The sequence below is a fragment of the Blautia sp. OM06-15AC genome (assembly GCF_003481425.1).
GTDB lineage: Bacteria > Bacillota > Clostridia > Lachnospirales > Lachnospiraceae > Fusicatenibacter > Fusicatenibacter saccharivorans.
Genome location: NZ_QULD01000006.1, coordinates 1 through 57,671, shown reverse-complemented (window position 1 = coordinate 57,671; position 57,671 = coordinate 1). Strand labels below are relative to the sequence as shown.

The window sequence follows — 57,671 nt, the reverse complement described above, 5'->3', positions numbered from 1 at the left end:
TCGATGTGAAACGCACCGTCGATGCAATCCGGGAAGCGAAGATGACATGTGAGGCAGTCCTGGTTATGGTACATTCACATGAAATCCGTAAGGACAATGACGAGGAAGCGGATTATTTTCTGGAGGAATTTGCACACGCCTGTATCGATGCGGGAGCCAGTGCGGTGATCGGGGGCGGAACGCATCAGCTGAAGGGAATCGAACTGTATCATAACTGTCCGATTTTCTACTGTCTCGGAAATTTTATTTTTGAAAATCAGTATGTACACCTTCTGCCTGCGGACTACATGGAAAAATATGGTCTGAATATTCACACGGCAGCATCCATCGGAATTGCCAGGCGGCAGGAGCAGTCCTCACATTCCCTCTACGAAATTCCGGAGGTCTATCGGAGTGTGCTGCCGTATTTCGAGATCTGTCAGGGGAAATGCACACATCTGGAGCTTCTGCCGGTCGAGCTTGGTATGGACAGGGAAAACGCAGAAAAAAATATTCCGTACGTGGCAGACGAAAAAACAGCAGAAAAAATTGCAGAATATCTCACCCGCGTGAGCAAGAGATATGGAACAGAATGGGAATACAAAGAAGGAAGGATTGTACTTCATGCGTAAAAAATGGGAAATAGAAGAAGAATACCGAAACTTTTGCCGGAACAACAAAGAACTTGCGCTGCAGACGCTGCGGGAGCTGACACTGACCCCGACGGAAACGGGAAAAGAGGATCAGAGAATCGCATATTGCATGGAATGGATGAAACAGCAGGGCATGGAGTCAGTTCATACGGATGAGCTTGGAAATGTAATCTGGGAGTATCGGCCGGAACAGGAAAAGAAGGTTCTGTATACGGCGCATCTGGACACCGTGTTTTCGCTGGAGGAGCCGCTGGAGATCAAAGAAGACGGAATGATCTGGCGTTGTCCCGGCATCACGGACGATACCGTGAATGTTGTGATGCTTCTGATGGCGGCAAAATACGTTCATGAGACAGAGCCGGAGCTTCCATGCGGTCTGATTTTTGCAGCGGATCTTGGAGAAGAAGGGCTTGGCAATCTGTGCGGAGTTCGCGCGCTTGTCGACCATTATGAAAAAAATCTGTGTGGAATGGCAGCCTTTGATCTGTATCGGGATAAAATGTATCCCATCTGCATCGGGTCTGTCCGGTATCGGATTTCGGCAAAAACAAAGGGCGGTCATTCTTTCCTGAATTTCGGAAGAAAAAATGCCATTGCAGAGCTTGCGGGCCTGATCGGAGAGCTTTACCGTTTTCAGACGGATGCAGCATCTCATACAACATACAATGTGGGAAAAATAGAGGGAGGAACCTCTGTCAATACGATTGCGCAGGATGCCTCCATGCTGTTTGAATTCCGTTCGGAGGATTACAGGAGTCTGGAAGCCTGCGAAACATATCTGGAGGAGACCATAGCAGCACGCCAGAGTGAGGAGGTACAGTATTCCTGTGAGCTCGTCGGAAAGCGGCCGTGCGCAAGAGAAACCGATCCTGTCCAGATGGCACGTATGACGCGGTGCGCACAGAAAACGCTGAAGGCAGCCGACGGGGAAGAGGCGGTATGCTCTGAGGCATCCACAGACTGTAATATCCCATTGTCGCGGCATATTCCTGCTATCTGCGTCGGTTTCTGCCGGGGCGGGGGAGCGCATACCAGAGAAGAATGGCTCGATGCCGCCAGCGTAGAAGATGGCATGTGTGCAGCCGTAGCACTCGTATGCCGGCTTCCGTGGATGTGCTGCGAGAGCAGAGTCGTTGTAAGGGACGGGATAGAGGATCGAAAAGAGAAAGAGGAAATCCGGCAGCTGCTGGAGCTGTGCGATCAGGATTTCGTTCCGCCGCTTTCCCACCGTAACAGTACATCCCAGACGAACTGGGCCGAGACAGAAGAAAAGACGGATGGAATTGCAGAATATCTGGAGAATATCTGCAGTCAGCATGTGGTGTTGTGGAAGGAAGAGGGAGTCGTGCGGGCCTTTATGACCTGGAAGGATCATTTTAACTGTGAAAATCTGGAAGCATATCCGGATTCCTGCTATCTGACCACCCTCTGCGTCTGGCCGGATTACCGCGGACAGGGAATTTCGGAGGTAATGTATGCAGAAGCAGAAAAGGACATCGCAGCAAAATTTCCGGGAAGCCGGATTACTCTCCGTACCTGGTCCACGAACGGGGCCCAGGAGCATATCCTGGACAAGCTGGGATATAGTCTTGTCCGGCGGCTGAAGGATGACAGGGGAGAAGGAATTGATACGGTTTATTTTGTAAAAAAGGAAGAAAACGAAAAAAATGACAGATAACATGGTGCTTGCAAATCGCAGTTTATAGTGTCATAATCGGAAGCATAAGACAGCAAAAGGAGGGCTATAGCTATGCCTTGTACAACCATTTTAGTTGGAAAGAAAGCATCGTATGACGGTTCCACCATGATCGCGCGAAACGACGATTCCGGTGCAGGCCATTATACATCGAAAAAATTTGTAGTGATTCACCCGGAGGAGCAGCCGAGAACCTATAAAACCGAGATTTCTCATCTGACCATTGAGCTTCCGGACAATCCGATGCGGTACACTGCAGTGCCAAACGCAGAAAAAGGCGAGGGGGTCTGGGCGGCAAGCGGCGTGAATGCAGCGCAGGTCGGTATGACTGCGACCGAGACAATCACATCGAATCCGCGTGTGCTGGGTGCTGATCCGCTTGTCGTTTATCAGCCGGCGGAAGACGGAAAAGAAGAGGTTCCGGGCGGAATCGGCGAGGAGGATCTCGTTTATATTGTTCTTCCTTATATTAAAAGCGCCAGAGAAGGTGTCAAAAGACTGGGCAGCCTGCTGGAGCAGTACGGTACATACGAGATGAACGGCATTGCATTTCAGGACCACGATGAGATCTGGTGGCTGGAGACGATCGGCGGCCATCACTGGATGGCAGTGAAAGTGCCGGATGACCATTATGTGGCCATGCCGAACCAGCTTGGAATCGACCATTTTGATCTGGAGGATGCACTCGGCGAACAGAAGGAATATATGTGCTCAGCAGACTTGAAAGAATTTATTGAAACATATCATCTGGATCTTTCTATGGATGGAAATTTTAATCCGCGCGATGCCTTCGGAAGCCACGATGATTCCGATCACGTTTACAATACACCGCGTGCCTGGTTCATGGAGCGCTGTCTGAACCCGCACACGAAAAAATGGGACGGACCGGATGCCGATTACACACCGGTATCCGACGATATTCCGTGGATGATGGTTCCAGAGAAGAAGATCACCGTAGAGGATGTGAAATACGTACTGTCCTCCCACTATCAGGGAACACCGTACGACCCGTATGCCGCATACGGCGATAAATCGTGGAAAGGGGCATACCGATCCATCGGTGTCAACCGGACCGATTTCCTTTCTGTCATCCAGATGCGCCCGGATCACAAAGGAGACAACGGCATTTTGCAGTGGATTGCATTTGCGTCAAATGCATTCAATGTGCTGGTTCCGTTCTACACCGATGTGACGACAACACCGGAGTATCTTTCCAACACAACGGGAGAGGTTTCCACAGATAATTTCTACTGGGCAAGCCGCATGATAGCAGCAATGGCAGATGCGTCCTATAAGTCTTCTATCTTCCACATTGAACGGTATCAGGAAAAGGTGATGGCAAAAGGCCATGCACTGATCCATCAGTACGATGCGCTGCTTGCAGGGGAGACAGACGAAACAAAACAGACACAATTGAGAGAAGAAGCAAACAACAAAATGGCTGAAATGCTGAAAAAAGAGACGGGTGCAACACTGCACAAGGTACTCTTTGAACTCAGCAACCAGATGAAAAACGCGTATTCCAGATCGGATGCGTAAGGCTTTTTAAGGGAAAGAATAAGAGAATGGTTCTGCGCGCAGGAAAAATTGCGCGCAGAATCATTTCCTGTCCGGAACCGCCTCGAACAAACAGGGTGTTACAGTTCGCCGGACACCGGTGAACGATACGATCCTGATAAAAAATCTCAGCGTACTTTGGTGAATTTTGTTGACAACAGGCAGTTCCTGTGCTACAATAAACCAGCGACATGGAAGAAGGTCTTTTTTTTATGCCTGAAATTGCTGAAGTACGAGCAGCAAAAACAGGGCAGAAATGAAGAGACCGCCGCTGATCCGCAAGGATCACAAGCGATAACGCAAATACACAGTGGAGGTGGAAGTCGTGCGCGTAAAAATCACATTGGCATGTACTGAATGCAAACAGCGTAATTACAACATGACAAAAGAGAAAAAGAACCATCCTGAGAGAATGGAGACAAAGAAGTACTGCAGATTCTGCAAAAAGCACACAATGCACAAAGAAACCAAATAATCTTTGGTAAGAGGTGATCCAATGGCAGAAACTGAAAAAAAAGCATCCAAAAAGAGCTGGTTCAAGGGCTTGAAAGCAGAGTTCAGAAAAATCATCTGGGTTGACAACAAAACGCTGGGCAAGCAGACCGTTGCAGTCGTAGCGATCTCTGCAGTAACCTGCGGGTTAATCACCCTGGTTGACAGCGCTGTAATCGAGTTCGTCAATTTATTGATCAAATAAGGATAAAGGTGTCAGAATGTCAGAAGTAAACTGGTATGTAGTCCACACCTATTCGGGCTATGAAAACAAAGTAAAAGCCAATATTGAGAAAACAATTGAGAACCGTCATCTTGAGGATCAGATTTTGGAAGTACGTGTTCCTATGGAAGAAGTTGTTGAAGTCAAGAACGGAACCAAGAAACAGGTACTCCGGAAATTGTTTCCGGGCTACGTTCTGATCAACATGATCATGAACGACGATACCTGGTATGTTGTCCGCAATACCAGAGGTGTTACGGGCTTCGTAGGACCGGGATCCAAGCCGGTACCGCTTACGGATGAGGAAATGGTGAACCTTGGAATCACCGGTGGTGAGGAAAAGGTTGAGCTTGACCTTGAAGTCGGCGATGCAGTCGTTGTAACAGGCGGCGCATGGAAGGATACAACCGGACTGATTCAGAGTATCAATGATACAAAACAGATGGTTACCATCAATGTTGAGCTGTTCGGCCGCGAAACGCCGGTAGAAATAAGTTTCGCAGAAGTCAAGAAGATGTAAGAAATGCCCCAGGGGCGTTTCGTGGGAGGGAAATTCCCGCAATTACCACATTTATTTAGGAGGTGCCGTAAAATGGCAAAGAAAGTTACAGGATATATCAAATTACAGATTCCTGCTGGTAAAGCAACACCAGCACCACCGGTTGGACCTGCACTTGGACAGCACGGAGTAAACATCGTACAGTTTACCAAAGAGTTCAACGCAAGAACAGCAGATAAGGGAGACCTGATCATCCCTGTAGTTATCACTGTATATGCAGACAGAAGTTTCAGCTTCATAACCAAAACTCCTCCGGCAGCAGTTCTGCTTAAGAAAGCCTGCAACCTGAAATCTGGTTCCGGCGTTCCGAACAAAACGAAAGTTGCTACTATCTCTAAGGACAAAGTTCGTGAGATCGCAGAGATGAAGATGCCAGACCTGAATGCAGCAACTGTTGAGGCAGCTATGAGCATGATCGCAGGTACCGCAAGAAGTATGGGTATCGTTGTAGAGGACTAATTTAGAAGAAGAGTTTACATCTTCTCGTATTGACGTGGGAGGGAGATTCCCGCAACTACCACCAGGAGGTTATTAGACAATGAAACATGGTAAGAAATATTTAGAGGCTGCAAAAGCAGTTGATCGTAGCATTCAGTACGATCCGGCAGATGCTATTTCCACAGTTAAGAAATTAGCTACTGCTAAATTTGACGAGACAATCGAAGTTCACATCAAAACTGGTTGTGACGGACGTCACGCAGACCAGCAGATCCGTGGAGCAGTTGTTCTGCCGCACGGTACCGGAAAACAGGTTCGTGTCCTTGTTTTCGCTAAAGGCGCAAAAGCTGATGAGGCTGTTGCAGCAGGTGCAGAGTTCGTTGGAGCTGAGGAGCTGATCCCGAGAATCCAGAACGATGGCTGGTTTGATTACGACGTTGTTGTTGCTACACCGGATATGATGGGTGTTGTTGGTCGTCTGGGCCGTGTACTTGGACCGAAAGGTTTAATGCCAAACCCGAAGGCTGGTACCGTAACTATGGATGTTACCAAAGCCGTTAAAGAGATCAAAGCAGGTAAGATTGAGTATCGTCTTGACAAAACAAACATTATCCACGTGCCAATCGGAAAAGCTTCTTTTACTGAGGAGCAGTTAAGCGACAACTTCCAGACGCTGATCGGTGCAATCAACAAAGCAAAACCGGCTACTCTGAAGGGACAGTACCTGAAGAGCGTTACTCTGGCTCCTACTATGGGACCTGGAGTTAAGGTTAATACTTTGAAGCTTGCATAATAAATGAAATACTGAGAACCCCCGGGGCTGTAATGGCTCCGGGGGTTCTTTGCGTTGAAAAACGGACGCAGGGGAAAGGCGAATTCCGATTCCTTAAGAAAGAGCTTTATTTCAATGGGAAATAATTGAAAAAGATCAAAATAGTGTTAGAACATGAAAATTAAGATCAAGTATTCTGCCCGAAATGTTAGTATAATACTAAGTAGAAAGCAAACGAAAACAGCAGAGCCCGCGTGCGCTTATGGGGCGGCGGGGGATGGAAAGGGAGGTTTTTATGCAGTATTTTGAAAAACAGGGAAATGCGCTGATTTTCCGGCAGGATGGGGAGACGGTCCGAATGGAGCCGTGGCAGAAGGACAGTCTTCGGGTGAGAGGTACGCTTCTTTCGGAGATAGAAGAGGGAAGCATTGCACTGCTTGATCCGGAACCGGTGGAAGCGGAAATTGAGCTGGTGGATGAACTGAAAGCGACGATCAAAAACGGTAAAATCCAGGCGGTTCTCGAGCTTCAGCCGTGGGGACAGAAGCTGCGGATTACGTTCCTGAATCAGAAGGGCGAGGTGCTGCTCTCCGAGATCGCGAACGGCGGAGCGCTCTGCCTGCGCGCACACGATTACCGTGCATTGAAGGGCGGCGCTTATCAGCTGAAAGTATCCTTCGATTCCAACCCGGATGAGAAGATTTACGGTATGGGACAGTATCAGCAGGAGCGAATGAACCTGAAGGGATGCAACCTGGAACTGGCGCACCGCAATTCGCAGGCGAGCATTCCGTTTTATGTATCGAGCCTTGGCTACGGCTTCCTGTGGCACAATGCAGCAGTCGGTGAGGTTCATTTCGGAACAAACACAACGGAATGGCTGGCACGCACCACAAAGCAGCTCGACTACTGGGTAACCGCAGGTGATACCCCGGCGGAAATTGAAGAGCACTTTGCAGATGCCATTGGCAAAGTTCCGATGATGCCGGAGTACGGCCTTGGCTTCTGGCAGTGCAAACTGCGCTACTACAATCAGGAGCAGGTACTGAATGTGGCACGCGAGTACAAAAAACGCGGCATTCCGCTGGATGTCTTTGTCATCGACTATTATCACTGGCCAAGATGCGGTGATTATCGTTTTGATGAAGAATATTTCCCGGATCCGAAAGCAATGATCGACGAGCTGCATGAGATGGGCATCGAGACGATGGTTTCCATCTGGCCGCAGATCGACTGGAGAAGCGAGAATTACGAAGAAATGAAACAGCAGGGACTCCTCGTGAAGAGCAACGCAGGTGTTGATGTACAGATGCTGTTCCATGGAAATAATGTCTTCCTGGATGCAACAAATCCGAGAACAAGAAAGTATGTATGGGAGAAAGTAAAGAAAAATTATGCAGATCTCGGCATCCGCACCTTCTGGCTCGATGAGGCTGAACCGGAGTTTTCAACCTATGAGTACGAGTGCTACCGCTACGCCGCAGGCCCGGTGGAAGAGATCGGAAATATTTATCCAAGAGAGTATTCCCGTATGTTCTACGAGGGCCAGAAAGAGAGCGGCCAGGAGGATATCGTCAACCTCGTCCGCTGTGCATGGCTCGGAAGCCAGAAATACGGAGCCCTTGTGTGGTCCGGCGATATTTTCTCAACCTACGAGGACTTCCGCAAACAGATCTGCGCAGGCCTTCATATGGGATTGTGCGGCATTCCGTGGTGGACAACCGATATCGGCGGATTCCACGGCGGTGTGACCGAAGATCCGGACTTCCAGGAGCTGCTTGTGCGTTGGTTCCAGTTTGGTACCTTCTGCCCGGTTATGCGTATTCACGGAAACCGAAGACCGAGAGAAGAAATCATCAACAAGGCTGGCGAAGTGCGTGAGGGAACCGGAGCTGACAACGAGGTATGGAGCTTCGGAGAGAAAAATTATGAAATCCTGACAAAATTCATCGGTGTCCGCGAAAAAATGCGCGATTACACGAGAAGCCTGATGGCAGAAGCACACGAAAAAGGAACACCGGTCATGAGAACGATGTTCTATGAGTTCCCGGAAGATGCAGCATGCTGGGACATCTCCGATGCTTACATGTTCGGCTCCGACATCCTTGTAGCACCGATTGTCCGGCCAAAAGCAACGAGCCGTACCGTTTATCTGCCGGCCGGTGCGTCCTGGACGCTGGCAAATACCGGTGATGTTTATGAGGGCGGAAAAGCCTATGAAATTGAGGCGCCGATCGAAACACTGCCGATCTTCCTGCGCAACGGAAAACAGGGATATCTGGTGGGAGAGATCTGATTTAACCGAATCAAGTAAGTCACCTGCTTCGAGTACGAAAAGTAATAAGCAGTGGTTGGGGACTTGCCTGTATCAGGAGGAATGCAAGCTTCTTCTGATAAACTGCGGAGCAGTTATTTGGTTATGGGCAGGCAGCCAATGCGGATTGCAGATAGCTGCATGAAAAAAGAAAAGGAAAAGGGAAAAGCATTCCAGAAGATCGATAAGATCCAAAGGAATGCTTTTCCGATGTTATAAATCAATCACGGATCCGAAAATGGGATTTTAGCCTTGTTCCGCATATGGGCAGGCGGACAGAAAAACTTACGGAAGCGGATGGCCTGCCGCCAGATACAGCTCATACCATTCTTCCCGCGTCAGCGTAATAGCACATGCCGCGATAATCTCTTTCAGGCGGTTTTCACTTGCCGTACCTGTGACAAGCTGCATATTCGCCGGGTGGCGCAGAATCCACGCTGCCGCAATCGTGGTATCACTGACGCTGTATTTTTCGGCCAGTGCACAGATTTTCCGGTTCAGTTCCGGGTACTCGTCGCTTCCAAGAAAACATCCCTTCCATGATGGCATCTGGAACGGCGACCATGCCTGAAGCGTAATGTCGTGAAGACGGCAGTAATCCAGCAGACTTCCATCGTGATCGACAGAACCCGGAGTCTCCATGTTCACTTCCATGCCATTTGCAACAAGGTTGGAAACCGGAATGCTGAACTGTACCTGATTGGCAACGAGTGGCTGGCGGACATATTTCTGCAGCAGTGCAATCTGCATCGGCTTGTGGTTGGAAACACCGAAATGGCGGACCTTTCCGCTCTCAAACAGAACATCAAAGGCGGCAGCTACATCTTCTGGTTCTACGAGCGCATCCGGCCGGTGGAGCAGCAAAAGATCGAGGTAATCCGTCTGCAGACGTTTTAAAATACCATCGACAGATTCCAGGATGTGGTCTTTCGACAGATCATAGAAGCCCTGGCGGATGCCGCATTTGGACTGGAGAAAAATATCCTCCCGTTTCAGGGACGGATCGCCGGAAAATGCCTCACCGAACACAGTCTCGCTCATGCCGCCGCCGTAGATATCCGCGTGATCAAAGAAATATGCGCCCTGCTCCAGAGCGGAGTGGATAAAATGATTCATCTCGTCCTTCGATTTTTCGGAAAGCCGCATGCATCCGACTGCAATGGAAGGAACTTTTCGCAGGTGATTGCCTAAAATTGTTTCTTTCATAGTAGAATTTTCTCCTTTGCAATGCTTCTGTATTCGCAGAGGTTTTCGTAAAGCAGGCGTGGAAGGACTCTGGAAGTACAGAAAGAATAGTAATTACGTTGCTTTTAATATATCATTTAAGTGCACTTGAAAGTCAATGGTTTTTGAGGGAAAGAGAATAAAAAAATCGCCGGAATCGATCAGAATTCGACCAGAACACAGAAAATCCGTATTTTGTTAACAAAATCGGAACAAAATCGACAACAAAGTTTACTTGCATTTTCAGAAAAATGATGTAAGATAGGGGTATTCGAAAAAAAGATCCGACAGGATCTGTGAAGTGGTATTGAATCAGATAATGGAGGTTTTGCGATGGATGCAAAAATAATAGCCGGAATCCTGGCCGCGGGAGGCGCAGCCTTAGCTGTCGGCGGCATATATAGCATGAATAAGAAAACAGGTTATTTTAAAAAGGGAAATTCCGTCCGATACGATGTTTCCCGTATTCCGTTTAAAAAAACAAGTCCGTTAAAAGGAAAAACAGTTGTATTTTTGGGATCCTCCGTGACGAAGGGCTTTGCTGCCCACAACAATTCGTTTGCGGAGTACATAGCGAAGAAAGACAGCTGTACCTGCATCAAAGAAGCGGTCAACGGAACCACGCTGATTGATAATGGTGAGGATTCCTACATCGAGCGTATGCGCGACAGGCTTGATCCAAAGCAACAGGTGGATCTTTTTATCTGCCAGCTGTCCACTAACGATGCAACACGCAACAGCCCGCTCGGTGAAATTTCGGAATCCCGCGATCTGGAGAGCTTCGATGTCGAAACTGTCTGCGGCGCGATTGAGTATATCATTGCATATGCAAAAGAAACGTGGCATTGCCCGGTGATGTTCTATACGAATCCACAGTATGATTCCAAGCCGTACGCGAAGATGGTAGAGGCGCTTCTGAAAATTCAGGAAAAATGGCAGATCGGTGTGATCGATTTCTGGAATGACGAACAAATCAACCGTGTTTCCCCGGAAAAACGAAAACTGTATCTTCAGGATCCGATTCATCCGATGAAGGCCGGCTATGCCGAGTGGCTGGTGCCTGTGATGGAACAGCGGATTGGTGAATATCTGGAACAGCAGGTATAAGCAAAGAGGAAAATAAAAATACTTTCGTGGTTTCTTTTGAAAAGATTCCGCGAAAGTATTTTTTGATTTACAGGAAACTTCGTTGAATTTTCCTGTAAATTAAAAAAGCCCTCCGGGCAGGATCGCACTGCGGCGGAGTGGAATTATGTCGCCAAAGCGACCCGCCGCAGGCGGAGAATCCTGCCGTAGCAGGATTCTTTCTTTTCTACGAGAACAGTGAGGCGGGATCCGCGCCTGCATTTTCCGCGTTTTTTCGTTTCTTACGGATCCGGAACTGTTTGAAAATGCCACAGATGGCAGCGTAAAGCTCCGGTTTTAGTTCTTCAAGCGGAACCGGCTGCTGGTACAGGATAGCGTTGTAGCTTGTACCGCTTACAAGCTCCAGAATCATATAGAACATCAGCTCCGGTGAACGATACGTATATGCTGCATGAGAGAGCAGAGATTCATAGATAGTGTAGATGGCCGGCGTGTCGGCAAACGGAGCAAAGGTAAGAGAATTTTTGAAGAATCCCCAGCTCAGATGCTTGGAAATAAGCGTCACGAGGCTGTGGTTGGCGGCAAACTGGTCGAGGATATTGTCGGTGATAAAAAGCACCTGCTCTTCAAAATCATGGATATCCGGGTGGCGCAGCAGATCTGAGTAGGCGGCCTGAAATACCTGACTCGCCTTATGTGCAATCAGATGATTCCGAATATCGTACTTATCTTTGAAATAAAGATAGAAGGTACCTTTTGCAACGCCGGCGTTATTCACGATATCCGAAATGGATGTTTTACTGAAGCCGTTGTTGATAAAAAGTGAGAAAGCAGAGTCCAGAAGGGACTCACGTTTCATTTGTTTGTTGTTGTCAATTTTTCCCACAGAGAGTCTCCTTTCCTGAAAAATATCACATCATGTGTCATTTACTTAACTACAATTATAGTTAGAATACATGGAAACTGTCAAAGGGAAAATGACTAATTTTCTCATTTTTGTGACTATGCACGAAGAAAAAAATGACCGATCGTCAATTTTGTGCAGTATTTAATGTTGACTAAGAGTCATTTTTGCGTTATAACATTAGATGATTGAAAGGCATAGGAAAAACATCCTCGATCTGAGGGAAACAGTATCCCGCAGTATCTTACTCCGAGCGGGTTTTACTTCTCTTATGATCCTGGATTTCATCATAAAAAACCATTATAAAAACCACAGAAAGGAAGTTTATCACAATGAATAGAAACAGAAAACTGAGAAAACAGATGATGTCTGGTCTTGCTGTTGGTATGGCTGCTGTTATGGGAGCTGCTCCGGTTTATGCAGCGACAGGAGAGGACGCAGCGGTTTCCAAAGAAGAAACCGTATATGTAAATGCAAATGCAGACGGATCGGAAGATCAGATCACCGTATCCAACTGGCTGAAGAACGCAGGAACGGAAAAGAACCTGAAAGATGAGAGTGAACTGAAGGACATCAAAAACGTAAAGGGCGACGAGGAGTTCACCCAGAGCGGAAACGAGCTGACCTGGCAGACAGACGGCGAGGATATCTATTATCAGGGAACAACCACAAAAGAACCTCCGGTTTCCGTGAAGTTCACCTATTATCTGGACGGCAAGGAAATCAAACCGGATGACCTGGCCGGAAAGAGCGGAAAACTGAAAATCAAAGTTGACTATACAAACAACACAAAGACAACGGTTGACATCAATGGCAAGAAAGAGACGATGTACACCCCATTCGTCCTGATGACCGGAATGATTCTTCCGCAGGATACTTTCTCCAATGTCAAGATCGACAATGGTAAAGTCATTTCCGATGGAAGCAGAAACATCGTAATCGGATTTGGTATGCCGGGCCTGCAGGAAAGCCTGGGATTAAATTCCGATTCCCTTGAAGATCTGGTATCCGGTGACAGCGATTTCGAACTGCCGGAAAGCCTGGAGATCACTGCAGATGTGGAGAACTTCTCTCTGGATTCTACCTTCACCGTTGCACTTGACGATGTTCTCGACACCATCGATACCGACAACATCACCGGATACGATGATCTGAAGGATGCACTGAGTGATCTTGAGGATGCTGCAATGGAACTGGTTGACGGTTCCAAGGCACTCTCCGATGGTGTGGATACTTTAAAAGACAGCTACAAAGAGCTGGATGACGGTATCGGAACGTTAAAAGACGGCGCTGACGAGCTGAACAGCGGAGCCGGCACACTGGCAAGCGGAGCCGGCACACTGGCAAGCGGAGCATCGACTCTGGCAAACGGAACTTCTACTCTGAACAGCGGAGCTTCTACCTTAAACAGCGGAGCAGCTACCCTGTCCAACGGAGCATCCACCTTAAGCAGCGGAGCTTCTTCCCTGGCAAGCGGCGTAAACTCCTACACCGAGGGCGCTGATACCCTGAATAAAGCAATCCAGACGTATCTTGGAAAGAACGGTGTGCTGACTGGAAGCGTAACCGAGTATGTAAACGGTGTGAATAAAGTCGTTGCAGGCGTAAAACAGTACACCGACGGAACAACACAGCTGTCCGACGGCGTTGCTTCTTATGTAGCAGGCGAGAAACAGCTTGCAGCAGGCGCTGAGCAGCTTCAGCCTCTGGCAGACGGCCTGACCGAGGTAAACAGTGCAATCGCAACACTGAACGCAGCACTCGACGGAAAAGATGAGAATGATATTTTAGCAGGAGCAAAACAACTCTCCGAAGGACTGACCAGTTTGAACGAGCAGCTGCAGAGCACCGATGTACAGAGCCTTCTGACGATGGTAGACGGTATGACCAGCACCGGTTCTACCCTGATCTCCGAGACCGAGGCACTCTCCGGGGTTCTGAACACCACAATCGCAGGATCTGTCAACAGCATGATGACAAACGGCAACGAGCTGATGAGCCAGATGGATACGCTGTCCAAAGGACTTGAGAGCTACTTAAGCGGTCTGGAGGCACAGATCACGAATCAGGCAACGCAGATGGGAACCCAGATGGCAGCACAGGTTCAGGCATGGGCAGACGGAGCAGCAGCACAGCTGAACCAGGAAGCAACAGCAGCAGCACAGAGCGCAGCTGATACAGCAGCAAGCCAGGCATCCGCCGATGCAGCAAAACAGGCAAATGATCAGCTCTCTGCAGCAGCAGCTACACTGGATGCACAGATTTCCGCAGCTAAGAGCGCTGGAAATACAGAGCTTGCCGATTCCTTAAGTAAAGCAAGAAACCAGATCGGAAGTGTCAGCGTTTCCGCTTCCGCCGGAACCGTTTCGGTTACTCCGGTTACAGCTCCGCAGATTACCCTTCCGGAACTGAACTTCGAAATCGAGCGCCCGGATCTCTCCGGTCTTGCAGCAATGCAGCAGAAGATGAGCGACATCAAGAGCCGATACAGTGATCTGCAGAAGACGGTTGCAGCTCTGATGCCGCAGCTTGAGACCATGAAGAAACAGATGCAGACCATCACCGATAATAAAGCAGTTGTTGAGCAGAATCTTGGTGCAATGCAGAAACTGACCGCAGGTGTGGCACAGCTTGATGCAGGCGGAAGCACTCTGTACAAGGGCATCGATACTCTGTCCGCAGGTGTGAGCCAGCTGTACAGCAGCACAAATGAGAGTTTTGCAAAAGCAACAGCAGGCATCAATGCATTGAACGCAGGATTTACTCAGCTGAGTGCTTACAATGATACGCTGCTTTCCGGCGCAAGCCAGCTGAAAGCAAATGCACCGGCTCTGGTTGAGGGTGTTACGACTCTGCAGGGCGGCACGACACAGCTGACCGCAGGTCTTGGACAGCTGGGAAGCCAGTTAAGCGATGGATCTGCAAAACTTTCTGCAAACAGCGGAAGCTTAAGAAGCGGTGCTTCTCAGGTAGCAGGCGGAGCATCCCAGCTGGCAAGCGGAGCCTCCACACTGGCAAATGGAACTTCTTCCCTGGCAAGCGGAGCTTCTGAACTGAACAGCGGAGCTTCTACGCTGGCAAGCGGAGCATCTACGCTGGCGAGCGGAGCTTCTACACTGGCAAATGGAACTTCTTCTCTGGCAAGCGGAGCTTCTGATCTGAAATCGGGAAGCAGCAAGGTTGTTGATGGTATTGACGAGCTGTCCGATGGGGCGAAAGAACTGGCTGACGGTACGAAGAAGTTTGAAGAAGAGGGTACCAGCAAGCTGAAGAGTACCTTTGAGGATGATCTGGGAGATGTACTGGATCGGATTCAGGCGCTGAATTCGGATAAATGTGCTTATACTTCTTACAGTGGTAAGGCAAATGGAATGGATGGAAGCGTGAAATTTATTATCGAGACTGCAGCAATTGAAGCTGCGGAAGAGTAATGTGATTCCACGGTAGATTGTGAGGCCGCCTGCGGTCGGGATATTTCCCCGACCGCAGGCGGCATTTACGTTAGGTGGGGTGCAAAAAGACAAAAAATAAGAACAGCCCGCGGATATGCGGGCTGCTCTTTCATAATGAGGGGGGAGATAGTTTTGAGTGGTTCATCAACTATCTGAGATATAGTATAGTGAAGAAATGTGAGCAAAGTATGTCTATTTTCTAAAAGAAACAGTAAATTTCTAAAGAATAAGTGAATCCATCCATTGAGTAAATCACTTCCGTCCGCCAAAACGTAGATGGGTCCCCAGGCGCAGCGGAGCGTCCGCCCCCCGCGGTGCCTGGGGGTCGTATCCTCCCGTCCTATTCAAAAGAAAGTTTCCGGTTCCCATAACTCTTCCGGTACTGTCCCGGCGTCATCCCGGTGAGTTTTCGGAAAGCCGTGGAAAAATTATGCGCATCCTGAAATCCCACATTATAAGCAATCTGAGAGACCGTGTGATTTGTGTCCGTCAGCTCGGCCATAGCGCTGTCCGTTTTGGATTTCAGGATGAATTGTTTTAACGTCATCCCGGTGCCCTCGTGGAAGAGGGAGGAGAGGTATTTGTCGTTGTATCCGAAATAACGGGCGAGTTCGGTGACTTTGAGGGACTCGCTGCTGTGGTACTGGATGTAGCTGATAATGTCCTGCAGGATCTGCGTCCGCTGCGTTTCGGAAGTGTAGGTGCGGTAGAAGGGGCTCTGACAGTTGATTTCGCCGAGAACAGCGGCAGTCAGGCTGTTGTTGAGGAACGTGCTGTGGAAACGCAGGGAAGTGTCCTGGAGCTGCTTCATGAGGATGATGACGCGGTTCGGGGAGGAAAGCGTTCCCTGGCGCGGGATGCATAACGTTTCGGGGTAGTTGGATGGAAGCTGGGCGGGAGCGAGGTCCTCAAGGCGGTAGGAGGATGGCGGTGCAGCATGAAACTCATCCAGAACCGATCCGGCGGTCGGGTCAGAAGGAGCGATGATCGGTGCGGATGGGATACCAGGGATAAAATGGAGCCAGTAGAAAGCGCAGCTTCCTTTTTTCGAGCCGTGCTGATGGACGGTCGGAGGCAAAAGAAGATATTCGCCAGGATGGACTTCGTAAGAGCGGCGTTCGTCCGCGATAAAAAGCGTTCCTTCCGTCACAACCATCAGTTCAAAATTGACGAGATTCCGTGTCAGGTGCATCCACTCCGGGGACGGGGACTGGAATTTGCCGCAGAGGTCGTAGGTAAAACAGGCGGCATCTGGAAATAAAACAGAGATCATATGACTTTTTCAAACCTTTTCAAACATTCTTGTATTTTAAACGGCGGTCCGTTTTGCTAAAATAAAACTATAGAAAAACAGGAAAACAGCCGTCAAAAGAAGTGTAACGCTTCCCATCCCTGAAAGCAAGGAAAATATCTTTTTCAAACCAGGAGGCGGCGGAAGACAACGAAAAAGGAGACCGAAAAAATGGATCAGAAAAACTTCAGCAAACCATTATCCCTGGCAAAAGTCCAGGTTACTGATGCATTCTGGAAAAAAGAGATGGAGCTTGTCCGCACCGAAGTAATTCCGTATCAGTGGAATGCCTTAAATGACAATGTTCCGGGAGCAGCACCGAGCTTCTGTATGCGGAACTACCGCCGCGCCGGTGAAGTTGAAAAAGAGCGGAAAGCAAAAGGAGACAAATTTGTTCAGATCAAATATCCGCTGGATACTTTTGAGACACTGCCGAAGGATGGCAAAATGGACGGAAGATTTTATGGCTTCCTGTTCCAGGATACCGATTTTACCAAATGGGTGGAGGCAGTTGCGTACTCCCTGACACAGCATCCCGATCCGGAGCTGGAAAAAACGGCAGATGAAGCAATTGAAGCTGTCTGCGCAGCACAGAGAGAAGACGGATACCTCGATACCTACTATCTGATCAACGATCAGGATATGATTTTTACAAACCTTAAGGACAACCATGAGCTGTACTGCTTCGGTCATCTGACGGAAGGCGCCGTAGCCTATTATCAGGCGACCGGAAAAGACCGTCTCTTAAAAGCAGCAGAGCGTTTCGCGGACTTTATTGCCAGCAAACTCGGTCACGGCGAGGGTAAAAAAGCAGGTTATCCTGGTCACGAAATTGCAGAGATGGCTCTGATGCGTCTCTATGATCTGACCGGCGAGCAGAAGTATCTCGATCTTGCAAAATACTTCATCGACGAGCGCGGAACAAAACCATACTATTACGATATCGAGCGCGGTCTGACCTGCCCGGAGGGCGAGGAACGATATAGCTACAATCAGGCAAACCGCCCGGTGCGTCAGCAGGATGAGGTGCAGGGGCACTCCGTACGCGCCGTATATCTCTATTCCGGCATGGCGGATGTGGCAAGGGCAACGCAGGATGAGAGCCTGCTGAAAGCCTGTGAAACTCTCTGGAACAACATGGTGCATCAGAAAATGTACGTCACCGGCGGAATCGGTGCCACTCATATAGGAGAGGCATTCTCTTTCAACTATGACCTGCCAAACGATACCGCTTACGCAGAGACCTGTGCATCCATCGGTCTTGTGTTCTTTGCTCGCCGCATGCTGGAGATTCAGGCAAAAGCAGAGTACGCGGATGTGATGGAATTAGCCCTCTACAATGGCGTTCTCTCCGGAATGGCGCTCGACGGAAAGAGCTTCTTCTATGTCAATCCGCTGGAGGTACTGCCGGAGGCATGCCACAAGGATGAGCGGAAATTCCATGTAAAACCGATCCGTCAGAAATGGTTCGGCTGTGCCTGCTGCCCTCCGAACCTGGCAAGAACGGTAAGCTCAGTTGCATCTTACGCATACACGGAAAACGACACAACCCTGTTTGTCCACTTGTACATGGGTGGAACAGTGGAAGGAGAAAAAGTAAAATCATCCATCACTTCCGAATTCCCGTGGGACGGCCATGTTTCCGTGACCTGCGAGAGCGATACCAAAGAGCCGTACACCTTTGCATTCCGCATCCCGGGATGGTGTGCTTCTTATGAAAAAGAGATTCCAAAAGGCGCAGAAGTGGAAGAAAAAGACGGGTATCTGTATGTGACAAAAGTATGGGCGAAGGGTGAGACGATCCGCCTGAACTTCCCGATGGAAATCCAGTTTTTGGCATCCAATCCGCTTGTACGCGAGGACGCCGGCCGTGTTGCCGTAAAAAGAGGACCGGTTGTTTACTGTATGGAAGAAGCAGACAACGGAAAGAATCTGCATTTGACAAAACTCTGTGTGAATGGTGAAAAAACCGCAGAAGCAGCCGATGAGCTGGGCGAGCACTTTGTGAGCGTAACGGCCGAGGGACGTCGCATGAAGCTGGGCGATGCGGAAAAACAGCCGTTGTATCATCTGTATCAGAAAGAGGAAGAGGAAAAGACGAAACTGAAGCTGATTCCATATTATATGTGGAACAACCGAGGTGAGGGCGAAATGCAGGTATGGATCCGCGCATGTGAATGATTTTATTAAAGAAGAAATAAAAAACTCCGGAAAAGGGATGGCTCCTGATGCAGCCTCCCCTTTTTTCCGGAGTTCTTGTTATGCCAAAATATGAGAATCCTGCAAAAAAGAAAGTGAATTTTTTGCAGGATTCTTTGTGCTATTGGTACAGATTATTTTCTGCTTCTCATAGAAAGACTGCCGAAAGCAGAAGAAACGGCGGGCAGAATCACGAGGACGACTGCAAGGACAATCATTCGATCCACAAAGTCTGTCATGGCCTGTACAACGCAGACAGAGAGAGTCAGATTCATACCGAGGCTGTGAAGCAGCTGCACCAGCACAGTGGAGCCGGAGGAAGTAATTCCACCGAAAACAACCGCGGTGATTGTGGAACTTACCACAGTACCCGGAAGTGAGATCACAAGTGCTGCCGGAAACAGCTTCCAGCCCATGGAGCGGAGGGAAAGACTCTCGCTGCGGGATCCTGCCGTATGGGACGGGCGGAGTCTGCGGAATACAAGGCCGGCAACGAGACCGATGACAAGCTGCACCGGAATATAGTAAAACGCATAGACATCACTCGTCATGCCGGAAATGAGTCCGGAGATCAGTCCCGGAACGAGGCCTGCAGCAGGTCCGAACAGAGCGGCTGCCAGAACTGTTCCGATGGAGTCCAGATAAACCGGAAGACGCAGCAGCAGAGCAATGGTACCGCCGAGAATATTGATGACACCGCAGAGCGCGAGTGTCGTGAGTTTTAACGTACGGTTAGTATTCATCATGCCTCGCCTCCCTTCTGAAACATCGTCTCATGTGGGAAGACCGGCGGTGCGGTGAGAATCTGGTCGAGAACCGGTGCGGATTCCTCCTGCGGCACGCCGAGAACGCGCTCAAAGAACATCAGGAAGAAACGGCGCACATCGACCTGCGTCAGAATGTGGCTGTTCGGTGCTTTCTGATAAAAATTCATGGCATCCACAACCGTCTGTCCGATGCAGAGGCCTCCGGTTTCTACCTGCGTATACGCATCAAAACCGCTGCAGAGCGACGGATCCACAAGATAAGCGGCCGCGAGCGGATCGTTGATCACGCATCCGATGACCTTTTCCTGTTTCCAGTGGAAATCAAAGTAGAAGCGCGTCAGCTCCTCAATGCGGGTTCCGACTCCTGGATTTACGCATTTCATATATTCCACAAGATTCGGCGTCAGGACAATTTTTCGTGTGACATCCAGCCCGATCATATGAAGCTTTTTGCCTGCAAGCTGCGGCAGCTCGGAAAACGCGCGGAATACTTCGGCTGCGGCATCCGGGTCGCACCAGTAATTGTACTCGGCAACCGGGGAGCAGTTTCCATGGCTCTTATAGCTTCCGCCCATGGAGACAAGAGCCGTCAGGTTTGTCAGGCACTCCGGTGCGCGGGAGATGACTTTTGCAAGGTTCGTCATCGGTCCGAGGGCAAGAATGGTAACATCAGGGGTTGTTTTTAAGGTTTCGATCAGGAAAGAAACAGCGTCCTTGTTTGGCGTAAGGCCTTCGGCATCCGGCCAGCCCGATTCGCCGAGACCGTCCATGCCGTGGGTGTCCATCGCGTCCACGTAGTCGCGGACCAGAGGCGTCTCCTCGCCGACATAAACCGGGACATCTGGTTTTCCAATCATAGAAAGAATTTTGAGGGCATTTTTAGCGCCCATAGAAGCGGGTACATTTCCGCTGACTGTGGTGATGCCGACAAGATCCAGCTCTTTCGAAGCCGCGGCAAGCATCAGGGCGAGAGAATCGTCGATGCCCGGATCACAGTCGATGATCAGTTTTCTTGCATTCATTTTCCAATCTCCTTTGATGAAAATTTTGAGATACTTGGTTTTTTATACTGGGAAGTTCACGAACCAGTCCGGACACCCGCAAAAAGACGGGAAAATCCGATTGCATAAATGCACGGGAAAGAGTATAGCACAGATAAAAAAAAAAATCTAGTAAAACAAACCTTGCCTGTTTTGAAAAAATCGGTTATGGTATAGAAAAGCATACAGCAAATGAGAACATGGGAGAAAAGAAAATGGCAGATGGATTTTTAGCACCAACTGGGAAATTCTATCCCAAAACAGAAAATTTTCATGCGCAGACCGCGCGGGCGATTTTAGGTTCGGACGGCCAGACGGACGAGCCGATCCAGGAGCTTTTGCGCCGCGGTTATATTTTATTTGTAGGATTCCACAAACCAGGCGAACCGGAAAATCTCCATGCCGATATGGATTACGTCCTCGGCGGACCGGGGTATCCGGCGACCGAAGGGCAGAAGGCCTGGATTGCAGAACATACAGAAGAGCTGTCGAGAAAGCAGCAGTTTGACATCAACAACGACGAGACAACCTTTGAGAACTTTTACATCAGCAATGTCCGCATGTTTCCCTGGTGCAAAGGGTGTGCCGAAGAGAAAGCGCGTGACCTCTGGGGCAATGCACAGAGCGAGGAAAAGCCGAAGCGGTGTGATGCGTGTCCGGCCTTCAGGAACCGTCCGCTTTAACGAAAAACAGAAAATGTCAGAAAATAATCTGGTGAGATTATAATAGGAAGAAAAAATACTTTTGCACAGTAATGCATCAATGGGGGAAATCCGCAGAAGCCGCGTAAATACGCGATTTTTTGCGAATTTCCCCCTTGACTTTTGAAAGGACAGACGCTATAATAAACGAGCGTGCGTAAAAGACTGTTTTTTGTGCGCGCAAAAGCTGCAAAGCAATTATGTTGAACTAAAGCAGCCGTATGAAACCCCGTGGGACACACGGAGAAATCTATCAGGAGGTGAAATGGAATGCCAACATTCAACCAGTTAGTAAGAAAAGGCCGTGAGACTTCCGTAAAGAAATCTACCGCGCCGGCACTGCAGAAAAGCTACAATTCTCTGAGAAAGAAATCCACAGATATGTCTTCTCCTCAGAAGAGAGGTGTGTGCACAGCTGTTAAAACTGCTACACCGAAAAAACCTAACTCAGCTCTTCGTAAAATCGCCAGAGTTCGTCTTTCCAACGGAATCGAAGTAACAAGTTACATCCCAGGAGAAGGTCACAACCTTCAGGAGCACAGCGTTGTTCTGATCCGTGGAGGAAGAGTTAAGGACCTGCCAGGTACCAGATACCACATCATCCGTGGTACACTTGATACTGCAGGTGTTGCTAACAGAAAACAGGCCCGTTCTAAATACGGTGCTAAGAGACCGAAAAAGAAATAATTAAGTAAAACGAGTTCGAGATATATCTAGTATCACAAAAAAAGCGAAATGTTGTGCGTTATTCCATAAATCCCCACGGCTGCGGATTTATAGAGAATTTACACGCGCGGACATACTGCAAATAAGTGTGAGTACCGATGATTTAATCGAATGATGGTTAAGGAGGGAAGTAACGTGCCACGTAAAGGACATACTCAGAAAAGAGATGTTTTAGCAGATCCGTTATACAATAACAAAGTGGTAACCAAGCTGATCAACAACATCATGCTGGATGGTAAGAGAGGCGTTGCCCAGAAAATCGTATACGGCGCATTTGCTAAAGTAGAAGAAAAAGCTGGAAAACCAGCAATCGAAGTATTTGAAGAAGCAATGAACAATATCATGCCGGTTCTTGAAGTAAAAGCAAGACGTATCGGTGGTGCTACTTATCAGGTACCGATCGAGGTAAGACCGGACAGACGTCAGGCTCTTGGCCTTCGTTGGCTGACCGCTTATTCTCGTAAGAGAGGCGAGCGTACCATGGAAGACAGACTGGCAAACGAGATTCTGGATGCATCTAACAACACAGGTGCTTCTGTGAAGAAGAAAGAAGAAGTTCATAAGATGGCAGAGGCTAACAAGGCATTTGCTCACTACAGATTCTAAGAGGAGGAAAATCCGTTGGCTGGAAGAGAATATCCATTAGAGAGAACCAGAAACATTGGTATTATGGCTCACATCGATGCAGGTAAAACAACCCTGACCGAGCGTATCCTGTACTATACCGGTGTTAACTACAAGATTGGTGATACTCACGAAGGAACTGCTACCATGGACTGGATGGAACAGGAGCAGGAACGTGGTATCACAATTACTTCAGCTGCTACAACCTGCCACTGGACTCTGGAAGAGAACTGCAAGCCGAAACCGGGCGCTCTTGAGCACCGTATCAACATCATTGATACCCCAGGCCACGTTGACTTTACCGTAGAGGTAGAGCGTTCTCTTCGTGTACTGGACGGCGCTGTCGGCGTGTTCTGTGCAAAAGGTGGTGTAGAGCCTCAGTCTGAGAACGTATGGCGTCAGGCTGATACCTACAACGTACCGCGTATGGCATTCATCAACAAGATGGACATCCTTGGTGCTGACTTCTACAATGCTGTAGATCAGATCAAGACCAGACTTGGTAAAAATGCTATCTGCCTTCAGCTTCCAATTGGTAAGGAAGATGAGTTCAAGGGAATTATCGATCTGTTCGAGATGAAAGCTTACATCTACAACGACGATAAGGGTGATGATATCTCCATCACTGATATTCCGGAAGATATGAAAGACGACGCTGAGCTGTATCATACAGAACTGATCGAAAAGATCTGCGAGCTGGATGATGAGCTGATGATGCGTTATCTGGATGATGATATCCCGTCTGTTGACGAGATGAAAGCAGTTCTGCGTAAAGCTACCTGCGAGTGTACAGCTGTACCGGTATGCTGCGGTTCTGCATACAGAAACAAAGGTGTTCAGAAACTTCTGGACGCTATCCTTGAGTACATGCCGGCTCCGACCGATATCCCGCCAATCGAGGGTACCGATCTGGACGGAAACCCGATCGTAAGACATTCTTCCGATGACGAGCCGTTCTCCGCACTGGCATTCAAGATTATGACAGACCCATTCGTTGGTAAACTGGCATACTTCCGTGTGTACTCCGGTACTATGAACTCCGGTTCTTACGTACTGAATGCAACAAAAGATAAAAAAGAGCGTGTTGGACGTATTCTTCAGATGCATGCAAACAAACGTATGGAGCTGGATAAAGTTTACTCCGGTGACATCGCAGCTGCAATCGGATTCAAGTTCACCACAACAGGTGATACCATCTGCGACGAGCAGCATCCGGTAATCCTTGAGTCTATGGAGTTCCCGGAGCCGGTTATCGAGCTGGCTATCGAGCCTAAGACAAAAGCAGGCCAGGGCAAACTGGGTGAGTCCCTTGCAAAACTGGCTGAGGAGGACCCGACCTTCCGTGCACACACCAATCAGGAGACTGGTCAGACCATCATCGCTGGTATGGGTGAGCTGCATCTGGAAATCATCGTTGACCGTCTGCTTCGTGAGTTCAAAGTAGAGGCTAACGTAGGTGCTCCGCAGGTTGCATACAAAGAGACCATTACCAAACCGGCAGACATCGACAGCAAATATGCAAAACAGTCTGGTGGACGTGGACAGTATGGTCACTGTAAAGTTAAATTCGAGCCTATGGATGCAAACGGCGAAGAGATTTACAAATTCGAGTCTACCGTTGTCGGTGGAGCTATTCCGAAAGAGTATATCCCGGCTGTAGGCGAAGGTATCGAAGAGGCTATGAAAGCCGGTATCCTGGGAGGCTTCCCGGTAGTTGGCGTTCATGCAAATGTATACGACGGATCTTATCATGAGGTCGACTCTTCTGAGATGGCATTCCACATCGCCGGTTCTCTGGCATTCAAGGAAGCTATGCAGAAGGGAGCTCCGGTTCTTCTTGAGCCTATCATGAAAGTCGAAGTTTCCACTCCGGAAGATTACATGGGTGATGTTATCGGTGATATCAACTCCCGTCGTGGTCGTATCGAGGGTATGGATGACATCGGCGGCGGAAAGATGATCCGTGGATTCGTACCGCTGGCTGAAATGTTCGGTTACGCAACAGACCTTCGTTCGAAAACTCAGGGACGTGGTAACTACTCCATGTTCTTTGATAAATACGAGCAGGTTCCGAAAAACGTACAGGAAAAAGTTCTGTCTGCAAAAGCAAAATAATTTGAGAAACCGTACTGGTTGTGCAGTCCTTACCGGCTGCACAGCCTGAATGTATATCTTTTTCAAAGATTTCCCTTGCAAATAGGACAGAAATGCAATATAATCAGACTTAGCAGGTTTACGATTCAGGTGGGTTCCTGCCACCAATTTAGTCTCAAAAAAGCCCACTGGGCGCAATTTTAAGGAGGACATTTTAAAATGGCTAAAGCTAAATTTGAAAGAACAAAACCGCATTGTAACATTGGTACCATCGGCCACGTTGACCATGGTAAAACAACTCTGACCGCAGCTATCACAAAAGTACTTTCTACCAGAGTAGAAGGAAACACTGCTGAGAACTTCGAAGATATCGATAAAGCTCCGGAAGAGAGAGAGCGTGGTATCACAATCTCTACTGCACACGTTGAGTATCAGACAGAGAAAAGACACTATGCACACGTTGACTGCCCAGGCCATGCTGACTATGTAAAGAACATGATCACTGGTGCTGCACAGATGGACGGAGCTATCCTTGTAGTAGCTGCTACAGACGGTGTTATGGCTCAGACAAAAGAGCACATCCTTCTGTCCCGTCAGGTAGGTGTACCTTACATCGTTGTATTCATGAACAAATGCGATATGGTAGACGACGAAGAGCTGCTTGAGCTGGTAGACATGGAGATCCGTGAGCTGCTGAACGAGTATGACTTCCCGGGAGATGACACTCCGATCATCCAGGGTTCTGCTCTGAAAGCTCTGGAAGATCCGGCTGGCCCATGGGGAGATAAAATCATGGAGCTTATGGATGCAGTAGATAGCTGGATCCCGGATCCGCAGCGTGACACTGATAAAGATTTCATCATGCCTGTAGAGGACGTATTCACCATCACTGGTCGTGGTACTGTTGCTACTGGCCGTGTTGAGGCTGGTGTTCTTCATCTGAATGAGGAAGTTGAAATCGCAGGTCTGAAAGAAGAGACCAAGAAAACTGTTGTAACTGGTATCGAGATGTTCCGTAAACTCCTCGATGAGGCTCAGGCTGGTGATAACATCGGTGCTCTGCTTCGTGGTGTTCAGAGAACAGAGATCGAAAGAGGACAGGTTCTGGCTAAACCAGGTACCGTTCACTGCCATACCAAATTTACCGCTCAGGTATACGTTCTGACAAAAGACGAGGGTGGCCGTCATACTCCATTCTTCAACAACTATCGTCCGCAGTTCTACTTCCGTACAACTGACGTAACAGGTGTTATCACTCTTCCGGAAGGAACTGAGATGTGCATGCCTGGCGATAACGTTGAGATGACCATCGAACTGATCCACCCGATCGCTATGGATCAGGGTCTTACCTTCGCTATCCGTGAGGGTGGCCGTACCGTTGGATCAGGCCGTGTTGCTACTCTGATCGACTAATTTCGGTTATCTATGAGCAGTGCAAATTCGGAGAGTAATGACCGGTGGGAGCTTGCTCACACAAGGGCATTAGTCGGAGAATTTATAGGGCGACAGCCCGACCGAGATGGAGCGAAGCGAAATCGAGGAAAGCACTGCGGGAAATAAAATATAATTGTATCGAAAGATACTTGTGCTCAAACGTAAGAGACCCCGGCGCCGTAAGGCGGCCGGGGTTTTTCTGTTTTTAACCAAAAGAAACTTATCATATATAGCAGGATATGATATAATTTTTATTAGTTGAAATAAAAGAGAATAAGAAAGGAAAAAAGATGGACTACTTGGAGGCAATTGATGAAACCTCTTATTTATCAGTACCGAATGCAATGGAGAGAACTGCTGCAGTGCGTGGGAATTGTACCGGATAACATTTCTTCCCTGGTACATGCGTTTGGAATTCGTTTGAAAAAACAGGAGATATGGCATCCGGCATATGAAGCCTTTTGCCGATGCGGGGAACCGTATGTGCTTACCATGGAAAATCTGAAGGGTATTACAGAAGTACAGCCTGTCGGAACGTGTGTATACATTGTGGAAAACGAAATGGTATTCAGCTATCTTATGGAACAGGTGCAGGGAAAGAATGTGTCGCTGCTGTGTACGTCGGGACAGCCGCGGTATGCAGCATTAAAACTGATTTCGTTGATCGTACAGAGTGGGATTCCCATTTACTACAGTGGAGATCTTGACCCGGATGTGATCAAAACCAGAATCTGTAAAATACGAATTGTGAATGATGGGAAAAGATAGAACAGAAAGGATTTTACCAGCATGATTACAAAGGCGGACATCAAACAGGAGACGAATTCCGTATCATATAACCGTGGAAAAAAGATTTATGAAGAACAGAAAGTGCATGCTTTTCAGGTACAGGAAATGAAGGATATTTTCGGATATCAACTGCATAAAATTACAGCTGTCGTAGACGGAAGCGGAAAAAATATGTATTGTGTCAGCGTTTCTGTAGATGAAGAAATGTCTGAAATTATGGAAGATGATTGTGATTGTCCGGCACATGAGCAGTACTGGGGATTGTGCAAACATTGTGTCGCTGTTTTGCTGTACTATCTTGAATGGCGGAAAAAAGAGAGAAAAAAACTGGAAGAAAAAGTGAGAAATGACGAAGAACATCAGGAACTGGAGCAGCTTCTTCGTGCTGTCGGCGTGAAAAAAGGAATGGAAGAATTCCAGGGAGAACATAAAATTGTCAGAAAAGTAGTAAAACCAACACCAAAAGCAGAGACAAGCCCCGGTTTTTCTGAACTGCTTTCACATTATGTGATGCGGGATCAGGTTGCTTTTCTGCCGAAAGCAAAAGCAGGTCAGGTTAAACTGGAAATTCATCTGGAGAGCCAGTTTGACGATTCCTTTCGGGCAGAATTTAAAATCGGAAGCAAAAGGATGTATGTATTAAAAAGTGTTTCCAAAATGACAGCAGCTGTAAAGAATATGGAAACGGTCAGCTACGGTGCGCAGCTTTCTTTTTTGCACTGTATGGATGCTTTTGAAGAAGAAAGCCGTCCGATGGTAGAATTTCTGAGTGCATATACCATGGAATGCGGCTCATGCTATCAGATAGGTACCGGCAGCTATGCGTCCTGTTTTGATGACCGTTATGTGATGATTTCTGTGCAGAATATGGATGAATTTTTTGAGGCTGTTGGCAGCCAGGAGTTCTTTTGTCGTACGAACTGGAGAGAAGAAAAACTGTGGCACTGCCAGGAGGGGATGCCGCAGTATGAAATGAAGCTTTTACGGAAAGCAGATGGCCTAAAGGTACAGATGTATGCGGATCCCATTTTTTATGGCAGAAAATATTTGTATTTTCTTTCAGAAAAAAATACAATTTACCGAATCCCAAGGGAAGAGATAGCAGAAGTCTGCGACTTCCTGGAATATATGGAGCGATGTCCGGACGGAGTCTGTGAAATTGCAAAAGAAGATATCCCGACCTTCTGCCAGGGACTTCTTCCGGTGTTGGAGGAACATTTTAAGGTAAAAAAAGAAGAAAAGCTGGAATTACAGCAGTATCTTCCGCCGCAGGTGGAATTTCAGATTTATCTGGATGCGCCGCAGCATGATATGATTACCTGCGAACTTCTGGCTGTCTATGGCGAGAAAAAATACAATGTTTTTGCAGATGCAAACGATATCCATCAGCTTTCCCATGGCCGTGATGTACGGAAAGAAGCGGCGGCAAACCAGCTCGTTCGATCTTGTTTCAGTGCCTATGATGCGCGGAAACATCAGATGCTTCTCCAGGGAGCCGATGAGATGTATGAGTTTTTAAGCAGCGGTATGGAAGATCTGCAGAAACTGGGCGAAATTTTTGTTTCTGACCGGTTAAAAGCGATCCGTGTCATCCCGTCCCCGAAAGTTTCTGTCGGTGTATCCCTCGCAGAAAATGTACTGGAACTTCATTTGAATCCGGGCAATTTTGGCATGGAGGAACTGGCAGAGATTCTTTCAAAATATGACCGGAAAAAGAAATTTTACCGCCTGAGGACCGGTGAATTTATGGATATGGACGAGGACGGTATCCGCGTTCTCTCGGAACTGCGGGAAAATCTGCAGATCTCCGAGGCAAAGCTGAAGAGCGGCGAGATCACAATTCCGAAATACCGAGCACTCTACCTCGATACCCGTTTAAAAGAGCAGGATGATCTTCAGGTTGAGAAAAACCGCGAGTTCCGTATGCTGATCCGAAATATGAAAACTGCAGAGGAGAACGATTTTGAACTTCCGGACAATCTGCAGGCACAGCTCCGTGAATATCAGAAAACAGGATTCTGGTGGCTGAAAACCTTATGCCAGAACGGCTTTGGCGGTATTCTGGCGGATGATATGGGACTTGGAAAGACGCTGCAGACCATCGCCTTTCTCTTATCTGAAATGCAGGAAGCACCCGAAGATGCAAATCGTCGTTCTTTGATCGTTGCACCGGCATCTCTCGTCTATAACTGGGAGAGCGAATGTGCCCGCTTTGCTCCGGAGCTGCAGACGAGACTCGTCGCCGGCACACAGGAACAGAGGAAAGAGATGATCCAAAATGCCGGTATGCAGGATATTTTGATTACCTCGTACGATTTGCTCCGCCGCGATATCGAACTGTATCAGGATCTCCCGTTCTTCTGCGAGATCATTGATGAGGCGCAGTTCATCAAAAATCACGCAACGCAGGGAGCAAAAGCTGTGAAAACGATCCATGCATCGTTCCGCCTGGCATTAACCGGAACACCGGTAGAAAACCAGTTAAGTGAACTATGGAGCATCTTTGATTATCTGATGCCGGGATTCCTCTATGGATATCAGAAATTCCGCGAGCAGTTTGAACTTCCGATTGTGCGAAACGGCGACGAAGAAAGATTAGAACGTCTGCAAAAGATGATCCGTCCGTTTATTCTGCGCCGTCTGAAGAAGGAAGTGCTGAAGGATCTGCCGGATAAAATTGAGAAAAATATGGCTGCCTGCATGGAACAGAAGCAGAAGGAGCTGTATCATGCACATGCCCAGCGGCTGGCGCTTATGCTGCAGAACCAGACAGAGGAAGAATTTGCCGATTCCAGGTTCCAGGTGCTCTCTGAACTGACGCGGCTGCGTCAGCTCTGCTGTGATCCTGCGCTTGTTTACGAAAATTACGAAGGCGGTTCGGCAAAACTCGATCTCTGCATCGAGCTGATTCAGAGTGCCGTGGAATCCGGCCACAAAATCCTGCTGTTCTCCCAGTTCACTTCGATGATCGAGATCCTGACCGCGCGTCTGCAGGAAGAAAGCATCAGCTACTTTGTCCTGCAGGGAAGCACGAAAAAAGAGCAGCGTGCACAAATGGTGGAACAGTTCAACCGGGATGACACGTCTGTATTCTGTATTTCCCTAAAAGCAGGCGGAACCGGCCTGAACCTGACCGGCGCGGATATCGTCATCCATTACGATCCATGGTGGAATGTTGCAGTTGAAAATCAGGCGACAGACCGTGCACATCGTATTGGGCAGAAAAATGTTGTGACGGTATACAAATTGATTGCAAAAGGAACCATCGAGGAAAAAATCATCAAGCTTCAGCAGAGGAAAAAAGAGCTGGCGGAAGAGATCCTTTCCGGTGATGAAATTAAGACAGCATCCTTTCAGAGAGAGGAACTGCTTGAGCTTTTGGAAGAACGGTTCTGAAACCGCAAAAAGCAGAAAAAGATTTGATGTAAGGACGAAATGCAGCAGCAATGCAGGAAAATATAAAAGGGATACGTTTCTGTCATACCCTGAAAACGGGCGGACAGGAAACGTATCCCTTTTACAGTAATAGTCTATTCGAAACCAATCTTACAGAAGCTGAATATTCATCACATCCATCACCTCTCGTGTCTCCATCGGCCATACCGAGCACTGTACCTCTCCGATGTGCGCTTTGCGCAGGAAAAACATACAGATACGGGACTGTCCGATACCGCCGCCGATTGTCTGCGGGAGAGTGCCGTTCAGAATAGATTTCTGGAAGGGAAGCTTCGCGCGGGACTGGCATCCGCACTCCTTTAACTGGGCGCGGAGAGCATCTGCGTTGACGCGGATACCCATGGAGGAGAGCTCAAGGGCGATGTCAAGCACTGGATAATAAACGATCAGATCGCCGTTTAAGGACCAGTCGTCGTAGTCCGGGGAACGTCCGTCCTGACGCTCTCCGGAAGCAAGCACGCCGCCGATCTGCATAATAAAGACAGCACCTTTTTCTTTGGTGATTGTATACTCTCTTTCCTTTGGAGTCAGATCCGGATAGCGATCCTCAAGTTCCTGGGAAGTGATAAAGAAAATTTCATCCGGCAGAATGGTTTCGATGTAGTCGTACTGGTCTGCCATATGTTTTTCCGTGTTTTTCAGTGCCTCATAGATATCTTTTACGGTACTCTTTAAGAAATCAAGATTGCGTTCTTCCGGGGACATGATTTTTTCCCAGTCCCACTGATCCACGTAAACGGAGTGAATGTTGTCGGTCACCTCGTCCTGGCGGATGGCGTTCATATCGGTGTAGATGCCTTCTCCCTCAGAGAAGCCGTATTTGTGAAGCGCGTACCGTTTCCATTTTGCCAGAGACTGAACAATTTCAGCGGTTTTCTTGGTACCCTGATCCTTTAACTCAAAAGAAACCGGGTGTTCTACGCCATTCAGATTGTCATTCAAGCCGGTTTCCGGCTGTACAAAAAGCGGAGCTGTTACACGGAGCAGATGCAGACGATGTGTCAGCTCGTGCTGGAAATAATCCTTTACTGTTTTAATCGCCACCTGTGTATCGTGGAGGTTTAATGCAGATTTGTAACCCTGCGGAATAATAATTTCTCCCATTACTTTAAAACCCTCTTGTTTTAGATTTGCTTTTCGAATCACGCCTTCTCAAAAAGCTTCAAATTTAGTTTACCATGTTTTCCATGGAAAGCAAGGAAAAGATACGAAAAAACCAAAGATAGTAAAGAATTTTTTCGACATAATTTTTTTGCTGAAATTCTCCCCGGAAATACGAATTTTTCCGAAAATCAGAGCGCTTATGAAAGAGGCGGAATTATTCGGAAACCCACTGGCGCAGAAACGCTGCGGACTGTTCGATGAACGATAACTGATCCGGCGCATCGAAATGCTCGATGGCGAGATAACCGTCGTAATCGCACGCTTCTAAATCTGTAAGAAGCTTTGCCATCGGCAGATATCCCGTTCCGGCCGGTGTCTGGCCAAGGCCGCGGCAGAAACGTCCGTGAACGAGCGGGCTTTCGGCACGATCCTTACAGTGAACATGGACAATATAATCCTTCAGAAGCCAGGCAGCATACGAAACATCCTCATCACTGAAAGCAAAATTTCCGATATCAAGCGTATACCGCAGCCCCGGCACGTGCTCCATAAACCAGAGCAGCGGATATGTGCGTGCAAACGGCTGTAAAAAACCGTCAAAGTCCTCTAAGGTAATCGTAACGCCACGCAAAGCCGCATATTCGGCGAGTGAGGAAAGCGCATGTACCATATTTTGAATCGATTTGTTTTCGGCCATAAAAGTACTCGTTGCCTCATAGGTGCTGCTGCAGGCTGCAAGCTCTGCCGCTTCGGCAGTTTCAAGCGCGCCTGCAACAAACAGGACACGCGAAACCTGCTGCGATGCCGCAGTATCGAGCATCTGCTGTGCTCTGCCAAGATCCGTATCATGGGAAAAATCAAAGGTTTCATGCATACAGCTGATCACCAGCCCCGCATCGGAAAGCATCGGGGCAATGACCTCTCTTTCTGATGCAAACAGACTGTAGTTCATCTCAACAGCCGAAATTCCCTGCTCCCTGCAGAACGCGAGCACTTCCGGAATCGTCTTACCGGACTGCTCACACGCCTGTAGAATGTGTTCGTAAAAAACGGAAAGCTTTCTCATATAACATTTCCTCCTGATTTATGCAATGTGTACACGGATTCCATCCGCGTATTGCAGAACATTTTTGATCGTGAAATCAGACACCTGTTTTGAAAAAATCAAACGGGATACAGATATCGGTAAACTGCAGCTGCTATTTTTGGTGTGAAGAAAGATACACTTCCTCCGTAGATGGATTCACCCATGCATTATCCAGTGGTGCCGGTCTTCGTACTACAGGAACGCACCAGCGTACCCCATTTTTGATAATCTTCTGAATCACCGGCATATGGTAAATGGGGTATTCCTCGTGTCCCGGCTGAAAATAGAAAATTTTGCCCAGCCCACGTGTAAAGGTGCATCCGCTGCGGAACACCTCACCGCCTGCAAACCATCCCGTAAATACCACATCATCCGGTTTGGGAATATCAAAAAACTCCCCATACATCTCTTCCTCCGGAATATCCACCCATGCCGGAATTCCCTGCGCGATCGGATGGGTCGGACACGTACAGAACAGTCTCTCACGATCCCCATGCCGCCACCGAAGCGTCATACTTGTTCCGAGAAGCTTCCGCATAATCTTGGAATAATGCCCTGAATGCAGAACTACCAGCCCCATTCCGGCCAGCACATGACGCCGAACCCGCTCGGCCACATCGTCCGAGAACTCCTCCTGCAGCATATGATTCCAGAACACCAGCACATCGGTATTTGCCAGCACTTCTTCCGTCAGCCCATGCTCCTTCTCGTCAAACACAGCCGTCCGAACCGAAAGCTCCTCCTCTTGTCTCAGAAACTTTGCAATACAGGTGTGAATCCCGTCCGGATAAATCTCTTTCACTTTCTCCTGCGTTCGCTCATGCTGAAACTCATTCCAGACCGTAACTCGTATCATTCGTCCATCCTCCTTCTATAAGAAAAAAATGTATCATTTTCAAAAAGTTATCGATAGCAAATCTTGAAAATAATGAAAAAAGCAGTCGTTCACACTCTGCGGTACTGAATTTTTGCGTTATTTTCTGGCCTTACTATAAATTATACTCGTGCTATACCAATATTTCAATTCACAAATTCCTTGACATCCCCTCCGAAATCCCGTATACTAAACAATGCGCAGCCGGGGAGATAGCGGTGCCCTGTACCCGCAATCCGCTACAGCGGGGGTGATGCCAATCCGAGGGCTTTTTCATTGCGAAGCTGCCTTCTATAAGTGACGTTGACGTCTGGGTCTTACGCAACAGGACTCCATGAACCGTGTCAGGGCAGGAATGCAGCAGCACTAAGTGGAATCTCCTGTGTGCCGTGAGGGTGCCTGGGCCGAGTAGGCTGTAGGAGTAACGTTTGTGGTGAGAGTTCGAAGTGCGGCGCGCATAAAAAAGAAAATCCAAGGAAGCCTGAACCCCAGACTTCCTTTTTTCGTACAAAAAATAGAAACTCCCGCGCTTTCTTCCCCCCGAACTATTGTGAGAACGAAAAAAATAGGGTATAATGTAAACATTCCATAATACTGCCAAGAAACAAGAAGCAGTCGTGAAAATCTAATAAAGAACAGGATGGGAAAAGTCATATGTTAAGAATTGGTCTGTTAACAAGCGGCGGAGACTGCCAGGCATTAAATGCGACCATGCGCGGAGTCGTAAAAGGCCTTGCAAACAATGTAAAAGATCTCGAAGTATATGGATTCATGAACGGCTATAAAGGCCTCATCTACAGCGATTACCGCATGCTCAGTGCAAAAGATTTTTCCGGTATATTAACACAGGGAGGAACTATTCTCGGAACCTCACGTCAGCCGTTTAAGCTGATGCGTACCCCGGATGCAAACGGTCTGGACAAAGTGGAAGCAATGAAGCATACCTACCACAAGCTCCTTCTGGACTGCCTTGTCATTCTTGGCGGAAACGGAACCCAGAAAACAGCAAACCTCTTGAGAGAGGAAGGACTGAATATTATCCATCTTCCGAAAACCATCGATAATGATATCTACGGAACGGATATGACCTTCGGTTTCTACAGTGCCGTCAATATTGCATCCGATGCGATCGACTGCATCCATACAACAGCCTCCTCTCACCAGAGAGTTTTTATCGTAGAGGTTATGGGTCATAAAGTAGGCTGGCTGACTCTGTACGCCGGAATCGCAAGCGGCGCAGACGTTATCCTGATTCCGGAAATTCCATACGATATTGAAAAAGTATGCGAGGCCATCAACAGACGAAAAGAGCGCGGAAGCGGATTCACCATTCTTGCCGTTGCCGAGGGTGCAATTGCAAAAGAAGACGCAGCACTTCCGAAGAAAGAGCTGAAAAAACGTCAGGAAGAAATCGCAAAGAAATACCCGTCCGTATCCTACAAGATCGCAGAAGAGATCGAGGCAAAGACAGGCATGGAAATCCGCGTCACCGTACCGGGCCACATGCAGCGAGGCGGCAGCCCGTGTCCGTATGACCGTGTCCTTTCCACAAGACTCGGATCTGAGGCAGCACAGCTTATTCTGGACAAACAGTACGGCTACATGGTCGGAATGGTCAACGGAAAAGTAAAGAAAATTCCGCTGGGCGAGTGCGCCGGAAAATTAAAGACCGTAGATCCGAATGCACAGGAAGTCCTGCAGGCAAAACGGATGGGAATCAGCTTCGGCGATTGATGCGTTCCCGAAAAAGGCAAGGAAAAAGAACGGAGGCCTTAAAGCAAGAAGAACAAGGTCTCCGTTCTTCTGCTGCACTGCTGTCCAAAAGAAACTGCCGGCGGCAGGCTTCCATGCCGATGCAATAAAAGGAGAAAAATTTTATGAGCTATACTGCTCTGTATCGAAAATTTCGTCCTTCCACCTTTGAGGATGTAAAAGGACAGGATCACATTGTAACAACATTAAAAAATCAGATCCGCGCGGACCGCATCGGTCATGCGTACCTGTTCTGCGGAACCCGCGGAACAGGAAAAACGACGATCGCCAAGATTCTCGCCCGCTCGGTCAACTGCGAACATCCCGTGGACGGAAGCCCGTGCAACGAATGTCCGACGTGTAAGGCGATTCTGGCGGGCGTTTCCACGAACGTCATCGAGATCGACGCGGCATCGAACAACGGTGTCGACAACATCCGTGAAATCCGTGAGGAGGTAGCCTACCGGCCGACACAGGGACGGTATAAAGTCTATATCATCGACGAGGTGCATATGCTTTCTACCGGAGCGTTCAATGCACTCTTAAAAACCCTGGAGGAGCCGCCGTCCTATGTCATCTTCATTCTGGCGACCACAGAGGCAAACAAAATCCCGGTGACGATCCTTTCCAGATGCCAGCGGTACGATTTCCGCCGCATCACGATCGATACCATCGCGGCGCGTCTTAGTGAACTGATGGAAAAAGAGGGCGTGGACGTCGAAGAAAAAGCCATCCGCTACGTCGCAAAGGCGGGCGACGGCTCCATGCGAGACGCGTTAAGCCTCCTGGACCAGTGCATCGCCTTCTACCTCGGGCAGAAGCTGACGTACGATAAAGTCCTTGAAGTTCTCGGAACTGTTGATACCGAAATCTTCAGCCAGATGCTCCGCACGATCCTCGCCGGGGATGTAACGGGAAGCATCCGCACGCTGGAAACCCTTTTAAACCGCGGAAAAGAGCTGGGACAGTTCGTTACCGACTTTACGTGGTATCTGCGGAATCTGCTGTTGGTAAAAAGCGCAGATGAAACCGAAGAACTGCTCGACGTCTCTACAGAAAACCTGAAGCTCTTAAAAGAAGAGAGCACGATGGTAGACGATGAGACGCTGATCCACTATATCCGCGTTTTATCCGAGCTCTCCGGCCAGCTCCGCTATGCGGCGCAGAAGCGCGTGCTCGTTGAGGTGGCGCTCGTCAAACTCTGTAAACCGCAGATGGAGCAGAACCTCGAATCCGTGCTGGAACGGCTTAGGATTCTCGAAGAAAAAATGGAGCGTGGAATCCCGATGATGGTGACAAATGCACCGGGAGCAGGAAACGGCAGTGCAGGAGGCTCCGGAGCGGCCGGAGACGGCTATGCGGCGGCAGAAACACCGCAGAGTGCATCGACACCAGTGAAAGCCGCACCGGCGGATTTACAGCGCATCAGCGCGTCCTGGAAGGCAATTGTCGGCCAGACAAGCGGCATGTTCCGCCAGTTTCTGCAGAGCGCCGTTCCGAAATACAACAGCGAGACGGGCGACGCCAAACTGTTTGTTGAGTTTGCAGACCAGCTCGCATCCATCTACGTTGAGCGGCCGGAGGCAGCCGATGAGATCCGCACCATTATTGAACAGATGACTGGAAAAACCGTAGAGGTCCAGCTCATTTTAGCAGACCAGCATGCAAACGCCGCGCTCTCCACGATTTCCGTGGATGATGCACTGACGCAGGCGATTCATGGAATCCCGGTCGAGGAGGACGACGAGAGCGACTTCGACGACGGGGAAGAATAGATTAAAAACAAATTTTTCAGGAGGATATTACCCATGGCAAAAAGAGGAGGATTCCCGGGAGGAATGCCGGGCAACATGAACAATCTGATGAAGCAGGCTCAGAAAATGCAGAAGCAGATGGAAGAGAACCAGAAAGCACTGGAGGAGAAAGAGTTCACTGCGACAGCAGGCGGCGGAGCCGTAGAAGTAACCATTTCCGGTAAAAAAGAAGTAACCAAAGTTAAAATCAGCGAAGATGCCGTAGATCCGGACGACGTAGAAATGCTCGAGGATCTGATCATGGCAGCAACCAACGAAGCACTGCGCAAAGTTGAGGACGAGGCAGCCAAAGCTATGGGCAAACTTGCCGGCGGACTCGGCAGCATGGGCGGAGGATTCCCGTTCTGATGGATTACTACAGCGGATACATCAATCAGTTGATCGAGCAGCTGTCCCGTCTGCCTGGCATCGGTGTGAAAACCGCACAGCGACTGGCCTTTCATATTATGAATATGCCGGCCGACCAGGCAAAACGGCTGGCTGATTCGATCACAGAAGCAAAATCCCACGTCCAGTACTGCAAGTGCTGCCAGACCCTGACCGACAAAGAGCTGTGCCCGATCTGCGCAAATGTCAAGCGCGACCACAGCGTGATCATGGTGGTGGAGACGACGCAGGATCTTGCGGCATATGAAAAAACCGGAAAATACGACGGCGTTTACCACGTCCTGCACGGGGCCATCTCCCCGATGCTGGGGATTGGGCCGGACGACATCCGGTTAAAAGAGCTGATGCAGCGCCTCCAGGGCGATGTCTCGGAGGTCATTGTTGCCACAAACTCCAGTCTGGAGGGCGAGACAACGGCCATGTACATCAGCAAGCTGATCAAGCCGACCGGCATCAAGGTGACGCGGATTGCGAGCGGCGTTCCGGTGGGCGGCGATCTGGAAAATATTGACGAAGTCACCCTTCTGCGTGCGTTAGAGGGCAGAACGGAGCTGTAATTATGGGCAGAAAAAAAGTGACATCCAGTGATGTCGCAGCAGCCTCAGGCGTATCCCAGGCGACGGTCTCCATGATCCTGAACCGGCGGGAAAACGTTTCGTTCTCGCGGGAAACAGTAGAAAAAGTGGAGGCGGCGGCAAAAGAGCTGGGCTACCAGATTCCGCGGCGGAAGATGAGAAGAGAGTCGAACGGCAACAAGCTGATCGTCGTCTTCTGTCCGACGCTGACGAATCCTTACTATGTGATGCTGCTGCACGGCATCGAAGAAGTTGCAAAAGAGAAGAATTACGGGGTCTTTGTCTGCAATACGCAGAGGGACCTGAAAATCGAAGAGAATTATCTTCGGATGATGAAGAGTGTGCGCCCGCGCGGCATTATCTACACCTGCAATCCGAGCAGAAGCTGCAAGGAAAAAGTGGAGGAGCTGGCCGCGGAGATTCCGCTTGTCATCATCAACAACCGGGAAGAACTGCTGGAAATTGATGCGGTCGAGCTGAACAATGCAAAACCCGGCAGGCTGATGGCACGCCACCTGCTGGAACTGGGACACCGGCATGTGGCGTTTGTTTCACCTCCGCTGACTTCCAAACAGGGTCAGCGCCTGAAACGCGTGGAAGGCTTTGTGCGCGAGTTTGAGGAGGCAGGATACGGCGACGGCGTGATCGTCAAATCGGCGGATGAGGACCTCGACGAAGTGATCCCGAGCATGGATTCTGAGTACAAGATGGGCTATTATCTGACGAAGGAACTGCTGCGGGAGGACAAGAACCTTACGGCAATCGTCGGCATGAATGATATGATCGCGTTCGGGATCATGGACGCCGTGCTCGAGAGCAAACTGCGCATTCCGGCGGATATTTCCGTAGTGGGATGTGACAACACCGTCTATTCCAGCTTCCGCTCGATTTCCCTGACGACGATCGACCACTATGTGCCATTGAAGGGCCGCGATGCGTGCGATATCATCCTGCGGAAAATCCAGTCTCTTCGGGAAAGCCAGGACGGCAATGAACCCTTAAGCACGTATCATGTCGAGTATGAGCCGAAACTGATCGTGCGGCGCAGCACTTCGTATGCAAGAACCGAAAAATTAAAAAATAAATAGGACGGCTGAAATTATTATTAATAATTTTGAATAAAACAGCTCCGGCGCAAACCGGGAAAACACAAAGAAAAGGAAAAACCGGAAAAAATGAGAAAAAATCCGCCAGAGTAATTTATGAAATAGTATTTATAAATAATAAAATTAATTAATAAAAATGAGGCCGACTTGACGGAAAAACCAAACATATCTATACTGGAGATAACAGAAAAACGGAGCCGTTCTGCGGAAAACAACAGGCCCCGAAACCGTACGAAAGTATGAATATGGGAGGAAAAACAACATGAGATTTTTCATCGACACAGCAAAAGTAGAGGACATTAAAAAAGCAAACGACATGGGCGTTATCTGCGGCGTTACCACCAACCCGTCCCTGATCGCAAAAGAAGGACGTGACTTCAAAGAGGTCATCAAAGAGATCACCGAGATCGTAGACGGACCGATCAGCGGCGAGGTAAAAGCTACCACAACAGATGCAGAAGGCATGATCAAAGAAGGCCGTGAGATCGCAGCCATCCATCCAAACATGGTTGTTAAAATCCCGATGACCGTAGAAGGACTCAAAGCTGTTAAAGTTCTGAGCGCAGAGGGTATCAAGACAAACGTAACCCTGATCTTCTCCGCAAACCAGGCACTTCTGGCTGCAAGAGCAGGTGCAACTTATGTTTCCCCATTCCTTGGAAGACTCGATGACATCAGCACCCGCGGCGTTGATCTGATCCGTGAAATCGTTGAGATCTTTGACGTAGCCGGCATCGACACCGAGATCATCGCAGCAAGCGTCCGCAACCCGATCCACGTAACCGACTGCGCACTGGCTGGTGCAGACATTGCAACTGTTCCATACAACGTAATCGTACAGATGACCAAACATCCTCTGACCGACGCCGGAATTGCAAAATTCCAGGCTGACTACAAAGCTGTATTCGGCGAATAAGACCTAAACATGATTGCATAAAAGCTGGAAATATGGTATTGTGAACGAAGTGAACAATAGCGATATTTCCAGCTTTTGATTCCGATCCAACTAAACAAGGAGAAAAGACATGAACAAGTTAGAACTTCAGAAGACGGCCAATGAGATCCGCAAAGGGATCGTCAGCGGCGTTCATGCAGCAAAGGCCGGCCATCCGGGCGGATCTCTGTCTGCAGCCGATATTTTCACGTATCTGTATTTTGAAGAAATGAACGTGGACCCGAAAAATCCAAAAGATCCGGACCGCGATCGTTTTGTACTTTCGAAAGGCCACACAGCGCCGGGACTCTACGCAGCACTGGCTGAAAAAGGTTACTTCCCGAAAGAAGACCTGCTGACCCTTCGTCACCTTGGCTCTTACCTGCAGGGACATCCGGATATGAAACATATCCCGGGCGTTGATATGTCAAGCGGTTCCCTCGGACAGGGAATCTCCGCAGCAGTCGGAATGGCACTCGGTGCAAAACTGCAGAACAAAGCATTTCGTGTTTATACACTTCTTGGCGATGGTGAAATCCAGGAAGGACAGGTCTGGGAGGCAGCCATGTTTGCCGGAGCAAAACATCTGGACAACCTCGTTGTGATCGTAGACAACAACGGACTTCAGATCGACGGAAACGTAGCAGATGTCAACAGCCCGTACCCGATCGACAAAAAATTCGAGGCATTCAACTTCCACGTAATCAACGTAGCGGACGGCAACGATTTCGATCAGCTGAAAGCTGCATTTGATGAGGCGCGCACCGTAACAGGCATGCCGACCGCCATCATCACAAAGACCGTAAAAGGAAAAGGCGTTTCCTTCATGGAGAACCAGGTAGGCTGGCACGGAAAAGCTCCGAACGATGAAGAGTACGCAATTGCTATGGCAGAACTGGAAAAGGCAGGTGAAGCGTTATGTCAGAAGTAAAGAAAATCGCAACAAGAGAAAGTTACGGTAATGCACTGGTTGAGCTTGGCGCAGAGCATGACAATCTGATCGTACTCGACGCTGACCTTGCAGCAGCAACCAAGACCGGTGTGTTCAAAAAAGCATATCCGGACCGCCACATCGACTGTGGTATCGCAGAATGTAATATGATGGGAATCGCTGCCGGTCTTTCCACCACAGGCATCGTTCCGTTCGCAAGCACCTTCGCGATGTTTGCCGCAGGCCGTGCGTTTGAGCAGGTGCGCAACTCCATCGGATACCCGCATCTGAACGTAAAAATCGGTGCTACCCATGCCGGAATTTCCGTAGGAGAAGACGGCGCAACACATCAGTGCAACGAGGATATCGCCCTGATGAGAACCATCCCGGGCATGGTCATCCTGAACCCGGCAGATGATGTAGAGGCAAAAGCCTGCGTGAAAGCAGCTTATGAATACAACGGACCGGTTTACCTTCGTTTCGGACGTCTGGCAGTGCCGGTGATCAACGACAGACCGGATTACAAATTTGAGCTCGGAAAAGGCGTTGTTCTCCGTGAAGGCAAGGATGTCACCATCGTTGCAACAGGCCTTTGCGTAAGCTCCGCTCTGGAAGCAGCAGAGAAACTTGCCGCAGACGGCATTGATGCCAAGATCATCAACATCCACACCATCAAACCGCTGGATGAGGAGCTGATCGTTGCAGCAGCAAAAGAGACCGGCAAAGTCGTAACCGTAGAAGAGCACTCGGTGATCGGAGGACTTGGAAGCGCAGTCTGCGATGCACTGGCAGAGAAATGCCCGGTTCCGGTGAAAAAAATCGGTGTACAGGACGTCTTCGGAGAGTCCGGCCCGGCAGCCGCTCTTCTTGCAAAATACAAACTCGACGGCGAGGGCGTTTACGAGCAGGTAAAAGAGTTCTGTAAATAAGATTTTTCGAAATAAATGACAAAAGAAAACAGGCAGAGGCCACACCGGAAAATGGTGCAGTCTCTGCCTGTTTTGCTGTCTGCAGTTTTTCTTAAAGCAGAAGTTCGCTTGTCCCGGCCGCCTCAAGTTCCCGGCAGGCGAGCAGGATTCCCTGCGAGATGGATTCCGCCATATGGAAAATCGTGGCAAGCCGGGTTGTCTGCAGAAGAAGCTGTTCAAAACTGCCCGATACATTCACAATGCCTGTGATAAAAATATCCCCGACCTCGGGCAGCGTCTTCCCTGCCCCCGCGCCCGGCCGGATCGCCCCGTTTCCGATCGTGATGTATCCCTGATGACGCCGCGAACCAAGCGAAGCATCAATCGCAACGAGCAGTGCCTCCGGGTGGCGGGAATGGATGTACGAAATCCGGTCCGGTAGATTCAGGGCGTGCACCGGGTCATCCAGCGTTCCATAGACATGAAAAATGCGGCTGCAGTACGGCGAAAGCTGGTACCCGATCAGCGGTCCTAAGGAATCCCCAGTGATCCGGTCGCTTCCGATGCAGAGAAATACCAGTTCACGGAACATGCGTCCGTCCTTTTGAATGCAGTAAGAAAACAGCGACGCCAGCTCTTCGCTGGCGCTGCGGCTTCGCTCATTGATGTAGTAAACTTCGGCGTCTTTTTTTCGAAACATGACCGGTACCTGCCTTTCAGAAGAATCATCCACAGTTTAACCGTATATGGTATAAACTATTCCTGCAATGAAAAAAACATGACATGCCCTCCGGTGCAGAAAAACGGGAAAACAGTCGGAAAAAACCGTGACAGCCCTGCCCCAAAACGATCTTTTTCGCGGAACATCCGTGATAAAGTAGGCAAAAAGGGGTGAAAAGCATGATTGAGATTGTCTATAAAGAAAACAAAGAGCAGGCGAACGGCAACGAGGGATACTTTCATCTGCCGAAAAATATCCGCCAGGTCGGTGATACGAACGGCAGGGAGCGGATTTATCTGGAAGATTATGTCGGAACCTTTCTGAAAAAATATTTTTCCGCACCAGAGGGACGTGCCGCCATGCTGTTCGGTGAATTTAAGTGGGCGGACGGAATTTCCTACTTTTTTATCCGCAGCGCGGCCGCGATTCATACGATGGAGCCGGCGCCGGATCACCTGGTCTTCGATGATGCAGTATGGACGGAGGTCCACGATGTGATGGAAAAATATTTCAAAAACCAGCAGATCCTCGGCTGGGCACTTTCTCTTCCGGGATACGGGGAGGATCTGAATGAACAGATCATCCGAGCGCATCTGAACCACTTCGGCGGAAATGACAAGACGCTGTTCCGCGTCAACGGACAGGAAAAAGAGGAAACCTTCTATACGTACGAGGGCGGCACCCTGCGGAGCACGGGAGGCTTTTACATTTATTATGAAAAGAATGAGCCGATGCAGTCGTATCTGATCGATCAGAATCAGAACCGGTCGATCGAAAACGGAGAGAGCGTGCCCGACCGCGCTGTCAGCGATTTTCGGAAGATGATTGAGGAGAAGAGCGGGGAGGAGCCGGAACACGATCACAGAAAGCCGATCCTCTATGCGATGACAGCATGCGCGGCTGCGGCGCTTCTTGTGACGGTGACGCAGAAATACGGAGATGCGCTGCCGTTTCCGGGGAAAACAAAGGAGCAGACGGTAGCAGTGGCGGGAAACGTACAGGGAGAGAAGACACAGACGGCGGAGAGTGCAGCGGAAGCATCAGCGGCGGAAGAGGGAAACACAGGGGAAAATACTTCGACACCGGAAAGCACAGGAACGGAACTGGAAACGGAAAATGAGAGCGGGAGCGCGGCGGTAAGTGAGGAGCAGAATTTATCCGGAACGGATCCGGCAGGCAGCGGAGAGCAAAGCACATCCGGCGGGGAGCAGACTGGTGCAGCGGAGAACAATACCGGTACGGTGCAGACAGATCCAGCACCGGGAGCAGAGCCATCGTTCGCCCCGGGAACTGCTTCCGGCAGTGAGACGGCAGAAACCGCCGCGCAGGTCTGGCAGGAGTACACCGTACAGAAGGGGGACAGCCTCTCGAAAATCAGTGAGAGATATTACGGAACGATGAGCAGAGTGAAAGATATCTGCGAACTGAACCAGATCGCGGTGGAAGATCTCATATATGCGGGGCAGAAAATATACCTCCCAAAATAGAGAAAAATATGGTACACTAGAGCGGAATCAAACTGCGGCCGAAAGGGCGGCAGAAAATAAGTCCGAAAAGAACATAAGGGGAATGAAAATGGACGGAAAAAACAGAGAAGAACAGGAGAACGGAGCAAAAGTCCGGGATCTTGAGGAGTATAAAGCAGAAAACAGAAAAAGAAAACGCAGACGCCGGATCACCGTTGGAATCCTTGCAGGAGCCATTCTCGCGGCCGGAATTGGTACAGGGGTATGGCTTCAGCTGCGTACTTTTCAGGGATACGACACAGTACAGGCAACAGAGACCGAGGACACCGATACGTATATGTTTCAGAAATCCGGAAATAAGATCGTGCGCTACGGTATCGACGGCATCGAACTGCGCGACCGGAAAAATCAGACCCTCTGGAGCGATCATTATACCATGGAAAATCCGCAGATGATATCCTGCGGCGATGCAATTGCCATTTACGATAAAAACGGAACCAAAATTGTTGTATACGATGCCGATGGAAAGGCCGGCGAAATTACCGCGTCGTATCCGATCGTGAAAGCATCCATTGCAGGCCAGGGCGTCGTTGCGGCGATTCTGGAAAACAACGGGGAGAGCTGGATCAAATACTATAATACCGATGGAACGGAGATCGCCTCCTCTCACCCGAACATGGACAGCCCGGGCTATCCGATGGATCTCTCACTTTCTGCGGACGGACTCTGGATGGCGGTTTCCTACGCTTACGAAGACGGCGGCAAGATGAAATCACAGGTCGCTTTCTACAATTTCGGAAGCAGGGGCGAGGATCTGGTGGACAATCTTGCAAGCTCATCGAGCTACACCGATATGCTGTGCCCACAGATCGAAACCGCGGGAACATCCTCATGGGTTGCCTTCTTTGACAACGGCTTCCGCGTTTATGAAGGAACAAACAAGCCGAAGGAAACGGTGAGCGTATCGGAAGATGGAGAAATTTTAAGCTGCGCGTATGCGGACGACCGCGTGGTTCTGATTCTGCGCGGGGAGAGTGACGATCATCCTTACCGGATGAAAATCTACAATCTGAAAGGAAAGCAGCTTGCGGATGAAAATCTGGATTTCTATTACCAGAACCTTCAGATAGAAGAAAAACAGATTCTGCTGACGAACCGGCAGGAGCTGTGTGTATATACCTTAAATGGAAGAAAGAAGTACAGCGGCGTGGTCAGCGAAACACAGATTCACGAGATCCTCGGCATGGGGCAGAACCGGTATCTGCTCGCGGAGGAGGACGGCGTTTCGATGATCCGGCTGAAATAGGAGAAGAAAAACATGAATTGGCTGAGATACGTATTACTTGCGGTGTGTATTCTTTCCGCGCTGGCTGGATATCGAAAGGGGCTGGTCCGGACAGTGCTGTCCATGGTGTCCCTGATTCTGGTGACAGGACTGGCGATCTGGATGAATCCGTATGTGACGGATGTGCTGAATGAGCGGACGGAGCTGCCGCAGTATGTGGAGAAGAAATGTTTAGAGACATTTGAAAACAATGAATTTCTGTCGGGGGAAAACCAGGATGTGCAGAAGAAATGGCTGGAGAGCATGGGCGTGCCGGAGGAGCTGGTGAACCAGATTCTCGGAAGCGGCGCGGTGCGGGAGTACCAGGAGGAACAGCTGCACAGTTTGGCATCCTACGCGGCGAAGGCGGTATCGGAAAAGATTATGAAAGGGATTGCTTTCTTTCTGACGCTGGTGCTTGCCGTTGTTTTCGTGACGATTGCGGTGAAAATTGTGGAATTGATTGCGGAGATTCCGGGGATCAGCTTTTTGAACCGCATGGGAGGAGCAGGACTTGGTGTCGTGCGTGCGGTGCTGTGGATCTGGATTTTCTTTGCGGTGGTGTACTGCTTTCAGGCGACACACTGGGGGAATGTATGCATGAAGCAGATCCAGGGCGATATGGCGCTGGCATGGATTCGGGAGAATAATCCGGTGCTGATGCTGTTGAAGAATGTATTATAAGATGAGAAAAAACGGTTCCTTGTGGGGCCGTTTTTTGGTGGGAGGGGGGACGAGGAAAAGCGGGCGTCGTGTGGGCGGCGGATGCGGTGGGAGGGGAGAAACGTGCCGGGGTGCGGGGCTGTGATTTGGGTGGGGCGGAGACCTTGGCGTGGATGGGACGGAACGGGGGAGCACCGAGACAATTCGTCAGGAAAACTGATGTTTTCCCGACTCAGTGTCTCTTGAAATCCGGCTTTGTGAGCCGGATTTCATCTCCCCCGTTCCGTCCCGTCCGCGTCAGGTTCCGCTCCCACCCAAATCAATGCCCCGCGCCCCGGCACGTTTCTCCCCTCCCACCGCATCCGCCGCCCACACGCCGACCGCTTTTTCTCTGAAGTTGAGAGCGGAAGAATCTGCTAGATAGAAGGGGATAAGAATGGAAATGAAAGAACAAATAGGATATTAGTGGAAAAAGTTGAGAGTTGTGGAAAATATGGGGGTTGAACTGATATGAAAAGAAATATCTATAAATATACGTATTTATATAAAAAAAATTACATGTTTTTGTGAAAAAAATATTTATGTGAATTTATAATGAATAAAAACTGAAAATATGTACAAAAAGCACATTGAAAAAAGAAGAAATATAGATATAATGTAAGTATGTAGACGAAAAAGAAAAGCTGAACAAGACTATTTGCATATGAAAAATAAAAAAAACGATGGAAAATATGTAATTATAGATGACGGGACAGCAGGGGGACTGTTTCTGAGTGAGAATGAATACTATGTTGATGAGAATAAAAAAGTTGTTTTGTGCAATTCTGAAAAAAAAGATAATCTGTTTAGAAAGAGATATAAACTAACACATGGCGATAAGTGTTATAGTATCATCAAATATTTTTGCCCAGAGGTAGAATTTATCTCTATAAAAATTATGGAAACAGGGGAAAGAGGTAGCATTGATTCATTCAAAGCGGCGTTAGAATGGTGCTTAAAAGAAAAGATAAAACTTGTGCATATGAGTGTTGGAACAACAAATTATATAGATGCAAAAAAGATAGAAAATATTATAAAACAAATGGTTTCTAATAAAATGATATTATGTGCAGCGCTATCAAATACAAACTTTCCTACATGGCCGGCATGCTTTGATGGGGTTTTCGGGGTAAGAAATTATATTGCTAAATTGCAGGAAAAAGAAATTTCGGTGTCTAAATCATTTCCTTTTTCGGAAATGAATTCGATACAGTTAAATTTTGATGACGTTTTAAAGAAGATTGTTGGGAAAGAATACAAATCAAATAGTTTTGCAGCTCCGATTATTACTGTGCTTTTGATATGTTATTTAAGGAAAAATAAAAAAGGTTCATACCAAGATGCAAAAAAATTTATTATGAATCATATAAACAAATGTATCTATGAAAAAGAATTGGAATGGAATGGGATTGTGAATAATAAAGCGTGGTCAATTCCGATAATTTTAACACGTACTGTTATTGGGGCAAAGTTGTTATATGAGTGTTTTGGGAAGGAAGACTATGAGTGTATAGTATTAACATCAGAAAAGAACCTAAAAGAGTCTTGCGTGGCAGAAATTCCATTAGAATTTTATACGCATGGGAATGTGACAGAGACGTTAATAATGGCAGTAAATACAATATACAATCCAGATGTGCTTATTATTCAAACGGATAAAAATATATTTGAAAGTAATAGTTTGATAGATTTTGAGGTTTTTGATAAAAAAGGATGGAATGTGAAAACAAGGATGGAGCAAATGCAGTTTGAAAATTGTTATAACGCATATAAATGGATAATAATGCAACTTTTAGACGACTAAAATTTACTGGATTACTTTTGCGATCGCAATGGGTAATAAAATTATGCTCGAAGGGAGGTATTCAAATGAAGAAAACGCTTAAAAAGAAAGAACATAAGGGAAGAAATAATGTGAGTGTTTATGCAAATGGACCGTGTTCATGCACATGCTTTTCTACGTGTGGGTCTGCCTATGTTCAGAAAGCTCAGGCGCAGAATCAGTTATACACAAGTGTATTTGGATCTAATGCTAATCACTAAAATGTAAGAAAGATGAGGGTTGCTACAGTGTTAATTAGTGGTAGTCCTCATTTTAATTAGAGGATAAGTTTAAAAGTTGATTTAAGCATTATAAAAAATCGTTTAAGAATATGGCTAGAAGTATTATAGATCCTTTGAAATAGCGTTTGTTAAAATGTTGATATGTTTGTTGTAGAGTAAAAATGCTGACAATAGTAGATTTGATGAAAGAGAATAGAAATGATAGAAGAAAAAGTGAAAGATATATTAAAGAAATATAGAAATTTAGAACAGAAAAAAGACTGGAAAAATCAAAAGCTTTTAGGAAATGATCTAAAATTCAGCGCAAGAGATTTGATAAATGTATATGTGGAGTTAGAAAAAGAATTTGATATTCATTTTAAGGAAAAAGATATTGTGGCTGGAAAATTTGATACATTTGATGACATAATAAAATTGATTAACAAAGAAATAGCATATAAAACAAGAGGAAAAGAACATGCATAAACCATTTATTCATTGTTTCAAAACTGCAAAAGAATATTATGTATATGATGTGAATACTGATAAAATTATTCAGGTGTCTTTCGAAACATATAATTTTTTGGAAAACAATATTTGGGATGAAAAAGCGGAAAGAGAAATAGAAAAGCTAATAAATGAAGGATATTTGAAAAGAACGCGGGTAGAAGAGGTAAAACATTTTGCTACGGACTTTTTAGAATCTTATTTAGAAAATAGAATGAATCAGTTAGTTTTGCAAGTGACACAAAAATGTAATTTGCGTTGCAGTTATTGTGTTTATTCTGGTGATTACAAAAATAGAAATCATAGTCAAAAAGAAATGAGCTGGGAAACTGCAAAAGAAGCAGTAGATTATTTGTATGGGCATTCGATGTCTAGCGAAGACATATATATATCATTTTATGGCGGAGAGCCATTATTAATGTTCAGATTGATAAAAGAAGTAGTTGAGTATGTGAAGAGAGAATATTGCCAAAGAACGGTACATTTTAATTTGACCACTAATGGAACGTTGTTTACACCAGAAATTGTTCAGTATTTTATTAAAAATAATATACAAATTATGTTTAGTTTGGATGGGCCTAAAGAAGTGCACGATAAAAATAGAATATTTGCAGGAAGTAATAGAGGATCATTTGAAAAATTGAGAGATAGCATGAAAATGATATATAGTATGGACAGAAAATATTATAAAAAAAATGTGTCTTTCAACACAGTGTTAGATCCCCAAAATGAGTTAAGAACAATATATGAGTTTTTGGATAAAGATAGGCTGATTTCGAAAAATTTGAGTAGAATATCTGTTTTGAATGATAATTATACGGATAAACAATGTGAATTTAGCGGAGAATTTGTTGAAGAACAGGAATATGAATATTTTAAATGTTTTCTTTCAAAATTAAAACGAATTAATGAAAAATTTGTGGCTAGAGCAGTAAAAGAAGAATTTGATAATGAAATGAGAGAAATTAAACAACATGAGGAAAAAATGCAAGAAGAGATTTCAAAGGTAAATCATCATAGTGGTCCCTGTATTCCAGGCGCGAAAAAAATTTTTGTAACAGCAGAAGGAAATATATATCCGTGTGAGCGAGTGAGTGAAATATCAGAAGTTTCCAAAATAGGTGATATAAAAAAAGGAATAGATAAAAACAAAGTGTTAAATTTGCTAAATATAGAACGATATTCGCAAGACCGGTGTAAGGATTGTTGGGCATATCAACATTGCACAATTTGTATAGCATGTGCAGATGACACTAAAAATATTTCAAATAAAGAAATAGAAAAACATTGCTGGAAGGTTAGAGGGGGATTTGAAGAGGCAATGAAAAATTACTGTACTTTAAAAGAACTTGGTTATAAATTTGAGGAGTATGAATGAAAATGTTAAAAAGAGTAGGTATATTTCCGGTAGATCAAGAAAGTATAACACTATTTGAGAACATACATGAATGTAGATATGGTGAAATTATGCATATTGCTTCAATAAAAGCATGGGGACTTTGCGGGAAAAAAATTCAACGTTGTGATGGTAGTGAGATAATAATAGAGGAGGGAATAGGTAATATTATAAAAGAATGTGAAGTGTTAATTCTTCTTGAAAGTTGGCACGATGCATCGCCTGAATATATAAAGAGCGTGGTGAAAACAGCAAAGCAGAAATCCATAACGATAGTTTCTATTAATAATATCAGGAACAGTTTAGAGATAGATCAGCATTATGAAAATGTCGTTGTTGCTAAAAAATTAAAAATTCAAAAAAAGTGTGACGATTTAAGAGTAAGAAAGATAAATATTCCGGTTATTTGCGTTTTGGGTTTGACACAAAATAGTGGAAAATTGAAAATGGAATTAGAACTGCAAAAATGTTTGAAACAAAAAGGATATAAAGTTGCAGCAATTGTTTCTGGATTAAATGGATTAATTGGGAAAGATACATTTTGCTTTGAAAAGAAATATTTAAATGGGAAAAATAGGAATGAAGAGATAATTATAAATATAAATGCGGCTGTAAAGCGGTTAGAACAAGATTATGATATTGTAATTGTTGGGATACCAGGAGCATGTCTCTCGTTTAATCCACAATATTCTAATGATTTTGGCATTACTACACAATTGTTTATGTGTGCAATAGAACCAGATTATAGTGTTTTGATGCTACCATATATGCGCTATGAAGAAGCGTTTATTAGTCATGTTAAAGATGAGGTTCAAAAAAGATATGATATTACAATTAATGATATTGGAATATCAGAATTTGCAATTGATATGGATGCGAGTTTTGAACAAAAAAAGATGTGTTTTTTAAAATTAATTGACAAGGAAAGGGATTTTGAGCATTTGAAAAAAATATCAGTTGTTGATATTAAAAGTGATTCTCAAATAGAAAAATTGAGCGATAGGATTATTTGGACACTTGAAAATTAAACATAAGCTTGTCGCATTTTGAAATATATAGGGGGAAGAAAGAATATGTTGAAAAGAGCAAGCAGAAAATTAAGAAGTACTCCTGCGAAAACATTGATGTATATCATACTGTTTTTAGTACTTTTCCTGGCGATATTTTCTATGCTGATGATTGGAATTGCAAGTGGAAATAAAGTGAAAAGAGCACAGGAAACATTGGCCAACTCTATTACTCTGCGCGGGCCGGCCGAGGGAGAAGCTGGAAAATCATGTACTGTATATGCGATCCCGTCCGCAATCGTAGAAAAGTTCATTGACAGCAATTATGTTCAGGGGTACACCATGGAAGCGGGAACATATTGGCTTGATCCGGTGGATACGGAAACATATATCAGCGAGGAGACACAACAGCGCCTAAAAGGTTATCTGAAAGATTCAGGCATGTATACGATGACGGCTGTTGGAACACTGGACTGCGCATACGATACCTATTTTCTGGCAAAGGGTTACAGGATTGTGGAAGGAAGCGGACTGAGCTACGGAGAACGGGGCAAATACGAAGCTGTGGTAGGAGAAAAATACGCCGAAAAAAATCATCTCCATGTGGGCGATACTGTTAAATATAAAATGGAGCAGGGAACGATCGAATACTATAAAGTAAGTGCCCCGGAAGAAATTAGTTTCAAAATTCGAGGCATTTACAGAACTCCAGAGGTTTATCAGTCCGATTCCGTTGTGAATGACTGGCACAATAATTTAATTTTTATTCCACTGGATATTTTCTGCGAGTATTCTATGAAAGCATTAAAAATTCAAAATGTGGGATTTAATACAGTTACGGTCTATTTGAAAGATACAAAATCAGTTGAACCATTCATAGAAGAAACAAAAAACAAAATAAAAATAGGAAGTGTGGATGATGTTGTACAGACCGATGAAAATGGAATACGTTCCAGCGTAAAGCCAATGGTAATATCACAGCAGGATTTGGAATCTGGAGAATGGTCCTATCAGTTGATTCGAAACAAGGAATGGTATGAGATGGTTGCGAAACCTGTTGAAAAATTGAATCGTCTGATAGGATATATGATCGTAGGATTTGTGACTGCCGGAATTTTACTGTTCGGCATTCTGACCAGCCTGTCAGTCAAAGGGCGAAAACGTGAGATTGGAATTTTACTTTCGATGGGGGAACACAGAAAAAGGATTTTAGGACAGTTCGTTTTGGAGAATTTGGTTCCGGTTTTGATTGCCCTGGTTTTTGCGGCGCTGTGTGCGACACCAACAGCAGAGTATTTCGCAGATCGGATGATTTCGAATCAGGCTGAGAAAGTGGAGCAGGAAAATGAAGATCTGTCGGGAAATATTAAAAACGCGCTCCCGACAAGCGAAATAGCTGCGTATGAATCAACGGGAGTAACTGTTGATACGGATTTGTCCATTGAGTGGAACTGGAAAATCATGACGGGGATGATTCTTGGTATTTTAGATCTTTTCCTTTTGATATTAATTCTGCAAGTCGGCAAAATAACTAGAGAAAGCCCGGCATCTATATTGCTGGACAGAAAGTAGGTGTTCATGAAGAAAAAAAGAATGATAATGATCGTAGCGATGGTTCTGGTGCTGGTATGGCGGGAAGACGTTTTTGCAGTGGAATCTGGAACGACACAGGTTTCGCTACAGGCAGACTGGCTCCAAGAGGGAGATTACCAGTATAGCGTGGAAGAAGATGAAACTGTAACTTTACGAAACTATATCGGGACGGAAAGCGTGATTGTCACACCGAAAGAAGTAGGTGGGAAAGAAGTGACGAGAATCGGAGATTCCTGCTTTTTGAGAAAAACGGATCTTCGGGCAGTGCAGATATCCGAAGGCATTGTTGAAATCGGGGAATCTGCCTTTGCGGAAGATGGTCAGTACAGTGATACAACTGCTGGGTTTATCAGCATTGTAATGCCAAAAACACTAAAAAAGGTAGGAAAAAGCGCATTTCAGGGAACTAGAATCACACAGATTTATTTTTATGATGGTTTAGAGAGCATTGGTGATAATGCCTTTATGTATTGCTCTTCTTTGTCAAAAATACGGATTCCAGATAGCGTGGAGAAAGTAGGACAATTTTTATTTTTGGGAGCTGGAAAACCCTATGAAGAAAGTCAAGATAGTGCGATGAAGATTTTTGGCGGAAAAATAGCGGAAGAACTTGCAAAAGATAATCAAAGAGCCGAATATGGTGGTGAAGAAATGCAGGAAATTTCGATCCAGTATTGGCTTGAGAAGAAGGAGAATGAAACGAAAGAAGAGGTTATAGGACAAAAATATTTTGATAAAAATGATACAGGCTTTGAAAAAGTATTTTTTAAGGCTCCTTCGAGTGGAGAAAAGCAAAGTGGGAAAATAGTCTGGATGGACATATTTCTTGGGGTGTGTATGGTTGGACTAATAGGAATCAGTGTTTGCTTAAAGGATTAAAAATATTATATTTGTGAACAATGAAGAAAATAATAGAGAATAATAAATGTTTATATTTTTTAAAAGAGTTACTCAAATATAAAAAAGAAATAGGTATTTTGAGTATAAGCACTATTGTTTCTACAGTAACTGTATTTCTGCAACCATTATTGATAAAACAGATCACAGACATCGGAATACTCGAAAAAAATATGCCCCAAATTGTTAATGGAGTAGCCGGTTTATTTGTTTGTGTGCTGGTATATTTAATGATTGAAGTTGTGCAGGCAAAAACTTTTGCAGAAATACATAATTCATTCTATAAGAACTTGTATTGCAATGTATTTCGAAAATTATTGCATTTAAAAAAACATTATTTTCAAATGAAAAATAGTATGGAAATAGTGCAAATGTTACAATGCGATGTATCTCAGGTTGCGTCTATGACAGATAGATATGTAGTGATGAGCTTTTCGTATGTTTTTCGTGTAATTAGTGGACTTGCTGGACTTATGCTGTTGAGTCCTGAACTGTTATGCATTGTAGTGATAGTAATTCCAGTGAAATACGTGTTAGTAAAATGTCTTGCTAAAAAGCGTGAGAAAAACATGAAAATGTATATTCAAGTTGAGCAACAATTTGGAGGATGGCTTGGCGATACAATTAATACTGTGGAAGAAATTAAATTGTGGAATCTATATGAATTAAGAAAATGCGAATTTTTAAAACAGATTTGTAAATCGTTAGCGGTTGAAATGAAAGGAACCATGATTGAGACATGGAATATTTTTGGGGATGCTGTTTTAGAGTGGGGTGTAACAATTCTTATTTATTTAGTTGGTGGATATTTGGTGTTCGTGGGAAAAATTTCCATAGGTTCAGTTTTTGCTTTTGTTTCTTATTCTAGTTATGTTACAAGACCGGTAAATAGTTTAATTGATCTGCGTATGCATTTTGCAAGTGTCAAACCGTCCGCTGAACGACTTTATACATTTTTGAATATGGAAGAGGAACGAAGTGGAAGTAAAAGAGTGGAAAAAGAGATTTCGCCAATATTAGAATTTAAAAATGTGAGATTTCAGTATACAAAGGATAGGGAAGTGTTAAAGAAAGTATCTTTTAAACTTGAGCCGGGAGAAAAAGTGGCTATTATTGGAAAAAATGGAAGTGGAAAATCAACAATTTTGGAATTACTATTACGATTTTATGAACCGGAAGAAGGAGAAATTTTATGTAATGGTGAAAATATAAAAGTGCTAAAATTATCAGAATACCGAAGCCTTTTTTCTGTTGTGAGTCAGAAATCAGCGTTGTTTTTGGGGGACATTGTGCAGAATATAGATTTGGAGGGGAAAGCAGACAGACAAAAACTGAATGAGGTACTAAGGAAAAGTGGCGTGAAAAAATACTTGCAACGTTTTCCAGAAAAAGAAAAAACACAAATAGGAGATGATGGAGCATTTCTTTCAGGAGGAGAAAGACAAAAGCTTGTGGTTGCACGGGCACTATTGAAAGATGCGCCGGTTATGCTTTTTGATGAAGCGTCCAGTGGATTTGATGTAGAAGCCAATGAATATCTTTATAAAATTATAACAGAAGAAATGCCGGAAAAATCTGTGATTTTTATTACACATCATTATGATAAACTGGAAAAATTTGATAAAGTATATTTGGTAAAAGATGGGTTTCTTACGGAAGTGAGAACTGGAAAAATGTAGAGGCGACTAGATTATAGTAGAAAGGAACAATATGGCAGAACTGGAATTAAAAGAGGTAAGCTATTTTTACGAGAGCGGCGGAAAGAGAATTGATATTTTGGATAAAGCCAGCTATTCATTTGAGAAGGGTACTCTTTACACGATTGTTGGTCCTTCTGGATCGGGGAAAACAACGACGCTGACTTTGGCGGGTGCGCTGGAAGAACCTAAGAGCGGCTGCGTGTGCTTTGAAGGAAAAGATATCCGGGAAATTGGCTATACAAGATATCGAAACAGCAAGATTGGAATTGTGTTTCAGGCGTATAATCTGCTGCCTTATCTGACCCCGCTGGAGAATGTGCTGGCGGCAATGGAAATTACGTCAAATCCGATTAAAAACAAAAAAGAACGGGCGCGGGAACTTCTGACACGAATGGGAATTACAGAAGATCAGATGAACCGCAATATCAATAAACTTTCAGGAGGCGAACAGCAGCGCGTAGCGATTGCGCGTGCGATTTCGACAAATGCAGAGGTGATTCTTGCGGATGAGCCGACGGGAAATCTGGACGTTGATACGGCGGCTGGCATTGTGAAAATTTTCAAAGAGCTGGCTCATGAAGATAAGAAATGTGTAATAGCAGTTACACATTCGGAAGCATTTGCCGCGGAGGCAGATGTGGTGGTACGGCTGGAAAAGAAAAAATTGCAGGATTAAACATGAGGGGGAGGGAAAGTTTTTATGAACTGGATCAAAAGAGCATTTCGCAGTATTTCTTATCATAAAAAAAATACAATTCTGATGTTTTTAAGTTTCCTGATTTTATCCATCCTGATCCTGTTTGGCTTATGTATCCGCGCGGCAAGTCGGGAACGGATATGGGAGATTCGGACGAGCATCGGAGGAAGCGTGCTTGTATCGAATGAGCGTCAGATATACAGTGAAGAGCCGCGCGGTGTGAATTCGATTTCACATCAAAAATATTTGGAACTCTGCGCTGATGAAAGAATTCGGTTTGGCAGCTGTAATACGGTGACAGCTGCTCTGGCGGATAACTTTACAGCTGAAATTATGGACGGACAGGAAGAAAATGGAACAGAAAATATTTATGTGGAGGGATCATCTGATCCTGTCGAGTATTTTAGTTCTGTTTCTTCTGTAGTTACACTGATTTCGGGACATGTACCGCAGAATGCAGAAGAAGCGGTAGTCAGTGATGGGATTGCGGAACGGAATGGACTGGGAATAGGAGATACCATAGCTGTTCTTTCACCATACACAAAGGAGCGGTATACATTTAAAATCAGTGGTATTTACAGTACGAACGAGGCAGCTTACAGTGGAAATGTGGTATATAATAACCCAGCAAATGCTATCTATACCCTGGATACACCAGTTTATGAGATGAATGAAAATGATAATGTAAAAGAAATTACATTGCAGTTGAAGGACCCGGAAGAAGGAAGAGCGTTTGCTGAAGATGCGAAAAAAATGCCGGAATATATCAAAGAAGAATATGATATGGACTATACGGTAAATGTTTCAGCTTATAAAGCGGTGGCCGACAGCCTGAAGAGCCTGGCAGGGATTTCGAATCTCATGGTGATAGTTTCCGTAATCCTTGGAACTATCACATTAAGTTTTTTGATTCTTATGAATTTGCGGGATCGCATGTTTGAGATTGGCATTCTTCTTTCTGTTGGAGAAACAAAGATGCGGATTATGCTGCAGATGTTGATGGAATCTTTTTGCCCGGTATTGCTGGCAATTACAGCGGGGGTAATTTTTTCTTATCCTTTGGCGAATGTGATAAAAATAGCTGTAGATCTTTCGAACGGTGTGCAGGCTGCAATTAAGACACAGCAGATTATAATATTGTATCTTTGTGGAATGGGGGTTGTGCTGGCTTCTTCTATGGTTATGGTATACCAGATTGTACGATATCAGCCGAAAAAGATTTTGATGATGGAGTAAAAAAAGAAATAGTCAGATAAAATACTGAATATGCAGAATTGACCGTATTTTTCTAAAAATAAGAAAATTCGAAAAAAGGTGTTGACTTTTGCTTTCGGGGGTGTTATTATAACTAAGCTGTCAGCGAGAGCTACAGTGAATGAGTTCTTTTGAAACAGAAAAACCTAGTTCGGAGCCGGGTGGCTGCCGCGGGTTGCAAAACTACTTCAAAAAAACTTGAAAAAAGTTCTTGACAAAAGCGAATGAGTTTGATAAAATAAATGAGTTGCTGATCGAGAGAACAGCAGGGAACAAAACGTTCCCGGGAAGTTCAAAAGAACTTCGAAAAATAATTTAAAAAAGTTCTTGACAAACGAAAAGCTCTGTGATAAAATAAATGAGCTGATTCGAGTCGGAACAGCAAAGATCCTTGATAATTAAACAGTGAAACACATCCTCGA

At 46.4% G+C, this 57,671-nt stretch carries 48 protein-coding genes, 1 other RNA gene and 1 riboswitch (1 of these 50 running past the window's edge); of the genes, 40 read left to right on the top strand and 9 right to left on the bottom strand.

Annotation, left to right across the window (positions count from 1 at the left end; translation table 11 throughout):
• The 9 genes from DXB83_RS09415 to DXB83_RS09375 all read left to right on the top strand — a co-directional run.
• Window positions 1-611 carry the final stretch of a CapA family protein gene (locus DXB83_RS09415; protein WP_158581103.1) on the top strand. The gene continues 700 nt to the left of window position 1, outside the view, so 611 of the gene's 1,311 nt are visible here — the last part of the coding sequence; its start codon lies off the left edge, out of view; it ends in the stop codon at window positions 609-611.
• Entirely contained in the window at window positions 604-2,310 is a 1,707-nt protein-coding gene (locus DXB83_RS09410; RefSeq protein ID WP_158581102.1) for a M20/M25/M40 family metallo-hydrolase, read from the top strand. The genes DXB83_RS09415 and DXB83_RS09410 overlap by 8 nt, the downstream gene beginning before the upstream one ends.
• Window positions 2,311-2,382: 72 nt before the next feature.
• The gene (locus DXB83_RS09405) at window positions 2,383-3,867 is read left to right on the top strand and encodes a C69 family dipeptidase (RefSeq protein ID WP_118697502.1); all 1,485 of its coding nucleotides are present in this window, start codon (window positions 2,383-2,385) and stop codon (window positions 3,865-3,867) included.
• A 343-nt stretch (window positions 3,868-4,210) separates the two neighbouring features.
• On the top strand, window positions 4,211-4,360 hold the full coding sequence (rpmG, locus tag DXB83_RS09400; protein WP_055219257.1) for a 50S ribosomal protein L33: 150 nt from the start codon (window positions 4,211-4,213) through the stop codon (window positions 4,358-4,360).
• A gap of 21 nt (window positions 4,361-4,381) precedes the next feature.
• The gene (gene secE, locus DXB83_RS09395) at window positions 4,382-4,582 is read left to right on the top strand and encodes a preprotein translocase subunit SecE (protein ID WP_022463243.1); all 201 of its coding nucleotides are present in this window, start codon (window positions 4,382-4,384) and stop codon (window positions 4,580-4,582) included.
• Window positions 4,583-4,598: 16 nt separating this feature from the next.
• On the top strand, window positions 4,599-5,120 hold the full coding sequence (gene nusG, locus DXB83_RS09390) for a transcription termination/antitermination protein NusG (RefSeq protein ID WP_022463244.1): 522 nt from the start codon (window positions 4,599-4,601) through the stop codon (window positions 5,118-5,120).
• 72 nt (window positions 5,121-5,192) lie between these two features.
• The gene (gene rplK, locus DXB83_RS09385; RefSeq protein WP_022463245.1) at window positions 5,193-5,618 is read left to right on the top strand and encodes a 50S ribosomal protein L11; all 426 of its coding nucleotides are present in this window, start codon (window positions 5,193-5,195) and stop codon (window positions 5,616-5,618) included.
• Between the two features lie 79 nt (window positions 5,619-5,697).
• Entirely contained in the window at window positions 5,698-6,390 is a 693-nt protein-coding gene (gene rplA / locus DXB83_RS09380) for a 50S ribosomal protein L1 (RefSeq protein ID WP_022463246.1), read from the top strand.
• A 274-nt stretch (window positions 6,391-6,664) separates the two neighbouring features.
• Window positions 6,665-8,665 (top strand): glycoside hydrolase family 31 protein, encoded by a 2,001-nt coding sequence (locus tag DXB83_RS09375; RefSeq protein ID WP_117509912.1) that lies wholly within the window; start codon window positions 6,665-6,667, stop codon window positions 8,663-8,665.
• Window positions 8,666-8,968: 303 nt separating this feature from the next.
• Here the strand turns inward: DXB83_RS09375 and DXB83_RS09370 are convergent, their stop codons facing one another.
• Window positions 8,969-9,889, bottom strand: coding sequence for an aldo/keto reductase (locus DXB83_RS09370; protein ID WP_117509911.1), 921 nt, complete (start codon window positions 9,887-9,889; stop codon window positions 8,969-8,971).
• Window positions 9,890-10,240: 351 nt separating this feature from the next.
• Between DXB83_RS09370 and DXB83_RS09365 the strand changes: the two genes are divergently transcribed.
• A complete protein-coding gene (locus DXB83_RS09365) occupies window positions 10,241-11,014 on the top strand; it encodes an SGNH/GDSL hydrolase family protein (RefSeq protein ID WP_117509910.1) in 774 nt (257 codons plus the stop codon).
• Between the two features lie 205 nt (window positions 11,015-11,219).
• On the opposite strand, the gene DXB83_RS09360 is transcribed toward DXB83_RS09365, so the two are convergent.
• Window positions 11,220-11,879 (bottom strand): TetR/AcrR family transcriptional regulator, encoded by a 660-nt coding sequence (locus DXB83_RS09360; protein WP_117509909.1) that lies wholly within the window; start codon window positions 11,877-11,879, stop codon window positions 11,220-11,222.
• Window positions 11,880-12,229: 350 nt separating this feature from the next.
• On the opposite strand from DXB83_RS09360, the gene DXB83_RS09355 reads away from it, so the two are divergent.
• A complete protein-coding gene (locus DXB83_RS09355) occupies window positions 12,230-15,328 on the top strand; it encodes a hypothetical protein (protein WP_117509908.1) in 3,099 nt (1,032 codons plus the stop codon).
• Between the two features lie 361 nt (window positions 15,329-15,689).
• Here the strand turns inward: DXB83_RS09355 and DXB83_RS09350 are convergent, their stop codons facing one another.
• The gene (locus DXB83_RS09350) at window positions 15,690-16,622 is read right to left on the bottom strand and encodes an AraC family transcriptional regulator (RefSeq protein WP_055265646.1); all 933 of its coding nucleotides are present in this window, start codon (window positions 16,620-16,622) and stop codon (window positions 15,690-15,692) included.
• A gap of 189 nt (window positions 16,623-16,811) precedes the next feature.
• On the opposite strand from DXB83_RS09350, the gene DXB83_RS09345 reads away from it, so the two are divergent.
• Window positions 16,812-18,821 (top strand): glycoside hydrolase family 127 protein, encoded by a 2,010-nt coding sequence (locus DXB83_RS09345; protein WP_118697501.1) that lies wholly within the window; start codon window positions 16,812-16,814, stop codon window positions 18,819-18,821.
• A gap of 152 nt (window positions 18,822-18,973) precedes the next feature.
• Here the strand turns inward: DXB83_RS09345 and DXB83_RS09340 are convergent, their stop codons facing one another.
• Together DXB83_RS09340 and DXB83_RS09335 are read right to left on the bottom strand one after the other, a co-directional pair.
• On the bottom strand, window positions 18,974-19,585 hold the full coding sequence (locus DXB83_RS09340; RefSeq protein ID WP_022463255.1) for an ECF transporter S component: 612 nt from the start codon (window positions 19,583-19,585) through the stop codon (window positions 18,974-18,976).
• Window positions 19,582-20,628 (bottom strand): nucleoside hydrolase, encoded by a 1,047-nt coding sequence (locus DXB83_RS09335; RefSeq protein WP_117509905.1) that lies wholly within the window; start codon window positions 20,626-20,628, stop codon window positions 19,582-19,584. Before DXB83_RS09335 ends, DXB83_RS09340 begins: the two co-directional genes overlap by 4 nt.
• Before the next feature lie 28 nt (window positions 20,629-20,656).
• A riboswitch (PreQ1 riboswitch) is annotated at window positions 20,657-20,701 on the bottom strand.
• Window positions 20,702-20,861: 160 nt separating this feature from the next.
• Here DXB83_RS09335 and DXB83_RS09330 point away from each other — a divergent pair.
• The 7 genes from DXB83_RS09330 (at window position 20,862) to DXB83_RS09300 (ending at window position 30,410) form a co-directional block, all read left to right on the top strand.
• Window positions 20,862-21,329: a hypothetical protein gene (locus tag DXB83_RS09330; RefSeq protein ID WP_118697500.1), complete on the top strand. Its 468-nt coding sequence runs from the start codon at window positions 20,862-20,864 to the stop codon at window positions 21,327-21,329.
• A gap of 288 nt (window positions 21,330-21,617) precedes the next feature.
• Window positions 21,618-22,034, top strand: coding sequence for a 30S ribosomal protein S12 (gene rpsL / locus DXB83_RS09325; RefSeq protein WP_022463258.1), 417 nt, complete (start codon window positions 21,618-21,620; stop codon window positions 22,032-22,034).
• A gap of 174 nt (window positions 22,035-22,208) precedes the next feature.
• The gene (gene rpsG, locus DXB83_RS09320; protein WP_022463259.1) at window positions 22,209-22,679 is read left to right on the top strand and encodes a 30S ribosomal protein S7; all 471 of its coding nucleotides are present in this window, start codon (window positions 22,209-22,211) and stop codon (window positions 22,677-22,679) included.
• Between the two features lie 15 nt (window positions 22,680-22,694).
• Entirely contained in the window at window positions 22,695-24,812 is a 2,118-nt protein-coding gene (fusA, locus tag DXB83_RS09315) for an elongation factor G (protein ID WP_117509903.1), read from the top strand.
• Between the two features lie 198 nt (window positions 24,813-25,010).
• Window positions 25,011-26,204 carry an elongation factor Tu gene (gene tuf / locus DXB83_RS09310; protein WP_022463261.1) on the top strand — a complete coding sequence of 398 codons (1,194 nt, stop codon included), beginning with the start codon at window positions 25,011-25,013 and terminating at the stop codon, window positions 26,202-26,204.
• Between the two features lie 333 nt (window positions 26,205-26,537).
• Window positions 26,538-26,993, top strand: coding sequence for a DUF2399 domain-containing protein (locus DXB83_RS09305; protein WP_117802593.1), 456 nt, complete (start codon window positions 26,538-26,540; stop codon window positions 26,991-26,993).
• A 21-nt stretch (window positions 26,994-27,014) separates the two neighbouring features.
• Window positions 27,015-30,410 carry a DEAD/DEAH box helicase gene (locus DXB83_RS09300; RefSeq protein ID WP_118697499.1) on the top strand — a complete coding sequence of 1,132 codons (3,396 nt, stop codon included), beginning with the start codon at window positions 27,015-27,017 and terminating at the stop codon, window positions 30,408-30,410.
• Window positions 30,411-30,560: 150 nt separating this feature from the next.
• Here DXB83_RS09300 and asnA read toward each other — a convergent pair whose 3' ends face one another.
• The 3 genes from asnA to DXB83_RS09285 all read right to left on the bottom strand — a co-directional run bounded on the left by asnA (window position 30,561) and on the right by DXB83_RS09285 (window position 33,517).
• A complete protein-coding gene (gene asnA, locus DXB83_RS09295) occupies window positions 30,561-31,574 on the bottom strand; it encodes an aspartate--ammonia ligase (RefSeq protein ID WP_022463264.1) in 1,014 nt (337 codons plus the stop codon).
• A 214-nt stretch (window positions 31,575-31,788) separates the two neighbouring features.
• Window positions 31,789-32,640 (bottom strand): sugar phosphate isomerase/epimerase family protein, encoded by an 852-nt coding sequence (locus tag DXB83_RS09290; protein ID WP_055219283.1) that lies wholly within the window; start codon window positions 32,638-32,640, stop codon window positions 31,789-31,791.
• Window positions 32,641-32,773: 133 nt separating this feature from the next.
• The gene (locus DXB83_RS09285) at window positions 32,774-33,517 is read right to left on the bottom strand and encodes a ThuA domain-containing protein (RefSeq protein WP_022463266.1); all 744 of its coding nucleotides are present in this window, start codon (window positions 33,515-33,517) and stop codon (window positions 32,774-32,776) included.
• Between the two features lie 214 nt (window positions 33,518-33,731).
• On the opposite strand from DXB83_RS09285, the gene ffs reads away from it, so the two are divergent.
• The 9 genes from ffs to DXB83_RS09240 all read left to right on the top strand — a co-directional run bounded on the left by ffs (window position 33,732) and on the right by DXB83_RS09240 (window position 41,963).
• Window positions 33,732-33,994: signal recognition particle sRNA large type (gene ffs / locus DXB83_RS09280), an RNA gene on the top strand.
• A 195-nt stretch (window positions 33,995-34,189) separates the two neighbouring features.
• Window positions 34,190-35,269 carry a 6-phosphofructokinase gene (locus DXB83_RS09275; RefSeq protein ID WP_022463267.1) on the top strand — a complete coding sequence of 360 codons (1,080 nt, stop codon included), beginning with the start codon at window positions 34,190-34,192 and terminating at the stop codon, window positions 35,267-35,269.
• A gap of 143 nt (window positions 35,270-35,412) precedes the next feature.
• Window positions 35,413-37,062: a DNA polymerase III subunit gamma/tau gene (gene dnaX / locus DXB83_RS09270; protein ID WP_118697498.1), complete on the top strand. Its 1,650-nt coding sequence runs from the start codon at window positions 35,413-35,415 to the stop codon at window positions 37,060-37,062.
• A gap of 33 nt (window positions 37,063-37,095) precedes the next feature.
• The gene (locus tag DXB83_RS09265) at window positions 37,096-37,449 is read left to right on the top strand and encodes a YbaB/EbfC family nucleoid-associated protein (RefSeq protein WP_022463269.1); all 354 of its coding nucleotides are present in this window, start codon (window positions 37,096-37,098) and stop codon (window positions 37,447-37,449) included.
• Window positions 37,449-38,045: a recombination mediator RecR gene (recR, locus tag DXB83_RS09260; protein ID WP_055219289.1), complete on the top strand. Its 597-nt coding sequence runs from the start codon at window positions 37,449-37,451 to the stop codon at window positions 38,043-38,045. Before DXB83_RS09265 ends, recR begins: the two co-directional genes overlap by 1 nt.
• A gap of 2 nt (window positions 38,046-38,047) precedes the next feature.
• Window positions 38,048-39,151 (top strand): LacI family DNA-binding transcriptional regulator, encoded by a 1,104-nt coding sequence (locus tag DXB83_RS09255; RefSeq protein WP_022463271.1) that lies wholly within the window; start codon window positions 38,048-38,050, stop codon window positions 39,149-39,151.
• 280 nt (window positions 39,152-39,431) lie between these two features.
• Window positions 39,432-40,085: a fructose-6-phosphate aldolase gene (fsa, locus tag DXB83_RS09250; protein WP_022463272.1), complete on the top strand. Its 654-nt coding sequence runs from the start codon at window positions 39,432-39,434 to the stop codon at window positions 40,083-40,085.
• Between the two features lie 109 nt (window positions 40,086-40,194).
• Window positions 40,195-41,034, top strand: a complete 840-nt coding sequence (locus tag DXB83_RS09245; RefSeq protein WP_055219293.1) for a transketolase — start codon at window positions 40,195-40,197, stop codon at window positions 41,032-41,034.
• Window positions 41,022-41,963 (top strand): transketolase family protein, encoded by a 942-nt coding sequence (locus DXB83_RS09240; protein WP_055219295.1) that lies wholly within the window; start codon window positions 41,022-41,024, stop codon window positions 41,961-41,963. The genes DXB83_RS09245 and DXB83_RS09240 overlap by 13 nt, the downstream gene beginning before the upstream one ends.
• 91 nt (window positions 41,964-42,054) lie before the next feature.
• Here the strand turns inward: DXB83_RS09240 and yyaC are convergent, their stop codons facing one another.
• Complete coding sequence (gene yyaC / locus DXB83_RS09235; RefSeq protein WP_055226856.1) at window positions 42,055-42,642, bottom strand: spore protease YyaC; 588 nt, start codon at window positions 42,640-42,642, stop codon at window positions 42,055-42,057.
• Window positions 42,643-42,842: 200 nt separating this feature from the next.
• On the opposite strand from yyaC, the gene DXB83_RS09230 reads away from it, so the two are divergent.
• The 12 genes from DXB83_RS09230 (at window position 42,843) to DXB83_RS09175 (ending at window position 57,231) form a co-directional block, all read left to right on the top strand.
• Window positions 42,843-44,150, top strand: coding sequence for a LysM peptidoglycan-binding domain-containing protein (locus DXB83_RS09230; protein WP_243108897.1), 1,308 nt, complete (start codon window positions 42,843-42,845; stop codon window positions 44,148-44,150).
• An 88-nt stretch (window positions 44,151-44,238) separates the two neighbouring features.
• The gene (locus DXB83_RS09225; RefSeq protein WP_118697497.1) at window positions 44,239-45,435 is read left to right on the top strand and encodes a DUF5711 family protein; all 1,197 of its coding nucleotides are present in this window, start codon (window positions 44,239-44,241) and stop codon (window positions 45,433-45,435) included.
• A gap of 12 nt (window positions 45,436-45,447) precedes the next feature.
• Entirely contained in the window at window positions 45,448-46,137 is a 690-nt protein-coding gene (locus tag DXB83_RS09220) for a CvpA family protein (protein WP_055226862.1), read from the top strand.
• A 682-nt stretch (window positions 46,138-46,819) separates the two neighbouring features.
• Window positions 46,820-47,959 (top strand): hypothetical protein, encoded by a 1,140-nt coding sequence (locus DXB83_RS09215; protein WP_055226864.1) that lies wholly within the window; start codon window positions 46,820-46,822, stop codon window positions 47,957-47,959.
• A 458-nt stretch (window positions 47,960-48,417) separates the two neighbouring features.
• Window positions 48,418-48,684 carry a hypothetical protein gene (locus DXB83_RS09210; RefSeq protein WP_055226866.1) on the top strand — a complete coding sequence of 89 codons (267 nt, stop codon included), beginning with the start codon at window positions 48,418-48,420 and terminating at the stop codon, window positions 48,682-48,684.
• The gene (gene ccpM, locus DXB83_RS09205; protein WP_055265672.1) at window positions 48,677-50,083 is read left to right on the top strand and encodes a Cys-rich peptide radical SAM maturase CcpM; all 1,407 of its coding nucleotides are present in this window, start codon (window positions 48,677-48,679) and stop codon (window positions 50,081-50,083) included. The genes DXB83_RS09210 and ccpM overlap by 8 nt, the downstream gene beginning before the upstream one ends.
• Window positions 50,084-50,085: 2 nt before the next feature.
• Complete coding sequence (locus DXB83_RS09200; RefSeq protein ID WP_055226872.1) at window positions 50,086-51,129, top strand: DUF1611 domain-containing protein; 1,044 nt, start codon at window positions 50,086-50,088, stop codon at window positions 51,127-51,129.
• 141 nt (window positions 51,130-51,270) lie between these two features.
• Window positions 51,271-52,680 (top strand): ABC transporter permease, encoded by a 1,410-nt coding sequence (locus tag DXB83_RS09195; protein WP_158554998.1) that lies wholly within the window; start codon window positions 51,271-51,273, stop codon window positions 52,678-52,680.
• A 6-nt stretch (window positions 52,681-52,686) separates the two neighbouring features.
• Window positions 52,687-53,580: a leucine-rich repeat domain-containing protein gene (locus DXB83_RS09190; RefSeq protein ID WP_022463281.1), complete on the top strand. Its 894-nt coding sequence runs from the start codon at window positions 52,687-52,689 to the stop codon at window positions 53,578-53,580.
• 20 nt (window positions 53,581-53,600) lie between these two features.
• Window positions 53,601-55,277 carry an ABC transporter ATP-binding protein gene (locus DXB83_RS09185; protein ID WP_055226874.1) on the top strand — a complete coding sequence of 559 codons (1,677 nt, stop codon included), beginning with the start codon at window positions 53,601-53,603 and terminating at the stop codon, window positions 55,275-55,277.
• 31 nt (window positions 55,278-55,308) lie between these two features.
• Window positions 55,309-55,974: an ABC transporter ATP-binding protein gene (locus tag DXB83_RS09180; RefSeq protein WP_055226876.1), complete on the top strand. Its 666-nt coding sequence runs from the start codon at window positions 55,309-55,311 to the stop codon at window positions 55,972-55,974.
• A 24-nt stretch (window positions 55,975-55,998) separates the two neighbouring features.
• Entirely contained in the window at window positions 55,999-57,231 is a 1,233-nt protein-coding gene (locus DXB83_RS09175) for an ABC transporter permease (protein ID WP_055226878.1), read from the top strand.
• Window positions 57,232-57,671 lie beyond the last annotated feature (440 nt).

Excerpts from the sequence above, each read along its gene's own strand:
- DXB83_RS09410 (WP_158581102.1), top strand. The coding sequence starts at position 604 with ATGCGTAAAAAATGGGAAATAGAAGAAGAATACCGAAACTTTTGCCGG.
- DXB83_RS09405 (WP_118697502.1), top strand. The coding sequence starts at position 2,383 with ATGCCTTGTACAACCATTTTAGTTGGAAAGAAAGCATCGTATGACGGT.
- secE (WP_022463243.1), top strand. The coding sequence starts at position 4,382 with ATGGCAGAAACTGAAAAAAAAGCATCCAAAAAGAGCTGGTTCAAGGGC.
- nusG (WP_022463244.1), top strand. The coding sequence starts at position 4,599 with ATGTCAGAAGTAAACTGGTATGTAGTCCACACCTATTCGGGCTATGAA.
- rplK (WP_022463245.1), top strand. The coding sequence starts at position 5,193 with ATGGCAAAGAAAGTTACAGGATATATCAAATTACAGATTCCTGCTGGT.
- rplA (WP_022463246.1), top strand. The coding sequence starts at position 5,698 with ATGAAACATGGTAAGAAATATTTAGAGGCTGCAAAAGCAGTTGATCGT.
- DXB83_RS09375 (WP_117509912.1), top strand. The coding sequence starts at position 6,665 with ATGCAGTATTTTGAAAAACAGGGAAATGCGCTGATTTTCCGGCAGGAT.
- DXB83_RS09370 (WP_117509911.1), bottom strand. The coding sequence starts at position 9,889 with ATGAAAGAAACAATTTTAGGCAATCACCTGCGAAAAGTTCCTTCCATT.
- DXB83_RS09365 (WP_117509910.1), top strand. The coding sequence starts at position 10,241 with ATGGATGCAAAAATAATAGCCGGAATCCTGGCCGCGGGAGGCGCAGCC.
- DXB83_RS09355 (WP_117509908.1), top strand. The coding sequence starts at position 12,230 with ATGAATAGAAACAGAAAACTGAGAAAACAGATGATGTCTGGTCTTGCT.
- DXB83_RS09350 (WP_055265646.1), bottom strand. The coding sequence starts at position 16,622 with ATGATCTCTGTTTTATTTCCAGATGCCGCCTGTTTTACCTACGACCTC.
- DXB83_RS09345 (WP_118697501.1), top strand. The coding sequence starts at position 16,812 with ATGGATCAGAAAAACTTCAGCAAACCATTATCCCTGGCAAAAGTCCAG.
- DXB83_RS09340 (WP_022463255.1), bottom strand. The coding sequence starts at position 19,585 with ATGATGAATACTAACCGTACGTTAAAACTCACGACACTCGCGCTCTGC.
- DXB83_RS09335 (WP_117509905.1), bottom strand. The coding sequence starts at position 20,628 with ATGAATGCAAGAAAACTGATCATCGACTGTGATCCGGGCATCGACGAT.
- DXB83_RS09330 (WP_118697500.1), top strand. The coding sequence starts at position 20,862 with ATGGCAGATGGATTTTTAGCACCAACTGGGAAATTCTATCCCAAAACA.
- rpsL (WP_022463258.1), top strand. The coding sequence starts at position 21,618 with ATGCCAACATTCAACCAGTTAGTAAGAAAAGGCCGTGAGACTTCCGTA.
- tuf (WP_022463261.1), top strand. The coding sequence starts at position 25,011 with ATGGCTAAAGCTAAATTTGAAAGAACAAAACCGCATTGTAACATTGGT.
- DXB83_RS09305 (WP_117802593.1), top strand. The coding sequence starts at position 26,538 with ATGAAACCTCTTATTTATCAGTACCGAATGCAATGGAGAGAACTGCTG.
- DXB83_RS09300 (WP_118697499.1), top strand. The coding sequence starts at position 27,015 with ATGATTACAAAGGCGGACATCAAACAGGAGACGAATTCCGTATCATAT.
- asnA (WP_022463264.1), bottom strand. The coding sequence starts at position 31,574 with ATGGGAGAAATTATTATTCCGCAGGGTTACAAATCTGCATTAAACCTC.
- DXB83_RS09290 (WP_055219283.1), bottom strand. The coding sequence starts at position 32,640 with ATGAGAAAGCTTTCCGTTTTTTACGAACACATTCTACAGGCGTGTGAG.
- DXB83_RS09285 (WP_022463266.1), bottom strand. The coding sequence starts at position 33,517 with ATGATACGAGTTACGGTCTGGAATGAGTTTCAGCATGAGCGAACGCAG.
- DXB83_RS09275 (WP_022463267.1), top strand. The coding sequence starts at position 34,190 with ATGTTAAGAATTGGTCTGTTAACAAGCGGCGGAGACTGCCAGGCATTA.
- dnaX (WP_118697498.1), top strand. The coding sequence starts at position 35,413 with ATGAGCTATACTGCTCTGTATCGAAAATTTCGTCCTTCCACCTTTGAG.
- DXB83_RS09265 (WP_022463269.1), top strand. The coding sequence starts at position 37,096 with ATGGCAAAAAGAGGAGGATTCCCGGGAGGAATGCCGGGCAACATGAAC.
- recR (WP_055219289.1), top strand. The coding sequence starts at position 37,449 with ATGGATTACTACAGCGGATACATCAATCAGTTGATCGAGCAGCTGTCC.
- DXB83_RS09255 (WP_022463271.1), top strand. The coding sequence starts at position 38,048 with ATGGGCAGAAAAAAAGTGACATCCAGTGATGTCGCAGCAGCCTCAGGC.
- fsa (WP_022463272.1), top strand. The coding sequence starts at position 39,432 with ATGAGATTTTTCATCGACACAGCAAAAGTAGAGGACATTAAAAAAGCA.
- DXB83_RS09245 (WP_055219293.1), top strand. The coding sequence starts at position 40,195 with ATGAACAAGTTAGAACTTCAGAAGACGGCCAATGAGATCCGCAAAGGG.
- DXB83_RS09240 (WP_055219295.1), top strand. The coding sequence starts at position 41,022 with ATGTCAGAAGTAAAGAAAATCGCAACAAGAGAAAGTTACGGTAATGCA.
- yyaC (WP_055226856.1), bottom strand. The coding sequence starts at position 42,642 with ATGTTTCGAAAAAAAGACGCCGAAGTTTACTACATCAATGAGCGAAGC.
- DXB83_RS09230 (WP_243108897.1), top strand. The coding sequence starts at position 42,843 with ATGATTGAGATTGTCTATAAAGAAAACAAAGAGCAGGCGAACGGCAAC.
- DXB83_RS09225 (WP_118697497.1), top strand. The coding sequence starts at position 44,239 with ATGGACGGAAAAAACAGAGAAGAACAGGAGAACGGAGCAAAAGTCCGG.
- DXB83_RS09220 (WP_055226862.1), top strand. The coding sequence starts at position 45,448 with ATGAATTGGCTGAGATACGTATTACTTGCGGTGTGTATTCTTTCCGCG.
- DXB83_RS09215 (WP_055226864.1), top strand. The coding sequence starts at position 46,820 with ATGAAAAATAAAAAAAACGATGGAAAATATGTAATTATAGATGACGGG.
- DXB83_RS09210 (WP_055226866.1), top strand. The coding sequence starts at position 48,418 with ATGATAGAAGAAAAAGTGAAAGATATATTAAAGAAATATAGAAATTTA.
- ccpM (WP_055265672.1), top strand. The coding sequence starts at position 48,677 with ATGCATAAACCATTTATTCATTGTTTCAAAACTGCAAAAGAATATTAT.
- DXB83_RS09200 (WP_055226872.1), top strand. The coding sequence starts at position 50,086 with ATGTTAAAAAGAGTAGGTATATTTCCGGTAGATCAAGAAAGTATAACA.
- DXB83_RS09195 (WP_158554998.1), top strand. The coding sequence starts at position 51,271 with ATGCTGATGATTGGAATTGCAAGTGGAAATAAAGTGAAAAGAGCACAG.
- DXB83_RS09190 (WP_022463281.1), top strand. The coding sequence starts at position 52,687 with ATGAAGAAAAAAAGAATGATAATGATCGTAGCGATGGTTCTGGTGCTG.
- DXB83_RS09185 (WP_055226874.1), top strand. The coding sequence starts at position 53,601 with ATGAAGAAAATAATAGAGAATAATAAATGTTTATATTTTTTAAAAGAG.
- DXB83_RS09180 (WP_055226876.1), top strand. The coding sequence starts at position 55,309 with ATGGCAGAACTGGAATTAAAAGAGGTAAGCTATTTTTACGAGAGCGGC.
- DXB83_RS09175 (WP_055226878.1), top strand. The coding sequence starts at position 55,999 with ATGAACTGGATCAAAAGAGCATTTCGCAGTATTTCTTATCATAAAAAA.